The sequence below is a fragment of the Sphingomonas sp. 37zxx genome, from assembly GCF_000786205.1.
Lineage (GTDB): Bacteria > Pseudomonadota > Alphaproteobacteria > Sphingomonadales > Sphingomonadaceae > Sphingomonas.
Genome location: NZ_JROH01000009.1, coordinates 114,153 through 171,642, shown reverse-complemented (window position 1 = coordinate 171,642; position 57,490 = coordinate 114,153). Strand labels below are relative to the sequence as shown.

50 protein-coding genes are annotated in these 57,490 nt (G+C 64.7%); 32 read left to right on the top strand and 18 right to left on the bottom strand.

Annotation, left to right across the window (positions count from 1 at the left end):
* Positions 1-46: 46 nt before the first annotated feature.
* The 3 genes from QU44_RS06255 to QU44_RS06245 form a co-directional block, all read right to left on the bottom strand.
* Positions 47-493, bottom strand: coding sequence for a hypothetical protein (locus QU44_RS06255; protein WP_033920934.1), 447 nt, complete (start codon positions 491-493; stop codon positions 47-49).
* A gap of 383 nt (positions 494-876) precedes the next feature.
* Positions 877-1,653: a class II aldolase/adducin family protein gene (locus QU44_RS06250; RefSeq protein ID WP_033920933.1), complete on the bottom strand. Its 777-nt coding sequence runs from the start codon at positions 1,651-1,653 to the stop codon at positions 877-879.
* 47 nt (positions 1,654-1,700) lie between these two features.
* Positions 1,701-3,104, bottom strand: coding sequence for a helix-turn-helix domain-containing protein (locus QU44_RS06245; RefSeq protein WP_033920999.1), 1,404 nt, complete (start codon positions 3,102-3,104; stop codon positions 1,701-1,703).
* Between the two features lie 142 nt (positions 3,105-3,246).
* Here QU44_RS06245 and QU44_RS06240 point away from each other — a divergent pair, with 142 nt between their 5' ends.
* The 12 genes from QU44_RS06240 to QU44_RS06190 all read left to right on the top strand — a co-directional run bounded on the left by QU44_RS06240 (position 3,247) and on the right by QU44_RS06190 (position 18,299).
* On the top strand, positions 3,247-4,773 hold the full coding sequence (locus tag QU44_RS06240; protein WP_033920931.1) for an acyl-CoA carboxylase subunit beta: 1,527 nt from the start codon (positions 3,247-3,249) through the stop codon (positions 4,771-4,773).
* On the top strand, positions 4,770-5,240 hold the full coding sequence (locus tag QU44_RS06235) for a hypothetical protein (protein ID WP_156140980.1): 471 nt from the start codon (positions 4,770-4,772) through the stop codon (positions 5,238-5,240). The genes QU44_RS06240 and QU44_RS06235 overlap by 4 nt, the downstream gene beginning before the upstream one ends.
* Entirely contained in the window at positions 5,237-5,650 is a 414-nt protein-coding gene (gene mce / locus QU44_RS06230) for a methylmalonyl-CoA epimerase (protein ID WP_033920927.1), read from the top strand. The genes QU44_RS06235 and mce overlap by 4 nt, the downstream gene beginning before the upstream one ends.
* Positions 5,651-5,860: 210 nt before the next feature.
* Positions 5,861-6,646 carry an enoyl-CoA hydratase-related protein gene (locus QU44_RS06225; RefSeq protein ID WP_033920925.1) on the top strand — a complete coding sequence of 262 codons (786 nt, stop codon included), beginning with the start codon at positions 5,861-5,863 and terminating at the stop codon, positions 6,644-6,646.
* 116 nt (positions 6,647-6,762) lie between these two features.
* Positions 6,763-8,901 carry a methylmalonyl-CoA mutase gene (scpA, locus tag QU44_RS06220; RefSeq protein WP_033920924.1) on the top strand — a complete coding sequence of 713 codons (2,139 nt, stop codon included), beginning with the start codon at positions 6,763-6,765 and terminating at the stop codon, positions 8,899-8,901.
* Positions 8,898-9,149, top strand: coding sequence for a hypothetical protein (locus tag QU44_RS18165; RefSeq protein ID WP_156140978.1), 252 nt, complete (start codon positions 8,898-8,900; stop codon positions 9,147-9,149). The genes scpA and QU44_RS18165 overlap by 4 nt, the downstream gene beginning before the upstream one ends.
* Before the next feature lie 8 nt (positions 9,150-9,157).
* Positions 9,158-10,144, top strand: a complete 987-nt coding sequence (gene bioB / locus QU44_RS06215; RefSeq protein WP_033920922.1) for a biotin synthase BioB — start codon at positions 9,158-9,160, stop codon at positions 10,142-10,144.
* The gene (locus tag QU44_RS06210) at positions 10,144-10,377 is read left to right on the top strand and encodes a DUF4160 domain-containing protein (protein WP_033920921.1); all 234 of its coding nucleotides are present in this window, start codon (positions 10,144-10,146) and stop codon (positions 10,375-10,377) included. Before bioB ends, QU44_RS06210 begins: the two co-directional genes overlap by 1 nt.
* Positions 10,361-10,621 (top strand): DUF2442 domain-containing protein, encoded by a 261-nt coding sequence (locus QU44_RS06205; protein WP_033920920.1) that lies wholly within the window; start codon positions 10,361-10,363, stop codon positions 10,619-10,621. Before QU44_RS06210 ends, QU44_RS06205 begins: the two co-directional genes overlap by 17 nt.
* A gap of 357 nt (positions 10,622-10,978) precedes the next feature.
* A complete protein-coding gene (locus QU44_RS06200; protein ID WP_033920997.1) occupies positions 10,979-13,087 on the top strand; it encodes an acetyl-CoA carboxylase biotin carboxylase subunit in 2,109 nt (702 codons plus the stop codon).
* Between the two features lie 67 nt (positions 13,088-13,154).
* Positions 13,155-14,924: a M14 family metallopeptidase gene (locus tag QU44_RS06195; RefSeq protein ID WP_033920918.1), complete on the top strand. Its 1,770-nt coding sequence runs from the start codon at positions 13,155-13,157 to the stop codon at positions 14,922-14,924.
* 72 nt (positions 14,925-14,996) lie between these two features.
* Positions 14,997-18,299: a PAS-domain containing protein gene (locus tag QU44_RS06190; RefSeq protein WP_033920996.1), complete on the top strand. Its 3,303-nt coding sequence runs from the start codon at positions 14,997-14,999 to the stop codon at positions 18,297-18,299.
* A 228-nt stretch (positions 18,300-18,527) separates the two neighbouring features.
* Here QU44_RS06190 and QU44_RS06185 read toward each other — a convergent pair whose 3' ends face one another.
* Together QU44_RS06185 and acs are read right to left on the bottom strand one after the other, a co-directional pair.
* Positions 18,528-19,151: a response regulator gene (locus QU44_RS06185; protein ID WP_033920917.1), complete on the bottom strand. Its 624-nt coding sequence runs from the start codon at positions 19,149-19,151 to the stop codon at positions 18,528-18,530.
* On the bottom strand, positions 19,148-21,091 hold the full coding sequence (gene acs, locus QU44_RS06180; RefSeq protein ID WP_033920916.1) for an acetate--CoA ligase: 1,944 nt from the start codon (positions 21,089-21,091) through the stop codon (positions 19,148-19,150). The genes QU44_RS06185 and acs overlap by 4 nt, the downstream gene beginning before the upstream one ends.
* A 199-nt stretch (positions 21,092-21,290) precedes the next feature.
* Between acs and QU44_RS06175 the strand changes: the two genes are divergently transcribed.
* The 3 genes from QU44_RS06175 to QU44_RS06165 all read left to right on the top strand — a co-directional run bounded on the left by QU44_RS06175 (position 21,291) and on the right by QU44_RS06165 (position 25,932).
* Positions 21,291-22,688, top strand: a complete 1,398-nt coding sequence (locus QU44_RS06175) for a DcaP family trimeric outer membrane transporter (RefSeq protein WP_033920915.1) — start codon at positions 21,291-21,293, stop codon at positions 22,686-22,688.
* Between the two features lie 21 nt (positions 22,689-22,709).
* Entirely contained in the window at positions 22,710-24,380 is a 1,671-nt protein-coding gene (locus QU44_RS06170) for an MFS transporter (RefSeq protein ID WP_033920913.1), read from the top strand.
* A 106-nt stretch (positions 24,381-24,486) separates the two neighbouring features.
* The gene (locus tag QU44_RS06165; protein ID WP_033920912.1) at positions 24,487-25,932 is read left to right on the top strand and encodes an ATP-binding protein; all 1,446 of its coding nucleotides are present in this window, start codon (positions 24,487-24,489) and stop codon (positions 25,930-25,932) included.
* 9 nt (positions 25,933-25,941) lie between these two features.
* On the opposite strand, the gene QU44_RS06160 is transcribed toward QU44_RS06165, so the two are convergent.
* Both QU44_RS06160 and QU44_RS06155 read right to left on the bottom strand, forming a co-directional pair.
* Positions 25,942-26,751: an oxygenase MpaB family protein gene (locus QU44_RS06160; RefSeq protein WP_033920911.1), complete on the bottom strand. Its 810-nt coding sequence runs from the start codon at positions 26,749-26,751 to the stop codon at positions 25,942-25,944.
* Between the two features lie 124 nt (positions 26,752-26,875).
* Positions 26,876-27,742: a LysR family transcriptional regulator gene (locus QU44_RS06155; protein WP_033920910.1), complete on the bottom strand. Its 867-nt coding sequence runs from the start codon at positions 27,740-27,742 to the stop codon at positions 26,876-26,878.
* A gap of 126 nt (positions 27,743-27,868) precedes the next feature.
* Between QU44_RS06155 and QU44_RS06150 the strand changes: the two genes are divergently transcribed.
* Positions 27,869-28,978 (top strand): acyl-CoA dehydrogenase family protein, encoded by a 1,110-nt coding sequence (locus tag QU44_RS06150; RefSeq protein ID WP_052134386.1) that lies wholly within the window; start codon positions 27,869-27,871, stop codon positions 28,976-28,978.
* On the top strand, positions 28,975-30,576 hold the full coding sequence (locus QU44_RS06145) for a carboxyl transferase domain-containing protein (protein WP_033920907.1): 1,602 nt from the start codon (positions 28,975-28,977) through the stop codon (positions 30,574-30,576). Before QU44_RS06150 ends, QU44_RS06145 begins: the two co-directional genes overlap by 4 nt.
* A 17-nt stretch (positions 30,577-30,593) precedes the next feature.
* Here the strand turns inward: QU44_RS06145 and QU44_RS17710 are convergent, their stop codons facing one another.
* Entirely contained in the window at positions 30,594-31,025 is a 432-nt protein-coding gene (locus QU44_RS17710; RefSeq protein WP_231621638.1) for an endonuclease domain-containing protein, read from the bottom strand.
* 69 nt (positions 31,026-31,094) lie between these two features.
* On the opposite strand from QU44_RS17710, the gene QU44_RS06135 reads away from it, so the two are divergent.
* Genes QU44_RS06135 through QU44_RS06125 form a run of 3 tightly spaced genes read left to right on the top strand, consistent with a single transcriptional unit; the run spans position 31,095 to position 34,233 of the window.
* Positions 31,095-32,945, top strand: a complete 1,851-nt coding sequence (locus QU44_RS06135; protein ID WP_033920904.1) for an acetyl/propionyl/methylcrotonyl-CoA carboxylase subunit alpha — start codon at positions 31,095-31,097, stop codon at positions 32,943-32,945.
* Positions 32,945-33,397, top strand: coding sequence for a MaoC family dehydratase (locus QU44_RS06130; RefSeq protein WP_033920902.1), 453 nt, complete (start codon positions 32,945-32,947; stop codon positions 33,395-33,397). The genes QU44_RS06135 and QU44_RS06130 overlap by 1 nt, the downstream gene beginning before the upstream one ends.
* Positions 33,394-34,233, top strand: a complete 840-nt coding sequence (locus QU44_RS06125) for an HpcH/HpaI aldolase/citrate lyase family protein (RefSeq protein WP_033920900.1) — start codon at positions 33,394-33,396, stop codon at positions 34,231-34,233. The genes QU44_RS06130 and QU44_RS06125 overlap by 4 nt, the downstream gene beginning before the upstream one ends.
* A 91-nt stretch (positions 34,234-34,324) precedes the next feature.
* On the opposite strand, the gene QU44_RS06120 is transcribed toward QU44_RS06125, so the two are convergent.
* Positions 34,325-35,803 (bottom strand): alkaline phosphatase, encoded by a 1,479-nt coding sequence (locus QU44_RS06120; protein WP_052134377.1) that lies wholly within the window; start codon positions 35,801-35,803, stop codon positions 34,325-34,327.
* A gap of 326 nt (positions 35,804-36,129) precedes the next feature.
* Between QU44_RS06120 and QU44_RS06115 the strand changes: the two genes are divergently transcribed.
* The 10 genes from QU44_RS06115 to QU44_RS06075 all read left to right on the top strand — a co-directional run bounded on the left by QU44_RS06115 (position 36,130) and on the right by QU44_RS06075 (position 46,542).
* Entirely contained in the window at positions 36,130-38,427 is a 2,298-nt protein-coding gene (locus QU44_RS06115) for a TonB-dependent receptor family protein (RefSeq protein WP_033920899.1), read from the top strand.
* A gap of 304 nt (positions 38,428-38,731) precedes the next feature.
* A complete protein-coding gene (locus QU44_RS06110) occupies positions 38,732-40,129 on the top strand; it encodes a trypsin-like peptidase domain-containing protein (protein ID WP_052134376.1) in 1,398 nt (465 codons plus the stop codon).
* Between the two features lie 374 nt (positions 40,130-40,503).
* Complete coding sequence (locus QU44_RS18160; protein WP_156140974.1) at positions 40,504-40,782, top strand: hypothetical protein; 279 nt, start codon at positions 40,504-40,506, stop codon at positions 40,780-40,782.
* Between the two features lie 129 nt (positions 40,783-40,911).
* Positions 40,912-41,262, top strand: a complete 351-nt coding sequence (locus tag QU44_RS06105; RefSeq protein WP_033920897.1) for an ArsC family reductase — start codon at positions 40,912-40,914, stop codon at positions 41,260-41,262.
* Positions 41,263-41,342: 80 nt separating this feature from the next.
* Positions 41,343-42,203 carry a 3-methyl-2-oxobutanoate hydroxymethyltransferase gene (gene panB, locus QU44_RS06100; RefSeq protein ID WP_033920895.1) on the top strand — a complete coding sequence of 287 codons (861 nt, stop codon included), beginning with the start codon at positions 41,343-41,345 and terminating at the stop codon, positions 42,201-42,203.
* A gap of 75 nt (positions 42,204-42,278) precedes the next feature.
* The gene (locus QU44_RS06095) at positions 42,279-42,983 is read left to right on the top strand and encodes a tetratricopeptide repeat protein (RefSeq protein WP_033920990.1); all 705 of its coding nucleotides are present in this window, start codon (positions 42,279-42,281) and stop codon (positions 42,981-42,983) included.
* On the top strand, positions 42,980-44,302 hold the full coding sequence (locus tag QU44_RS06090) for an outer membrane protein assembly factor BamB family protein (RefSeq protein ID WP_033920893.1): 1,323 nt from the start codon (positions 42,980-42,982) through the stop codon (positions 44,300-44,302). The genes QU44_RS06095 and QU44_RS06090 overlap by 4 nt, the downstream gene beginning before the upstream one ends.
* 172 nt (positions 44,303-44,474) lie before the next feature.
* The gene (der, locus tag QU44_RS06085) at positions 44,475-45,842 is read left to right on the top strand and encodes a ribosome biogenesis GTPase Der (RefSeq protein WP_033920892.1); all 1,368 of its coding nucleotides are present in this window, start codon (positions 44,475-44,477) and stop codon (positions 45,840-45,842) included.
* Positions 45,842-46,048, top strand: coding sequence for a sulfurtransferase TusA family protein (locus QU44_RS06080; protein WP_033920891.1), 207 nt, complete (start codon positions 45,842-45,844; stop codon positions 46,046-46,048). Before der ends, QU44_RS06080 begins: the two co-directional genes overlap by 1 nt.
* A 74-nt stretch (positions 46,049-46,122) precedes the next feature.
* On the top strand, positions 46,123-46,542 hold the full coding sequence (locus QU44_RS06075) for an Hpt domain-containing protein (protein WP_033920890.1): 420 nt from the start codon (positions 46,123-46,125) through the stop codon (positions 46,540-46,542).
* Between the two features lie 52 nt (positions 46,543-46,594).
* Here the strand turns inward: QU44_RS06075 and bfr are convergent, their stop codons facing one another.
* The 8 genes from bfr to aroQ form a co-directional block, all read right to left on the bottom strand.
* Entirely contained in the window at positions 46,595-47,089 is a 495-nt protein-coding gene (bfr, locus tag QU44_RS06070; protein WP_033920889.1) for a bacterioferritin, read from the bottom strand.
* Positions 47,090-47,192: 103 nt separating this feature from the next.
* Complete coding sequence (locus QU44_RS06065; protein WP_033920888.1) at positions 47,193-47,363, bottom strand: (2Fe-2S)-binding protein; 171 nt, start codon at positions 47,361-47,363, stop codon at positions 47,193-47,195.
* Between the two features lie 56 nt (positions 47,364-47,419).
* Positions 47,420-48,673 (bottom strand): DUF418 domain-containing protein, encoded by a 1,254-nt coding sequence (locus QU44_RS06060; protein ID WP_231621637.1) that lies wholly within the window; start codon positions 48,671-48,673, stop codon positions 47,420-47,422.
* Complete coding sequence (gene purL, locus QU44_RS06055) at positions 48,670-50,886, bottom strand: phosphoribosylformylglycinamidine synthase subunit PurL (RefSeq protein WP_033920887.1); 2,217 nt, start codon at positions 50,884-50,886, stop codon at positions 48,670-48,672. The genes QU44_RS06060 and purL overlap by 4 nt, the downstream gene beginning before the upstream one ends.
* Before the next feature lie 9 nt (positions 50,887-50,895).
* The gene (locus QU44_RS06050) at positions 50,896-51,909 is read right to left on the bottom strand and encodes an alpha/beta fold hydrolase (protein WP_052134384.1); all 1,014 of its coding nucleotides are present in this window, start codon (positions 51,907-51,909) and stop codon (positions 50,896-50,898) included.
* Positions 51,909-53,264 carry an acetyl-CoA carboxylase biotin carboxylase subunit gene (gene accC / locus QU44_RS06045; RefSeq protein WP_033920886.1) on the bottom strand — a complete coding sequence of 452 codons (1,356 nt, stop codon included), beginning with the start codon at positions 53,262-53,264 and terminating at the stop codon, positions 51,909-51,911. Before accC ends, QU44_RS06050 begins: the two co-directional genes overlap by 1 nt.
* Positions 53,264-53,752, bottom strand: a complete 489-nt coding sequence (gene accB, locus QU44_RS06040) for an acetyl-CoA carboxylase biotin carboxyl carrier protein (RefSeq protein ID WP_197054259.1) — start codon at positions 53,750-53,752, stop codon at positions 53,264-53,266. The genes accC and accB overlap by 1 nt, the downstream gene beginning before the upstream one ends.
* A gap of 31 nt (positions 53,753-53,783) precedes the next feature.
* Positions 53,784-54,221 (bottom strand): type II 3-dehydroquinate dehydratase, encoded by a 438-nt coding sequence (gene aroQ / locus QU44_RS06035; protein WP_131600185.1) that lies wholly within the window; start codon positions 54,219-54,221, stop codon positions 53,784-53,786.
* Positions 54,222-54,404: 183 nt separating this feature from the next.
* On the opposite strand from aroQ, the gene thiS reads away from it, so the two are divergent.
* Both thiS and QU44_RS06025 read left to right on the top strand, forming a co-directional pair.
* Positions 54,405-55,409 carry a sulfur carrier protein ThiS gene (gene thiS, locus QU44_RS06030; protein ID WP_081987883.1) on the top strand — a complete coding sequence of 335 codons (1,005 nt, stop codon included), beginning with the start codon at positions 54,405-54,407 and terminating at the stop codon, positions 55,407-55,409.
* 91 nt (positions 55,410-55,500) lie between these two features.
* Positions 55,501-55,671 carry a CsbD family protein gene (locus tag QU44_RS06025; protein ID WP_033920885.1) on the top strand — a complete coding sequence of 57 codons (171 nt, stop codon included), beginning with the start codon at positions 55,501-55,503 and terminating at the stop codon, positions 55,669-55,671.
* Positions 55,672-55,745: 74 nt separating this feature from the next.
* On the opposite strand, the gene QU44_RS06020 is transcribed toward QU44_RS06025, so the two are convergent.
* Positions 55,746-57,395, bottom strand: coding sequence for a thiamine pyrophosphate-binding protein (locus QU44_RS06020; protein ID WP_033920884.1), 1,650 nt, complete (start codon positions 57,393-57,395; stop codon positions 55,746-55,748).
* Positions 57,396-57,490 lie beyond the last annotated feature (95 nt).

Below are 57,490 nucleotides of genomic sequence, written 5' to 3'. Positions count from 1 at the left end.
GCCTGCCGGCGCCCGAAACTCTTCAGGATAGGCGAATGGCGGCTTCTCATCCGCCCGATCCCAAGCTGCCCTCCCTCACATACTGACATAAACCGACCGCATGATATTGGAAGAAATCTTCCGGGAGCGAGCCGTTGGTGGTCATTTCGTAGCTGGAGATCAGAATGCCGGTTCCTTCACCGTTCCTTGAACCATGACTTTTCATCTCGATGGCTCGGCGCCCACTCGCCATGCGGACGACCCAAGCCGGGTCTTCTGCTGGGTCCTCATCCTTGACAGAGCCGTTCACCAAAGCCTGCCGCTCGGCTTCAAACTCGGGGAAATCACTCGAGACGATCCGGACAAACGTTTGCTCGCCAGCACGCTCGAATTGCAGTTGGACAAAGCCGGTCTTCTCGATGTTTGGAGCGACAGGCTTCATCAGTTGGCAATCCATCTGCCAAGCCGCAGTAGGCGTTGAAGCAGCGGCAAGCAGAAGCAGAATGGCACTCATGCCTTATTGCTCGTCAGCATCAGTGAGACCTCAATCAGCAGCAATAGGGCGTCGCATGCTACACATGCGTTCGGCTTCCGCAAAGGAGTGACCTGCCGCGGTTTTGCGAATGCTTCAATGGCCGAAACGGGGTCGGCTTCTGCGTGTCGGGTTTCAGGAAGCCAACCTTGAATAGCCGCCATCTACCCAGCAGGGGCGTGTCGGCTTCCAGAAACATCGGTCATTCGTCATGCCGTTTAGGAGCCACGACTAGGTCTGAAAGCAAGCCAGCCGGCTATTCTGATAGCACCGAAAAAGACACCAAGCCTAGCGTGCGACGAAAATCTGCCAATGATCTGGATACCCATTGCTTTCATGCTGGGTGCACCAGCCTTCCCCGTCGTCTATTCGCGCCAGCTTTTGTCCTGACGATCGACCAGCCGCACCATCGCGGCGAAATCCGCCGCGCCTGCGCCGCCGGGGGGCTGGACCTTGAACAGATCGCGCTGGTGGATCGCGACGACTTCGGGTGAGACTTCGAGCGGGGTGCCCATGCCGGCGGTGGCGATCTGAATCTCGCAGGCGCGTTGCAGCGACCAATGTTTGATAAAGGCTTCGGGCAGCGTCCGGCCCATCACCAATATGCCGTGATTCTTGAGGAACATCACCCGCTTGTCGCCCAGATTGGCGACCAGGCGTTCGCCTTCTTCACTGCGGACGGTGACGCCTTCGAAATCATGGTACGCAATCTGGCCTGCAAAACTGCAGGCGTAGAAATTGACCGGACGCAGCCCGCCTTCAACCGAACTCACCGCCATGCCTGCAGTGGTATGTGTATGCATGATGCAATGCGCGTCGGGCAGGTTGCGGTGGAATACCGCATGTTGGGTGAAGCCCGCGAGGTTGACGGGGTAGGGCGATCCGTCGAGCTTGTTGCCGTCGAGGTCGATCTTGACCAGGTTCGACGCCTTTACCTCGCTGAAATGCAGCCCGAACGGGTTGATCAGGAACGCGCCCTCTTCGCCGGGCACTTTCAGCGTGATGTGGTTGTAGATCATCTCGGACCAGCCGAGCATGTCGAACACGCGATAGCAGGCGGCCAGTTGCTGGCGCGCCTCCCATTCGGGCTCGCTCATCTTGGCTGCGTGAGTCGTCGGCGTGTGTATCGCGGCGGTCGCCATGCCATCCTCCGGCTGTTCGTTTCGAGCTATGAGTATGCCAGAGACGGTCAGCGAAAGCGATAGGGGACGACCTGCCGGACATTGGGGTCGATCTCGATGATCGAGGCTGCCGGGGGGAAGGCGCGCTGGTCGCAGGCGATGCGGGGGCAGATGCGGCACGAACTGCCGATCGGCGTGGCGGGTCCGTCGGCGCGCAATTCGTCGGCATAGACGAATTCGGCGGCGTGCTGCGCCTCGCATCCCAAGGTCACCGCATAGCGACGCGGGGTGCGGGTAAAGCTGCCCGATGCCTTCACCAGCCCCTTGGCCATCGTGACATAGCGGACGCCATCGGGGGTTTCGGCGAGCTGGACGAGGATGCGATCGGGGATCGCCACCGCTTCGTGGACCAGCCAAAGCGGGCAGGCACCGCCATATTGCGCGAATTGCAGCGGGGTGGCCGAATGGCGCTTGGTGATGTTTCCGGCCATGTCGACGCGGCAGAAAAACACCGGAATGCCCGCCGCGCCGGGGCGCTGGAGCGTCGAGAGGCGGTGGCAGGCCTGTTCGAAGCTGACGCCGAAGCGCTGGCGCAGACCGTCGACATCGTGGCGAAGCTCGCGCGCGGCATCGCGATAGGCGGTGTAGGGCATCAGCAGCGCGCCCGCCGCATAATTGGCCAGCCCCACCGACAGCAAGGCGCTGGCGGCGTCGACCAGCCCCGATCGCGCGACAGTGACGTCGATTTCGTTGGCGAACTCGAGCCGGACGAGCTGGTGCGCGAGCTGGAAATGGGTGCTTTCGGGGGGCAGGTTGCGGTCGATCCGCAGCGTGCGGCGGACGGGGTCGAAGGCGCGTAGTGGCGCGGCATGCTCGCCGGTGCCGGGTTCGATCGTTACCCGGTGGCGTAATTGCAGCCGGTCGATCATCGCGCGGACGGGGTCGGCCCCCTTGGGCAGTCCGGCGGCGAGCGCTTCGGCGGCGCGGTCGACCGGATCGATATAGTTGTTGGCGTGGTGAAACCAGTCGCGGACCTCTTCCCAGGGCTGACGGCCGGTGGCTTCGCCGCCGCTGTCAAAGCGATCGTCGAGCGCGCGCACCTGTTGCTGCACCCGAACATAGGCGTCGTGCAGCGCGACGAGCCGGCGGGCGAGTTGCGGCTGCTGGCGAAGTGCGCGGTGGACGGCGGCCTCTTCGATCGGGGCCCCCGAAACGCTGGGGTCGCGCGCCGCGGCGATGGCGGCGGTGAGCAGGCCGGCGTCCTCACCGACTTCGGCCCAGTCATTGGGGAAAGCGCGCCCCAGTGCCGCGAGCGTCAATTCGGTGAGCGGGCGATCGCCATTCTCTATCTGCGAGAGGTAGCTGGTCGAGATGCCAAGGCGCGCGGCGGTTTCGGCCTGCGACAGCGCGAGGCGTTGGCGAAGCGTTCGGACGTTCGATCCGGCGAAGAGGCGGCGGCGGGGGGCGGTCACTGGCTTCCTGCTGCGCGGGACGTGTGGTTCATGCGGCGATTGATAGTTTGCAAAGTGTTTCGCCGCAACTTCGCAACATCGCATTTGCCTTTCGCGCGGCGGGCTGAGAAGGGAATGGCCAGCGCAACGGAGGATCGCCTGCATGTCGTCGACGATGCTCGAATTGGAAAAGCGGCGCGAAGCCGCGCGGGCAGGCGGCGGTCAAAAGCGGATCGACGCGCAGCACGCCAAGGGCAAGTTGACCGCGCGTGAGCGGCTCGACGTCCTGCTCGATCACGGATCGTTCGAAGAACTCGACATGTATGTCGAGCACAACTGCGTCGATTTCGGGATGGAGGACCAGATCATCCCGGGGGACGGCGTCGTCACCGGATCGGGCACGATCAATGGCCGACTGGTGTTCGTGTTCAGCCAGGACTTCACCGTATTCGGCGGATCACTGTCCGAGCGACACGCGCAGAAAATCTGCAAGATCATGGATATGGCGCTGAAAGTCGGCGCGCCGGTGATAGGGCTGAACGACTCGGGCGGCGCGCGCATCCAGGAGGGTGTCGCATCACTCGGCGGCTATGCCGAAGTCTTCCAGCGCAATGTATTGGCTTCGGGCGTTGTCCCGCAGATCAGCCTCATTATGGGGCCGTGTGCAGGCGGCGCGGTTTATTCTCCAGCTATGACGGACTTCATCTTCATGGTGAAAGATTCGTCGTATATGTTCGTCACCGGCCCAGATGTAGTGAAGACCGTTACAAACGAGATCGTCACGCAGGAGGAACTGGGTGGAGCGGTGACGCATACCACGAAGTCGGGGGTCGCAGATGTGGCTTTTGACAACGATATCGAAGCGCTGCTCGCAGCCCGTGACTTCGTGGATTTCCTTCCCGCCTCGAACCGGGCCGCTTTGCCCGAGCGCTCGAGCGACGACCCGTGGGACCGGATCGAGCACAGCCTCGACACGCTGATACCGCCCAGCGCCAACATGCCCTATGACATGCACGAGTTGATCGCCAAGACGGTCGACGAGGGCGATTTCTTCGAATTGCAGCCCGCCCATGCAGGCAACATCCTGATCGGCTTTGGCCGGATCGAGGGGCGCACGGTGGGGATCGTCGCCAACCAGCCGAAGGTGCTGGCGGGTTGCCTCGACATTAATTCATCGAAGAAGGCGGCGCGATTCGTGCGCTTCTGCGATGCGTTCGACATTCCGATCGTGACCTTTGTCGACGTGCCCGGCTTCCTGCCCGGCGTGGGGCAGGAGCATTCGGGGATCATCAAGCACGGCGCGAAATTGCTGTTCGCCTATGCCGAGGCGACGGTGCCCAAGATCACGGTGATTACGCGCAAGGCCTATGGCGGCGCCTATGACGTGATGGCGTCGAAGCATCTGCGCGGCGATTTGAATTATGCCTGGCCCACCGCCGAGATCGCGGTGATGGGGGCCAAGGGCGCGGTCGAGATCATCTTTCGGGGTAGGACGCCCGAGGAAATCGCGGAGCGGACCGCCGAATATGAAGCGCGCTTCGCCAATCCGTTCGTAGCGGCGAGCAAGGGCTTTATCGACGAAGTGATCCAGCCGCATTCTACGCGGCGGCGGGTGGCGCTGGGCTTACGCAAGCTGCGCGGCAAGAGCCTGGAGAACCCGTGGAAGAAACATGACAATATTCCGTTGTGAATAAAATCGCGCCTCCCGCTTCTGGCGAAAACATTTCTGAAGAGTTGCGGACCCTTCGTATTGAATTGGCCAAGTCAGACTTCGCCTTGCTGGCCGAACTTCTTACTTCGCTTATAAAGTGGACGCTTACCACAATGCTGGTGCTCAATGCAGGCGGGCTTGCCGCTTTGGCAGGATCGGAAGCGCTACGTCATTTGATTGTGAAAGCTCCCGCATGGTCATTTGTTGCAGGCGCTGTTTTTGCCATGTTGGGCGCTCTGGCCCTCATAGTTGGCTTAACCAGAAGTGGCCAATCAGCTCTTGAAAAGTTGTGGGAAGGCGATTTCGTGGAAAAGAGTTACACTGAATATATGAATGGAGACGCGACGACTATAGCGACGATCATAGGCGCATCGTTGTTCGGTTTGTCACTGGTTGCCTTCATTATTGGCTGCTGGTTGGTCGGAATTGCGGGACCTAAGGTGTGATCATGGGTCGCCTCAACCATGTCGGCGTCGCGACCCCCTCGATCGCCGACAGCATCGTCTTCTACCGCGACACGATGGGTGCCACCGCGATCGGCGAGCCGTTCGATCTGCCCGCGCAAGGGGTGAAGGTGTGCTTTGTCGATACGCCCAATACCCAGATCGAATTGATCGAGCCGCTGGGCGAAGGCTCGCCGATCCACGGGTTTCTCGCGAAGAACCCGGCGGGCGGGCAGCATCATTTGTGCTATGAGGTCGAGGATATTCTGGTGGCGAAGGCATGGTTCGAGGGGCGCGGGGTGCGGGTGCTCGGCGAGCCGAGGATCGGCGCGCATGGGACATTGATCCTGTTCCTGCATCCGAAGGGTACCGGCGGCGTGCTGACCGAATTGATGGAAGCGCCGACGCACTAAACCTTCTCCCGCTGGCGGGAGAAGGATACCGAAGCTTGCCAGCTTGCTGGCTAGCGCAGGTTGGATGAGGGTGGTGCGGCGCGGCGCGCCGCGCAGTCGCAAGTGCGACTGCCCCACCCTCACCCAGCTCCGACTAGGGCCGCATGAAGAATGCGACCCAAGTCTTCGCAACCCTCTCCCGCCAGCGGGAGAGGGAAGAAGGGATCGAGCTTGCCCCATTACGAACACATCCTCACCGAGCGGCGCGGCGACGTGCTGGTCGTCACGCTCAACCGCCCCGATCGGCTGAACGCAGCCCCGCCCGCGATGTTCGACGAACTTCGCGCCGCGCTGGGCGATTTGGGCGGCGCGCGTGCGGTGTTGATCGCCGGGGCGGGGCGGGGCTTTTGTTCGGGGGCCGATGTCGGCGGCGGGGCGCTGGGCGCGGCAGATCCCGGCGCGGCGACCTTCGAAGCACTGACCGAGCATTGTAATCCCGCGCTGCTGGCGATCGCCGCGCTCGATGTGCCGGTCGTCAGCGCGGTGCGCGGGCCGGCGGCGGGGATGGGGTGCAGCCTGGCGCTGGCCACCGATATTTGCGTCGCCAGCGACACCGCTTATTTCCTTCAGGCGTTCGTCAATATCGGGCTGGTGCCCGATGGCGGCGCGTCGTGGATGCTGCCGCGGCTGATCGGGCGCGCGCGTGCGACCGAGATGATGCTGTTGGGCGAGCGGGTGCCGGCGGCCAAGGCGCTCGAATGGGGAATGATCCACCGCGTCGTTGCCGACGACGCGCTCGATGCCGAGGCGTTTGCGCTCGCCGAGCGGCTGGCGGCGGGGCCGACGCGCGCGTTGGGGTTGATGCGGCGCGGGATGCAGGCGGCGCTCGAGAACGATTATGCCGGCGCGATGCTCCGCGAGGCCGAGAACCAGCGCGCGGCGCGCGGGACGCAGGATGCGGTCGAAGGGGGGATGGCGTTTTTGCAGAAGCGAAAGGCGGCGTTTAAAGGCAGTTGATCCCCCTCCCGCTTGGCGAGGGGGTTAGGGGAGGGCTTGTCCCACCCCTCGCGCTTTCCGCCTTAGACAGGCCCTCCCCCGACCCCTCCCGCAAGCGGGAGGGGGGAGATTGTAGAATGACCGGCAAACCGACCCTCACCGACTGGCAGACCCTCGCCGCCAAGGAAACCAAGGACCGCGACCTTCGCTGGCACACGCCCGAAGGTATCGCGGTCAAGCCCTTGTACACGCAGGAGGACGTCGCCGATCTCGACCCCGGCCTGCCGGGTTTCGCGCCATTCACGCGCGGCGTGCGCGCGTCGATGTATGCCGGGCGGCCCTGGACGGTGCGGCAATATGCGGGTTTTTCCACCGCCGAGGAATCGAACGCCTTTTACCGCCGCAACCTTGCCGCCGGGCAAAAGGGGCTGAGCGTCGCGTTCGATCTTGCCACCCATCGCGGCTATGACAGCGATCACCCGCGCGTGACCGGCGATGTCGGCAAGGCGGGTGTCGCGATCGACAGCGTCGAGGATATGAAGATCCTGTTCGACGGCATCCCGCTCGACAAGATGTCGGTCAGCATGACGATGAACGGCGCGGTGATCCCGATCCTGGCGTTCTTCATCGTCGCGGGCGAGGAACAGGGGGTGTCGCGCGAACAGCTCGACGGGACGATCCAGAACGACATCCTCAAGGAGTTCATGGTCCGCAACACCTATATCTACCCGCCTGAGCCCAGCATGCGGATCATCGCCGACATCATCGGCTATACCTCGGCGCACATGCCGAAGTTCAACAGCATCAGCATCTCGGGCTATCACATGCAGGAGGCGGGGGCGACGCAGGTGCAGGAGCTTGCCTTCACCATCGCCGACGGCCGCGAATATGCCCGCGCGGCGATGGCGGCGGGGCTCGACATCGACAAGTTCGCCGGGCGGCTGAGCTTCTTTTTCGCGATCGGCATGAACTTCTTCATGGAAGTCGCGAAATTGCGCGCCGCGCGGCTGCTGTGGCACCGGGTGATGACAGAGCTGGGTGCCAAGGACGAGCGATCGAAGATGCTGCGCACGCATTGCCAGACGTCGGGCGTGTCGTTGCAGGAGCAGGACCCGTATAACAACGTGATCCGCACCACGGTCGAGGCGATGGCGGCGGCGTTCGGCGGCACGCAGAGCCTGCACACCAACGCGCTTGACGAGGCGATCGCGCTGCCCACCGACTTTTCGGCACGGATCGCGCGCAACACCCAGATCGTGCTGCAGGAAGAGACGGGCATCACCAAGGTGGTCGATCCGCTGGGCGGCAGCTATTATGTCGAGGCGTTGACGCAGGAAATTGCCGATCGCGCCTGGGAAATCGTCGAGCGGGTCGAGCGCGAGGGCGGGATGGCCAAGGCGGTCGATGCCGGTTGGCCCAAGGCGATGATCGAGGAAGCCAGCGCGGCGCGGCAGGCGCGCGTCGATCGCGGCGAGGACGTGATCGTCGGGGTGAACAAATACCGGCTGAAGGACGAAGACCCGGTCGAAATCCTCGACATCGACAATCATGCGGTGCGCGCCGGGCAAGTCGCGCGGATCGAGCGGATCAAGGCAACGCGCAACGAAGCGGCGTGCCGCGCGGCATTGGATGCGCTGCGTGACGGCGCGCGCAGCGACGCCAATTTGCTCGCGCTGGCGGTCGACGCTGCCCGCGCTCGCGCGACGTTGGGCGAGATCAGCCAGGCGCTGGAGGATGTGTTCGGCCGCTATGGCACCACGCCGACGCCGGTGAGCGGTATCTATGGCGGGGCCTATGGCGACGATGTGCGCTGGTCGCGGCTGACCGACGGCGTCGCCGCCACCGAGCGGCGGCTGGGGCGTCGCCCGCGCATGCTGGTCGCCAAGATGGGGCAGGACGGGCATGATCGCGGGGCGAATCTGGTGTCGAGCATGTTCGGCGATCTGGGGTTCGAGATCGTCCCCGGTGCGCTGTTCCAAACGCCCGAGGAAGTCGCCAAGCTGGCGATCGAGCAGTCGGTCGATGTGGTCGGCGCATCGAGCCTGGCGGCCGGGCACAAGACTTTGGTGCCCGAATTGATCGGCCATCTGCGCGATGCGGGGCATGGCGACATCAAGGTGATCGCAGGCGGGGTGATTCCGGCGCAGGATTATGATTTCCTGCGCCAGGCCGGAGTGCAGGCGATCTTTGGCCCCGGCACCAATTTGATCGAGGCGGCAGGCGAAGTGCTGCGGCTGCTGGGGCATAACATGGCCCCTGCGGAGGATGCGGCTTGAGCGAGGAGCGGCCCGAAATTAGCGGCTACGCTTTTGCCGGGTGTGCAGTGTACGGAATACTGGGCACGCTTTGGTGCTTAGGGAATGTGTTTGTTCGCTGGATGGGGCCGTGCCCGGCCTTTTCCAGCAAAACCGACTGCTACTGGAGCGAAGCCCATAAGCTATGGTTGTTTCCGGCGTCGCAGATCGCTTTTGTGGTGATTGGTTATCTGTTGTTTAAATTGGCTCAAAGGCGGGCGAAGAAATGAGTGATGTAATGCGCAACGACTGGACCCGCGAAGAGATCGCCGCGCTGTTCGACCTGCCGTTTCTCGATCTGGTGTATGACGCCGCATCGGTCCACCGCGCGCACCATCCGCGCAACCAGGTGCAACTCTCCACCTTGCTGTCGATCAAGACCGGCGGCTGTGTCGAGGATTGCGGCTATTGCAACCAGTCCGCGCACGCCGAAACCGGGCTGAAAGCGACCAAAATGATGGACGTCCGCGCCGTGCTACAGGCGGCGGCGCAGGCGAAGGACAATGGCTCTTCGCGCTTCTGCATGGGCGCGGCGTGGCGGAGCCCCAAGGACAAGGACATGCCCGCCATCGTCGAGATGGTGAAGGGCGTGCGCCAGATGGGCCTGGAAACCTGCATGACGCTGGGGATGCTCAGCGAAGGGCAGGCCGCACAGCTCGCCGATGCGGGGCTCGATTACTATAACCACAATATCGACACTTCGCCGGAGAATTACGCCAACGTCATCACGACGCGCAGTTTCGAGGACCGGATCGAGACGCTGGAAAATGTGCGCGGGGCAGGGATCAACGTCTGTTCGGGCGGGATCATCGGCATGGGCGAAAAGCGCGAGGACCGGGTCGGCTTCCTCCACGCGCTGGCGACGATGGAGCATCCCGAAAGCGTGCCGATCAACGCGCTGGTGCCGGTAAAGGGCACGGTGCTGGGCGACATGCTGGCCGATACCCCGCTGGCGAAGATCGACCAGATCGAATTTGTACGGACGGTCGCGGTGGCGCGCATCCTGATGCCGTTGTCGATGGTCCGCCTGAGCGCGGGCCGCGAGAGTATGAGCGACGAAACGCAGGCGCTGTGCTTCCTTGCCGGGGCCAATTCGATCTTCACCGGCGACAAGCTGCTGACCACGGGCAATGCGGGGGATGACAAGGACGCGGCGTTGTTCGCGCGGTTGGGGGTGATGCCGATGGCAGTTGAGGTGCGGGCGGAATTGGAAGCGGCGGAATAATGCCCACGGTGCTGCGGATCGGCGCCTTCCGCTTCTATTTCTATAGCCACGAACCCAACGAGCCGCCGCACGTCCATGTCGATCGGGGCGAAGCGACGATGAAGGTCTGGCTGGAAGGCGTAGCGGTGGCAAAGAGCCGTGGCTTTCGCGCACATGAGATCAATGGCATCGTGGCGATGGTCGAAGAGCATCGCACGACCCTGCTGGAGGCATGGCATGAATATTTCGGCTAGGCTCACTGACGAACGGGTGTTGGACGTGCGCTTCGGCGATGCGAGCCTGATCGTCGATTTGATGGACGGGCGTACGATCTCGGCACCGTTGGCATGGTATCCACGGTTGCTGCACGCAAGCCCGGACCAGCGCGCGCATTGGGAAAAGGCGGGTGCAGGCTATGGCATCCACTGGCCAGAGATTGACGAGGATCTCAGCACTGAAGGGCTGCTGCGGGGCGCACCTGCGTCGAGGGTCGGGTGAGGGTGGGGGCGAAGTTGATCGTCACTAGCGACACGCTACTGACCAGGGGCAGTGCCAAGGGCGATAGTAAAGGGGCGCTGTTTGTAACGCGAGGGGGCGTGCTGAGCACGACTGCACAGCCGATGTGGGTTGTTGCGGAATGAGAGGCCCCCCTTTGGTCATTTTCGTGCTTGCATCAATGATGTTGGTGGCCTGGGGAGTTGACGCCGTTTCCCCATTCGATTGCGCAGAGCCCGGCCTTTTCGGTCCGGCGTGTGTTCAGGCCAAACGATTGCGGTTGTTGCCTTATATCGCAGTGTTCGCGGCACTCTGGTGCATCGCTCTCTGCTTGCTCATTCGAAATCGGAAGAAGCGCTGATGTTCAAGAAAATCCTCGTCGCCAATCGTGGCGAAATCGCGTGCCGGGTTATGCGGACCGCCAAGAAGATGGGTATTGCTACGGTCGCGGTTTATTCGGACGCCGATGCGCGCGCGCCGCATGTGCTGATGGCCGATGAGAGCGTTCGGCTCGGGCCGGCACCGGCGGCGGAGTCCTATCTCAAGGCCGAGTTGATCCTGCTCGTCGCCAAGGATACCGGAGCGGACTGCATCCATCCCGGCTATGGCTTCCTGTCCGAGCGCGAGAGTTTCGCGCGGGCCTGTGCCGAGGCGGGGATTGCCTTTGTCGGTCCGCCGCCGACGGCAATTGCGGCGATGGGGGACAAGATCGAGTCCAAGAAGCTCGCCAAGGCCGCCGGCGTCAACGTCGTCCCCGGCTTCCTGGGCGAGATCGCCGATACCGACCATGCGGTGCGGATCGCGGGGGAGATCGGCTATCCGGTGATGATGAAGGCGAGCGCAGGCGGCGGCGGCAAGGGGATGCGGCTGGCCTATAGCGAGCAGGACGTCCGCGACGGATTCGAGGCGACCAAGCGCGAGGGGCTAGCCAGCTTCGGCGACGACCGCGTCTTCATCGAGAAGTTCATCGAAACCCCGCGCCACATCGAAATCCAGCTGATCGGTGATCAGCACGGCAACATCCTGTACCTGAACGAGCGCGAATGTTCGATCCAGCGCCGCCACCAGAAGGTGGTCGAGGAAGCGCCATCGCCCTTCGTCACGCCCGAGATGCGGCGGAAAATGGGCGAGCAGGCCGTCGCGCTGGCGCGCGCGGTGGGCTATTACAGCGCGGGCACGGTCGAACTGATCGTGTCGGGCGCGGACCCGACAGGCGACAGCTTCTACTTCCTTGAGATGAACACCCGGCTCCAGGTGGAGCATCCGGTGACCGAGGCGATTACCGGGCTGGACCTGGTCGAGCTGATGATCCGGGTGGCGGCGGGCGAGGCTTTGCCGCTGACGCAGGATGAAGTGCCGGTGCTCGGCTGGGCGATCGAGAACCGGGTCTATGCCGAGGATCCGTATCGCGGGTTCCTGCCGAGCACGGGCCGGCTGGTGCGGTATCGGGTTCCCACTCCCCTCCCGCGCGCGGGAAGGGCCGGGGGTGGGGCTATTTCGGTGATGGATTGGGATGCTGGAGCAGAAGGCCCACCCCTGACCCCTCCCGCGAGCGGGAGGGGGGAAGATGAACCCTATATCCGCGTCGATGATGGCGTTGCCGAGGGTGGCGAGGTCAGCATGTTCTATGACCCGATGATCGCCAAGCTGGTGACCTGGGCACCCACGCGCGACGGTGCGGCCGATCTGGCGGTGACGGCGCTCGATCAGTTCGAGCTGGAGGGCGTCGGCAACAACATCGATTTCCTGTCGGCGCTGATGCAGCATCCGCGCTTTCGCAGCGGCAATCTGACGACGGGCTTCATTGCCGAGGAATTCCCTGACGGTTTCACCGGAGCGGATACGTCGGAGGCGATGATCCGCAAGCTGGCGGCGGTGGCGGCGGTGCTCGACATGGAGACCGCGTGGCGCAACGCCAGCATCTCGGACAAGCTCGACGACCGGTTCATCCCGCGCGAGGATCGTGCGGTGCTGATCGGGGAGAAGCGATATGATGTGTCGATCGACGGCTATGATCGCGGGCTGCTGGTCAATCTCGATCCGCAGGAAAGCCCGCTCGACGTGGTGACCGGGTGGAAGCCCGGCCAGCGCAAGTTCGTCGCGACGATTGATGGCGAGCCGCTGAGCGTAGGGGTGAAGCGCACCCGCACCGGCTGGCGGCTGAACGCGCATGGTCGCAGCCATGTGGTGCGCACCCTGTCGGTGCGCGCGGCGGACCTGTCGACGCACATGATCGCGAAGGTGCCGCCAGACCTGTCGAAGTTCCTGCTGTGCCCGATGCCGGGCATGCTGAGCGCGCTGCACGTCGCCGAGGGCGATACGGTCGAGCCGGGGCAGCCGCTGGCGACGGTAGAGGCGATGAAGATGGAGAATATCCTTCGCGCCGAACGGCCGGGGGTGGTGGGCAAGATCCACTTCGCGCCGGGAGAGAGCATGGCGGTCGACGCGGCGATTCTGGACTTCGTTTAAGGGTCTGCCCCTGACGTGGAAGGGAGGGCGATTGCCGCTGGTGCCGGTGCGCGATAGGACCGGCACCATGATCCTTCGCGTCGCCACTTCGTTTGCGCTGCTCGCTGCCGCGCCCGTCCATGCCCAGACCCAGCCAGCGCCGCTGCCGCCGGTGCTGCCCTGGTCGGGGGCGAGCGAGGCGCTGGTCGCCAAGCCCGGCGCGCGCTGGATCACGCCGGTGGAAGCTGCGGGATTCGAGACGACGCCCGATTACGCCGCGACCCGCGCCTGGATCGAGCGGCTGGTCGCCGCGTCGCCGCTGCTGACGATCCACAGTTTCGGCACCACCCTCGAGGGGCGCGACCTTTATTATGTCCGCGCGAGCAAGGGGCCGGGCAAGCCGGTGGTGCTGGCGCAGGCGGGGATTCATGCCGGCGAAATCGACGGCAAGGACGCCGGCATGATGCTGCTGCGCGACATCGCCTTTGGCGGCAAGGATGCGCTGCTCGACCAGGTCGACCTCGTCTTCGTGCCGATCTTCAACGCCGATGGGCATGAGCGGTCATCGCCCTGGAGCCGCCCCAACCAGCGCGGCCCGCGCGACCAGGGCTGGCGCACCAACGCGCAGAATCTGAACCTCAACCGCGATTACCTCAAGGCCGACACGCCCGAGATGCGCGCGATGCTGGCGTTGATCCGGCGGATCGATCCCGCATTGTACCTGGACCTGCACGTCACCGACGGCACCGATTATCAATATGACATCACCTATGATTTCAACGGGTTGTACGGACGCTATGGCAACAGCGTCGCGATCGGGCGCTGGCTCGACGAGCGGTTGCGCCCGGCGTTCGATGCCGCGCTGACCGCCAACGGCCATGTGCCGGGCATGTATGTCGATGCGATCGACAATCGCGATCCGGCCAAGGGGATCGCGCATAACCCCGATGCCGCGCGCTATTCGACCGGCTGGGGCGACCTTGCCCGCGTGCCGACGGTGCTGCTCGAAACGCATTCGCTCAAGCCCTATCGCCAGCGGGTGCTGGGCACATATGTGTTCATCGAAACCGCGCTGCGCACCGTGGCGCGCGAGCGGAGTGCGCTGCAAACCGCCATCGCCGCCGACCGCGCCGCGCGCCCGGCCGAAACGGTGCTGGCGTGGAAGGAAGCCCCTGAACCAATCTTCACGATGACATTCAAGGGCATGGCGCACGACAGCTATCGCTCGCCCGCATCGGGGCGCGACGAGCTTCGCTGGTTGGGGCGGCCGGTTACGGTGAAGATGCCGGTGTTCGGACAGGTGCCTGCTATTGCCAATCGCCTGCCCAAAGCATGGTGGGTGCCCGCCAGCGCGCCGCAGGTGATCGAGCGGCTGCGGGTGCAGGGGATTGCGTTCGAAACGATCGAGGCCCCACGCGCGGTGGCGCTCGACATGGTCAGGCTGCAAGAGCCGAAACTGGGTTCGGCAAGCGAAGGGCATGTGCCGCTGAAGGCCGGCTATGCGCATGAAATGCGGACCGAGACGATGCCGGCGGGATCGGTGCGGGTGCCATCGGACCAGCCGCTGGGCCTGTTGGCGGCGGCGATGCTCGAGGCTGAGAGCCCCGATTCGTTGCTGGCATGGAATTACTTTCCGGCGATCCTGATGCGTACCGAATATATCGAAGGCTATGCGATCGCGCCGATGGCCGATGCCATGCTGGCACGCGATCCGGCGCTGAAGCGCGCGTTCGAGGCGAAGCTGGCGGCTGATCCCAAATTTGCAGGCGATGCAGATGCCAGGCTGGCGTGGTTTTATGCGCGAACGCCTTATTATGATGCGCGCTATCTGCTGTATCCGGTCGGGCGTGAATGGTGATCGCCGGTCGCGCCGCACTGCGCGCCTGCGCGGGAATGACGGGATAGCCGCTATGCGCCGGTGGCGACCGTCTTGAACCCGCTTGTCCTCACCCTTGTCGTTGCCGGCTTTGCCGCGTTGTTGTTCGCGGTGGCAGCGTGGGTCGAGCGACGCCGCGCTGCGCTGGCGCAGCATCGGTTCCGGCATGTCGCCTATGCGCTGTCGCTGGCGGTCTATTGCACCAGTTGGACCTTTTTCGGCGCGGTGGGGAGCGCGGCCGCCGATGGCTGGTCGTACCTGCCGATCTATCTGGGGCCGATGCTGGTGTTCGCGTTCGCGCCGCGATTCCTGCGGCGGTTGGTCGCAGCGGTGCAGGCCGAGGGCGCGACGACGATTTCGGACTTTATCGGATCGCGTTTCGGCAAGAGCCGCGGCGTGGCGGCATTGGTCACGATCACCGCCGCCTTGGGCGTGATGCCCTATATCGCGCTGCAACTGCGATCGGTCGGGGTGGCATTTTCCGCATTGGGGGGCGGATCGGTCGCGGTGGCGATGGGGGGCACCGCCATCGTCCTGGCGATGTTCGCGATGCTGTTTGGCACCAGGCGCTATGAGGCATCGGGGCGCAACGAAGGCGTGGTGTTTGCCACCGCGTTTGAATCGCTGGTCAAGCTGGCGGCGCTGGCGGCAGTCGCGGGGGTAGCGGTGGCGCTGCTGCTGGCTGCCCCGCGCTATGTGGTGGCCGAGGGCGCGGCGGCGATCGTTCGCAACTTTCGCCCGCAAGGGATCGGTGTCGAGGTCGCGGTGATCACCTTGCTGTCGATGACTGCGATCCTGTGCCTGCCGCGCCAATTTTATATGAGCGTGATCGAAGCGCATTCGCCAGCCGACATCGTTCGCGCGCGCTGGCCATTTGTCGCCTATCTCGCGGCGATGACGGTGATGGTGTTGCCGATCACCTGGGCGGGGCTGGCGCTGTTGCCGGCGGGCGCATCGCCCGACCTGTTCGTGCTGCAATTGCCGCTGGCGATCGATTCGCAGGCGCTGGCGCTGGTGGCGTTCCTGGGCGGCTTTTCGGCGGCGACGGCGATGGTGGTCGTCGAGACGATCGCGCTGTCGACGATGGTGTCGAACGATCTGATCGCGCCGATCCTGCTGCGATCGCCGCGATTGTCGGGTGAGGCCAATCTGGGGCGGCTGTTGCTGAACGTTCGGCGGCTGTCGATCGTGCTGGTGATTGCCGCCGCCCTGCTGTGGGCGCGTTCGATTTCGGGGGAGCAGCGGCTGGCGGTGATCGGCCATATCGCCTTTGCCGCGACGGCGCAGATCGCGCCGCTGTTGTTGCTGGCGGTCGACGGGCGGATGCGTGATGCGCTGGCGGCCAAGGTGGGGCTGACCGCCGGGCTGGTTTTGTGGCTGTGGACGCTGGCGCTGCCGCCGGTGCTGCCGAGCGAATGGCTGACCGCGCTGTCGGCGACTATCTTCGACCCGCGCCACCTGTTGGGGATCGGCAATGCCGGGCCGCTGGTGCATGGTGTGGCGTGGAGCTTGGGAGCGAACCTGTTGCTGCTGGCGCTGGTGGCGGCGCGCAAGGCCCCGGCTCCCCCGCGCCTGTTCGCGCGCGGGCGGGTGGGGCAGGTCGAGGATATGGCGGCGCTGTCGGCGTTCGTCGCGCGCTTTGTCGGCGAAGGGCGCGCCGCCGAAACGCTGGGGCCGCCGCAAGCGCGTCCGATCGCGCGCGAAGACGCCAGGCGTGCCGAGCGGCTGGTGGCGGGCGTGGTCGGAGCACCATCGGCACGGGCGCTGATGGCATCGGCGCTGGCGGGCGAGCGGCTGGGCTATGAAGACGTTGCGCGGATGCTCGATGAAAGCGGGCAGAGCCTGCAATTTTCCAAGGGGCTGTTGGCCGCCACGCTCGAGCATATCGACCCCGGCGTCAGCGTGGTCGATGGCGAACAGCGGCTGGTGGCGTGGAACAGCCGCTATCTCGACCTGTTCGGCTATCCTGAGGGGATGGTGCATGTCGGCGCGCCAGTTGCCGATCTGATCCGATGGAACGCGATTCGCGGCGATTGCGGTCCCGGCGAAGTCGATGCGCATGTCGAGCGGCGGCTGGGGCATCTGAAGCGCGGCGAAGTGCATAGTTTCGAGCGCATCCGCCCCGATGGCCGCGTGCTGAAGACCGTGGGCGGGCCGATGCCCGGCGGCGGCTATGTGATGTGCTTCACCGACACCACCACCGAAGCGCGCGCGCGCGCCGAGCTGGAGGCGCGGGTGACCGAACGCACGGCCGAGCTGACCCGGCTGAACGAACAACTGGCGCTGGCGACGCGCGACAAGACACGGTTTCTGGCGGCGGCGAGCCATGATCTGTTGCAGCCGCTGCACGCCGCCCGGCTGTTCAGCGCGGCGCTGGGGCGCGAGACCGGGGCGCATCGGCTGGTCGAGCGGGTGGACAAGTCGATTGCCGCCGCCGAGCAATTGCTGCGCGCGCTGCTCGATATTTCCAAGCTCGACGCCGGCGGGATCGAACCCGCGCCGCAAGCGATCGACGTTCGCCCGCTGCTGCACGATGTGGTCGAGGGGTTTCGTCCGCTCGCCGCCGAAAAGGGGCTACGGATCCGGCTGGGGGCGGGGGCTGGCGTGGTCGATGCCGATCCGGTGCTGCTGCGGTCGATCCTGCAGAATTTCGTGTCGAATGCCATCCGTTACACCGATAGCGGCGGCGTGCTGGTCGGCGCGCGGCGGCGTGGGGGCGGAATCGCGATCGAGGTGATCGACACCGGCCACGGCATTCCCGACGACAAGCGCGCGGCGATCTTTCGCGAGTTCGAGCGGCTGGGCACCGGCGGCGAGGGCGGGATCGGCCTGGGCCTGGCGATCGTCGAGCGCACCGCGCGGCTGATCGGGGCCGAGGTGACGTTGCGCTCACAAGTCGGAAGGGGAAGCGCGTTCGGCATCGTGTTGCCGGTGTCGCGGGCACAGCCGGCGGAGACGAAGCCGCGCTTGCCAGCCACGATCGGCGAGCGGCGATATTCGATCCTGGTGGTCGACGACGATCCCGACATTGTCGACGCGATGCGCGCTTTGCTCGAAGCCGATGGCCACCGCGTAACCAGCGCGTGCGATGCGGCGAGTGCTGTGGCGGCACTTGGCGATGCGACATTGGTGCTGGTCGATTTCCATCTGGGCGACGGACCCGACGGGCTGGCGACGATCGCGTCGCTTCGGCGCGCGCGGGCGGGGCTGCGTGCGGCGCTGGTGACTGCCGATGCGTCGCCGGTCACCTTGGCCAAGGCGCATGTCGCGGGGGTGGCGGTGCTGGCGAAGCCGCTGGCGGCGGCGACGCTGTCGGGGTGGATCGCGGAGGGCGAAGGGGCGTGGGCGGCGGAGTGACGGGGGTAGTCCGCGCTGCGTGGCGATTTCGCCACTTCGCTCGAAACGAACGGGGGGTGCGCTCTAGTGGATTGATTTTGACATTCGCATCCCGCCTGCGGCACGCTCTCGCTGCGAATGTCAAAATCATAAAATCCACTAGAATCACATAATTGCTAGTGGTCCTGGAGATTCTGACATTTGCTCCTGACTGAGCCGAAGGGGGTAGCAAATGTCAGAATCGGACCACTAGTGCGTAATCCCCAGACCCAGCGCGCGCGCTGCGAGTACCGCCTGGGTTCGGTTCTGGACGTCGAGTTTGCGGAGCACTGCGGTCATGTGCGCCTTCACCGTCGCCTCGCTGATCGACAGGTCATAGGCGATCTGTTTGTTCAGCCGGCCGTGGAGGACACCCAGCAGCACCTTTAGCTGCATCGGGGTAAGCCCCGCGACCTTTTCGGCGACCGCGTCGATTTCAGGATCGGCGGGGCCGGCAATCGCCTTGCCCGCCAGCGCGTCGGCGATCGCGGTTTCGATTTCCTCGAGCGGGCGGTCCTTGCCGATGAAGCCGACCGCGCCGAAGCGGCAGGCCTCGTGCGCGACCGCCAGGCCATCGGCGCTCGATACCACCAGGATCGGCACACCGGGACGTTCGGCGTGGAGCAGTGCGACGCCCGAAAACCCTTCGGCGCCCGGCATCTTCAGGTCAAGCAGCACCAAGGCAAGATCCTCGGCACGCGCCGCGAGTTCGGCGGCGCGCGCGACGGTGCCCGCCTCGACGATCTTTGCCGCCGGGGCCACCCGCTCGATTGCCAGGGTGAGCGCCTGGCGAAACAGCGGATGGTCGTCGGCGACGAGGATGGTTTGGGTCATGCAGGCAGCAGTGGGCGATTCTCGATCAGATTGTCCACCACCGCCGGATCGGCGAGGGTCGAAGTATCGCCCAGCGAGCCGATGTCGCCCTCGGCAATTTTGCGCAAAATGCGGCGCATGATCTTGCCCGAGCGGGTCTTGGGCAGGCCCGGCGCGAACTGGATCACGTCGGGCGTGGCGATCGGGCCGATCTCACGGCGCACCCACAGCGACAATTCCTTGCGCAGTTCCTCGCTGTCGGCAACGTTGGCGTTGAGCGTGACATAGGCATAGATGCCCTGACCCTTCACCGGATGCGGCATGCCGACAACCGCCGCCTCGGCGACGTGAGCATGCGCGACTAGTGCGCTTTCGACTTCGGCAGTGCCCATGCGATGGCCACTGACGTTGATGACGTCGTCGATCCGCCCAGTGATCCAGTAATCGCCATCGGCATCGCGCCGCGCGCCGTCGCCGGTGAAATATTTGCCGGGGAAAGTGGTAAAATAGGTCTGGAAAAACCGATCGTGATCGCCCCAGACGGTGCGCATCTGCCCCGGCCAGCTATCGGTGATCACCAGGCACCCCTCAGTCGCGCCGTCGAGCACCTGTCCCTCGGTATCGACCAGTTGCGGCTGGACGCCGAACATCGGCTTGGTAGCTGAACCAGGTTTCAGATCGGTCGCGCCTGGCAGCGGCGAGATCATCGCGCCGCCGGTTTCGGTCTGCCACCAAGTATCGACGATCGGGCAGCGGCTGTCGCCGACGACACGGTAATACCATTCCCAGGCTTCGGGATTGATCGGCTCGCCGACGCTGCCAAGGAGGCGAAGCGACGAACGATCGGTGCGCGTGACATAATCGTCGCCCTCGCGCATCAGCGCGCGAAGCGCGGTGGGGGCGGCGTAGAAGATGTTGACGCCGAATTTGTCGACGACCTGCCAGAAGCGGCTGGGATCGGGCCAGTTGGGCACCCCTTCGAACATCACCGTCGTCGCGCCATTGGCGAGCGGGCCATAGACAACATAGGTGTGGCCGGTGACCCAGCCGATGTCGGCGGCGCACCAGAACACGTCGCCGGGGCGATAATCAAAGATATATTCATGCGTCATCGACGCCCACACCAGATAGCCGCCGGTGGTGTGCAGCACCCCCTTTGGCTGGCCGGTCGATCCGCTGGTATAGAGGATGAACAGCGGGTCCTCGGCACCCATCGCTTCAGGTGCGCAATCGGGCGAGGCGGCGTCGAGCGCCTCGTGGTACCAGACGTCGCGGCCTTCCTGCATCACCACCGCGCCGCCGGTGCGGCGGACGACGACGACCTTTTGCACCGATGGGCAGCGCTTGAGCGCTTCGTCGAGATTGGCCTTGAGCGGTACGGTCTTGCCGCTGCGAAGCCCTTCATCAGCGGTGATGACCAGCGTGCTGTCGCAATCGCGGATTCGGCCCGCAAGCGCGTCGGATGAAAAGCCGCCAAAGACGATCGAATGGATCGCGCCGATCCGCGTGCAGGCGAGCATCGCCATCGCCGCTTCGGGGATCATCGGCATGTACAGCGTCACGCGGTCGCCGCGCCCGACGCCATTGTCTTTCAGGATGTTGGCGAAGCGGCAAACTTCGGCGTGCAGCTCGCGATAGGTGATGCGGCGGGCGTCGCCGGGGCTGTCGGGCTCCCACAGGATCGCCACGGTATCGCCGCGTTCGGCGAGATGGCGATCGAGGCAGTTGGCCGACACGTTCAGCTTTCCGTCGGCGAACCATTGGATGCCGAAATCGGCCTCGTCGAACGAGGTTTCCTTGACGCGGGTGAAAGGTTTGATCCAGTCGATCCGCTTCGCCTCGTCGCGCCAGAAGCCGTTGGGATCAGCGATCGAGCGGGCATGCGCGGCGGTGTAGCCGGCTGCGTCGATCTTCGCGGTTTCCGCCCAGGTGGCGGGAACGCGGTGGATGGCCTGACTCATCTAAGGCTCCTCTCTGATTGTTTCGCTAACCATTACCCGGTTCGCATCGCCGGCGCATCCCAGACCTAGGTCGCAGACGCGCACCGTCTATGGGCATCGACGAACGTCTAACTATCGCCATGCCCGTGGGCGGTCGATCCTGAAGCCGCTGTCAGAGTGCGTGCCATGAGCGCGCACCGGCAGCCTTGGGAGAGTATGGATGCGACACCATCAAGGCCTGTTGCTGGCAAGCGTCGCGATCGCATCGATCGTGGCCGGGCGTGCCGAAGCGCAGACCGGGCGCGAGGTGCAGTTGGAAGCGCGGCTGAACCAGTTGGAGGAGGCGGTGGCGACGCTGCGCGGTGAGCTTCGCGCTGCCCGCGCCGCGCCGCCCGCTAGCGTTTCCCCGGTTGCGGTGGCGGGCCGGCCGCTCGCGCCGACGGCATATCCGGCGGTATCGTCGCAGGGTCAAAGCCACGCCGCAGCCGCATCGCCGCCCGATGGATTTCGGGTGGGCAATACGACGGTGAAGCTGAACGGCTTTGTCCGGCTGAACACCATCGCCAGCCGCTACAGCGCGGGCGAGGTCGCAGTCGGCGGGCTGGGCAAGGAATTCTATCTGCCGCAGCAAATCCCGGTCGGCGGCAATTTTTCGAGCGAAGACCTGTTATTGTCCGCCCGCCAATCGCGGATCGCGCTGAGTTCATCGACCCCGGCGGGCGGCGGCGAGATCAAGACGCTGATCGAATTCGATTTCGCGCTGGCGACCGCGCCGGTGGGAGCGCAGCGCGCGACCAACCCCTATGTGCCGACGTTCCGCCGCGGCTTCATCGAATATGGTAACCTGCTGGTCGGGCAGGAATGGTCGACCTTCCAGAATGTCGGCGTGCTGCCCGAAAGCACCGATTTCGTCGGGCCGCTCGAGGGGACGGTGTTCAACCGGCAGGCGCTGATCCGCTACACCGTGCCGCTGTCGAAGACCGCAAACCTGCAATTGGCGATCGAGAATCCGCAGAGCGAGACCGCGCTGCCGGGCAATGCCGCACTGGTCGATACCGACGATGATCGCGCGCCCGATCTGGTCGCGCGGCTGAACCTGAAGCCTCGCTTTGGCGATTTCGCGATTGCCGCGATCGCGCGCGAATTGCGTGTCGATGCGCTTGGCGTGGGCGACAGCGCGTTCGGCTGGGGCGTGTCGGGATCGGGCAAGGTGCCGATCGGGGCCAATGGCAGCGATCTGCGCTTCATGGCGACTTATGGCCAGGGCATCGGGCGGTATCTGGGCCTGGGGTATGTTCCCGACGCGCTCTATGCCGGGCCGGGCGGGCAATTGCTGGTGATCGACAATTTCGCGGGCTTTGCGGCGGTGAAGCTGGGGTGGACGCCGACGCTGCGATCGACCTTCACCGGCAGCTATCAATCGGCGCAATATCCCGAGGGGCTGATCGTCACCGGCCTGGCCAATGCCAAGGCCTATGGCGGCGCGGCGAACCTGTTCTGGACGCCGACCAAGGGTTTCGACGTCGGCATCGAATATCGCCACGGTGTCCGCGAATTGCTGAACGGCGATACCGGCGCGCTCGATCGTATCGAGTTCGCGATCAAATACGGCTTCTAATTCATCACAGGGAGAGGGTGCATGGCGACGACATATGATGAGGTGCCACCGGGCAAGATGTCGGTGAAGCAGAACGAGAAACTGGTGATCGCGGCGTCATCGCTGGGCACCGTGTTCGAATGGTATGACTTCTACCTCTATGGCCTGCTCGCGGCCTATATCACCGCGCAATTCTTTTCGGGCGTGAACGAGACGACGGGCTTTATCCTGGCGCTGGCTGCGTTTGCTGCTGGCTTTGCGGTGCGACCGTTCGGCGCGCTGGTGTTCGGGCGGATCGGCGATCTGGTCGGGCGCAAGAATACCTTCCTGGTGACGATGGGGCTGATGGGCCTTGCCACCTTCTCGGTCGGTCTGCTGCCAAGCTATGCATCGATCGGCGTTGCCGCGCCGATCATTCTGGTGGCGCTGCGACTGATCCAGGGCCTCGCGCTGGGCGGCGAATATGGCGGTGCGGCGACATATGTTGCCGAGCATGCCCCGCCGGGCAAGCGCGGGCTGTTCACCAGTTGGATTCAGACGACGGCGACGATGGGGCTGTTCGCGGCGCTGCTGGTCGTCATCGGGCTGCGGACCGCGATGGGCGAGGAAGCCTTTGCTTCATGGGGCTGGCGCGTGCCGTTCCTGATTTCGATCCTGTTACTGGGCGTATCGCTGTGGATCCGCTTGCAGCTTGCCGAAAGCCCGGTCTTTCAGAAGATGAAGGACGAGGGCGCAACGTCGAAGGCACCGCTGACCGAAGCATTCGGGACGTGGAGCAACGGTAAATGGGTGCTGATCGCGCTGTTCGGTGCGGTCGCGGGGCAGGGTGTGGTCTGGTACACCGGCCAATTCTATGCGCTGTTCTTCCTCGAACGCACGATGAAGGTGGATGGCGCGAGCGCGAATATCATGATCGCGATTGCGCTGGCATTGGCGACGCCGTTCTTCGTGTTCTTTGGCTGGCTGTCGGACAAGATCGGTCGCAAGCCGATCATCCTGAGCGGCTGCGCGCTGGCGGCGATCACCTATTTCCCGCTGTTCGGCGCGCTGACCGACGCTGCCAATCCCGCACTGGCGCGTGCCACCGCCGCCGCACCGATCACCGTGCTGGCGCATGAAGGCGAATGCTCGTTCCAGTTCGATCCGGTCGGCAGGAACAAGTTCGACAGCACGAGCTGCGACATTGCCAAGGCGTATCTGGCCAAGAACGGCCTGGACTATAACAATGTCGAGGCACCGGCGGGCACTGTGGCACAGGTTCGCATCGGTGATGCGGTCTTTGCCTCGCCCAATCCGGCGATGGTGAGCGGCCCCGAGCGGTCAGCGGCGATCACTGCGTTTCAAAATGAAGTAAAGGCGGGGCTGGCGACCGTCGGCTATCCTGCCAAGGCCGATCCAGCACAGATCGACCGGGTGACGGTGATTGCGATCCTGTTCGCGCTCGTCTTCCTGGTGACGATGGTTTACGGCCCGATCGCTGCGCTGCTCGTCGAATTATTCCCGACGCGGATCCGTTACACGTCGATGTCGCTGCCCTATCATATCGGCAATGGCTGGTTCGGCGGGTTTCTGCCGACGGTGGCCTTTGCGATGGTCGCGGCGACGGGGGATATCACTTATGGCCTGTGGTATCCGATCGTGGTGGCGTCGCTGACGGTGGTGGTCGGGCTGATCTGGCTGCCCGAGACGTTCAAGCGCAGCCTGAACGACTGATCCGGTTGCTCCCCTCCCGATCGGGGAGGGGAGCGCCGATTTCGATTCACAGCTTTCTGTCGGTTATCGCTTGCCTGTCGTCCCCCCCATCGGCCACACGCACGCCATGGCGATATCGGTGGACATGGGGGTCGACGATGCGGGACGTCCCGCGTCGATCGACCTGGAAGAATTATTGGCGACCCGCCTGCTGGTGCAGGGCAATTCCGGGTCGGGCAAATCGCATCTGTTGCGCCGGCTGCTTGAACGCAGCGCCCCGCATGTCCAGCAGGTCATCATTGATCCCGAGGGCGATTTCGTCACCTTGTCCGAACGCTATGGCCATGTCGTGGTCGAGGCGGGGGAATATTCGGCGGCTGAAATCCTGCGCTTTGCCGGGCGCTGCCGCGAGCATCGCGCGTCGGTGGTGCTGAGCCTAGAGGGGCTGGAGGCCGAGGGGCAGATGCGGACGGCTGCGGCGTTTCTGGGCGGGCTGTTCGATGCGCCGCGTGAACATTGGTATCCGGCCCTGGTGGTGGTCGACGAGGCGCAGGTGTTCGCGCCGGCAGGTGGCGGCGAGGTAGCCGAAGAGGTGCGGCGTGCATCGCTGGGGGCGATGACCAACCTGATGTGTCGCGGGCGCAAGCGCGGACTGGCCGGAATCATCGCGACGCAGCGGCTGGCCAAGCTTGCCAAGAACGTCGCCGCCGAAGCGTCGAACTTCCTGATGGGGCGGACGTTCCTAGACATCGACATGCTGCGCGCTGCCGATTTGCTGGGGATGGAGCGCAAACAGGCCGATGCGATCCGCGATCTGGCGCGCGGCAGCTTCCTGGCGCTGGGGCCGGCGATCTCGCGGCGGCCGGTGTCGATCCGTATCGGTTCGGTCGAAACCGGCGCGCGCGCGGTCGCACCCAAGCTGACGCCGTTGCCAACACCATCGGCGGACATGAAGCAGACGTTGCTTGAAGAACCCGAGCAGGCGAGCCTGTTCCTGGTGTCGCCACCGCCGCCGCCGCCCGCGCCCGCCGAAAGCGTGCTCGAAACGCTGGCCAAGGTCGATCTGCCGCCGCCGGTCGAGGATGATTCGCCCCCCGTCGATGTCGCGGCGGTGGTTGCCGATGTGCTGCGCGCGATCGTGGCCGAACCTGACGCCGCCGCGCGATCGGCAACGATGTTGTTCCAGGATTTCCAGGTGCGCTGCCGGATGCAGGGGGTACATCGCTCGCCGCTCGACGCATCGGCCTTTGCCCGCCGGGTCGCGGCGGCGCGCGCGGGGGTGTATGATTGCGAGGGCGAGGAATGGGCACCCGCGATCCGCGCCGCGCGTGACCTGCCCGACGATATGCTGGGACCGTATCTGGCGATCGCCCGCGCGGCTCGCGATGGCGCGCCGTGCCCGAGCGACGAGGAACTGGCGCGGGTATATGGCACCACCTCGCTTGGGCGCGCGCGGCGGGTGATCGGCTATATCGAGGAGCGGCAGATATTGGTCACGCGGGTGGATCTGTCAGGCAAGCGTTCGATGACGATCCCGGCGCTGGGGTGGACGACGCTGCCAGCGGCGGCCTGATCGCGCGGCTCAGGCAGTAGCGAAGGCCCAGCGCAGCGCCCTGGCGACGCCGGTGGTCGTGCCCGACACCAGCGGCCGGCGCATTCGCGAGGTCGGCAGGCCGTGCATCGCCGCCGCCCAGGGGGGCAGCAGATCGACCGCCGCCTGAAGCAGCATCGCTTGCACCGGCGCTGCCACCGCCGAACGCGCGGGCTGTGACAGGATCAGGCGAGACACTTCGCGGGTGCGCGAATCGACCCGCAGTTCACCGCGATAGGCCAGCAACAGCGAATCGGCGGCGGCGCGGGTTTCGGGCACCGGGTCCGCCCCCAGCGCGCGCGCAATCTGTGCGAACTGCGCGAAATAGCGGTCCTGTTCGGGGCTGGTGAGCGGCTTTGATCCGAACTTCTGCCACGCATCGAGAAAGCCGATCGCTTCGGCGACATGCACCCATGCCAGCAAATGCGGATCGCCGGCGCGATAGGGGGTGCCATCGGCAAGCGTGCCGCCGACATGATCGTGAATCCGGCGCACCCGCGCCATCGCCGCTTCGGCGTCGACCCGGTCGCCATAGGTGGTCACCGCGATGAAGCGCGCGGTGCGGCGCAGGCGGCCCAGCATGTCCTCGCGGAAATTCGAATGGTCCCACACCCCGGCAAGCGCGGCGGGGTGAAGCATCTGGAGCAGCAACGCCGCAACGCCGCCGACCATCATGCTGGTGACATCGCCATGCACCCGCCAGATCGGCGTGCCCGGATCGAACAAGGCATTGTCCGATCGCATCACCGGGCGCTCGCCCTTTGCCTGATCGTTGAACACCGCGCGCACCTGACCGATCATCTGCCGCCGCAACAATGCGGCAGGGCCGGAGCGAATATCGGCTAAACGGGGCGGGGTTGGCGCTGGCATCATCCCAAATATGGGGCGGCGACCGCCGCCGTGCAGGGGCAGGCGGGGGAAATCGTCAGGCGACCGCTGTTCGCAGCGCGGCGATCAGCGCGGGTGGGGTCGTCGCCAAAGCCTCTGCATTCGCGCCATAGATCAGCCCGATCGAACGGCGCAGGTTGAACCCGGCCAGGCGCGGGCGAACGACGCCGGGCGAATCATACCCCAGCGGCATCATCGTCAGTCCAAGCCCGGCGGCGATCATCGCCAGCACCCGCTCATCATTGGTCGACCGATAGGCGAAATGCGGGCGCACCCCGCGTTCGGTGAAATGCCGGCTGGTTTCGGACAGCGCCTCGCAATGGCGGCGGACGATCATCACCTCGGCGGCAAGCGCCTCGGCCTCGATCACTGCTTCACCGGCCAGCCGGTGATTGGCGGGCAGGGCGAGCGCATAGCCTTCGTCGAACAGCGTCTCTTCTAGGAAGCGGTCGCCGCCGCGCGCCACCAGCGTCAGCGCGCAATCGACGCGGCCACGCGCGACATGGCCGACCAGTTCGCGCTCGCTGCCGTCGACCAGTTCGATCCGCGCCTCGGGATCGAGCGCGCGCATCTGGCTGACGGCCCGCGCGATGAAGGCGGCGGGGATGCTGTGCAGGATGCCGATCCGCAATTCGGGGTGATTCGTCGCGGCGGTTGCGGCTTGCAGCGCCAGGTTGAACTCGCTTTCGATCCGGCGGGCATGGTCGAGGAAGCGCGTGCCCGCGCCGGTGAGTTCTACCCGCTGGCTCGACCGCAGGAATAAGGGGGTGCCAAGAAAGCGTTCGAGCTTGGCGATGCCCGCCGACAGCGTCGGCTGCGACACATGGCAATTGGCGGCGGCGCGCGAGAAATTGCCATGATCGACCACGGCGAGGAAATAGCGAAGCTGATAGCGGTCAATCATAGACCGCATCTATGCTATGGGGTGTGAAGCTTCAATTTCTGTCGCAGTTCGAAATCGGCTACAAGGCAAAGAAAATAGGAGAGCCCTGTGACCAGTTTCGATTTCGCGCTTGGCGAAAATGCCGACATGATTCGCGAAAGCACGCAGCGTTTCGCCACCGACCGGATCATGCCGATCGCGGCGCGCATCGACGCCGATGACTGGTTCCCGCGTGAGCTGTGGCCCGAAATGGGTGCGCTGGGGCTGCACGGGATTACCGTTGCCGAGGCGGATGGCGGGCTGGGCCTTGGCTATCTCGAACATGTCATCGCGTGCGAGGAAGTCAGCCGTGCATCGGCTTCGGTGGGCCTTAGCTATGGCGCGCATTCGAACCTGTGCATCAATCAGATCGCCCGTTGGGGCAATGCCGAGCAGAAGGCGAAATACCTGCCCAAGCTGATTTCGGGCGAGCATGTCGGGTCGCTGGCGATGTCCGAGGCGGGAGCCGGATCGGACGTGGTGTCGATGAAGCTGAAGGCTGAGCGCGTTGCGGGCGGCTATGTGCTCAACGGCACGAAATTCTGGATCACCAACGCGCCCTATGCCGACACGCTGGTGGTCTATGCCAAGACGGGTGAGGGATCGCGCGGGATCACCACCTTCCTGATCGAAAAGGACATGGCGGGCTTCGCGATCGGGCAGAAGATCGACAAGATGGGGATGCGCGGCAGCCCAACCGCTGAATTGGTCTTCACCGATTGCATGGTGCCCGAGGCGCAGGTGATGGGGCCGGAAAATGGCGGCGTCGGGGTGCTGATGTCGGGGCTGGATTATGAACGCGCGGTGCTGGCGGGTATCCAGTTGGGGATCATGCAGGCGTGTCTCGACGTGGTGCTGCCCTATGTTCGCGAGCGGCGGCAGTTCGGCGCGGCGATCGGGTCGTTCCAATTGGTGCAGGCCAAGATCGCCGACATGTATGTCGCACTCAATTCGGCGCGCGCTTATGTCTATGCGGTCGCCAAGTCGTGCGATGCGGGGCGGACGACGCGCTTCGATGCGGCAGGCGCGATCCTGCTGGCGAGCGAGAATGCGTTTCGGGTTGCGGGCGAGGCGGTGCAGGCGCTGGGCGGGGCCGGCTATACCAAGGATTGGCCGGTCGAGCGGTTTCTGCGCGATGCCAAGTTGCTCGATATTGGGGCGGGGACAAATGAGATTCGGCGGATGCTGATCGGCCGTGAGCTGATCGGAGCGGCATGAGCGCGCCGGTTCTTATCTCGGCGATCGCCACCGATACGCCCGAATTCGCCGCCCGCGCCGCGCATAATCGCGCGCTTGCCGATGAGCTTCGCGCCCGCGTAGCCGAGGCGGCAAGGGGCGGGCCGGAACGCGCGCGTGACAAGCATGTCGCGCGCGGCAAGCTGCTGCCGCGCGATCGGGTCGAGCATCTGCTCGACGCGGGCAGCCCGTTCCTTGAGATCGGGCAGTTGGCGGCGAACGGGCTGTATGGCGATGAGGTGCCCGGCGCAGGCGTGATTGCGGGTATCGGCCGGGTATCGGGGCGGCAGGCGATGATCGTCTGCAACGACGCCACGGTGAAGGGCGGCACCTACTTCCCGATGACGGTGAAGAAGCATCTGCGCGCGCAGGAAATTGCCGAGGCGAACCGGCTGCCGTGCATCTACCTTGTCGATTCGGGCGGCGCGAACCTGCCCAACCAGGCCGAGGTGTTTCCCGACCGCGACCATTTCGGGCGTATCTTCTTCAACCAGGCGAATATGAGCGCGGCGGGGATCGCGCAGGTCGCGTGCGTGATGGGAAGCTGCACCGCGGGCGGGGCCTATGTGCCCGCCATGTCCGACGAAAGCGTGATCGTGCGCGGGCAGGGGACGATCTTCCTTGCCGGGCCACCACTGGTGCAGGCAGCGACCGGCGAAGTCATCAGCGCTGAGGATCTGGGCGGCGGCGATCTGCACGGGCGGCGATCGGGCGTGGTCGATCATGTCGCCGAGGATGACGCCCATGCGCTGACGATCGTGCGCGACATCGTATCGACGCTCGCACCCGATGCGGTGCCCGACGTGAATGTGCGCGCGCCGGTGCCGCCGAAATACGACCCCGCCGAGCTGTATGGCATCGTTCCCGACGATGTGCGCGCGCCCTATGACGTGCGCGAGGTGATCGCACGGCTGGTCGATGCGTCGGAATTTCACGAGTTCAAGGCGCTGTACGGCACCACCCTGGTGTGCGGTTTCGCCCATATCCACGGGATGCCGGTCGCGATCCTGGCGAATAACGGCGTGCTGTTCAGCGAAAGCGCGGTCAAGGGCGCGCACTTCATCGAATTGGCGTGCCAGCGGCGGGTGCCGTTGTTGTTCCTGCAGAACATTAGCGGCTTCATGGTCGGCGGCAAATATGAGGCCGAAGGGATCGCCAAGCACGGGGCCAAGCTGGTGACCGCGGTGGCGACCGCCAGCGTGCCCAAGGTAACGGTGCTGATCGGCGGCAGTTTCGGGGCCGGCAATTACGGCATGTGCGGCCGTGCCTATAGCCCGCGCTTCCTGTTTTCCTGGCCCAACAGCCGGATCAGCGTGATGGGCGGCGAGCAGGCGGCAAGCGTGCTGGCGACGGTCCACCGCGACGCCGCTACCTGGTCCGACGTAGAAGCCGAAGCCTTCAAGGCCCCGGTGCGCGCGACCTATGAGGCCGAGGGCAGTCCGTATTACGCCACCTCGCGATTGTGGGATGATGGGATCATTGATCCGGCGCAGACCCGCGATGTGCTGGGGCTGGCATTTGCGGCGTGTCTGAACGCACCGGTGCCGCAGCGTGCGAGCTTTGGGGTGTTCCGGATGTGATGGGGCGGGGCGAAACCTTAATCCTCCCCGAGCTTTGCTCGGGGAGGGGGACCATGCGAAGCATGGTGGAGGGGCAGCCGCGCAAGCGCCGCCGCAACGACGCCGCGCACCACTGCCTCCATATCCCCCAGCGCCGCAGCTGCAGGGATGCGCAAGACCGCGATACCAGCCTTCGCACACCACCGATCACGCGCGGTATCTCGCATTGGCTGATCGCCGCGCGAATGCACTTCGCCATCGACCTCGATCGCCAGCCGAGCGTCACCGCAGTAAAAGTCGAGGACATAGCTGCCACAGGGATGCTGGCGGCGAAACTTCAGCCCCGCCGGGCGGGTGCGAAGAACGTTCCACAGCAGCACTTCGGGCAGCGTCATGGCGCGGCGCAAGCGGCGGGCACGGTCGACGCCGCCCGTGGCAGCTTTAGGCGCGATGTCTTTCAGCATCCCCATTTCCCCTCCACCATGCTGCGCATGGTCCCCCTCCCCGAGCAAAGCTCGGGGAGGATTTAGGTAGTCATCATGATCCAATCGCTGCTTATCGCCAATCGCGGTGAAATCGCCTGCCGCATCACCCGCACCGCACGGGCGATGGGGATCCGCACCGTTGCCGTCTATTCGGATGCCGATGCCGGGGCGTTGCATGTTCGTCTTGCCGATGAAGCGGTCCATGTCGGGCCTTCGCCGGCGCGTGAGAGTTATCTGGTGGGTGAAAATATCATCGCGGCCGCTCGCGCCACCGGGGCAGAGGCGATCCATCCAGGCTATGGTTTCCTGTCGGAAAACGCCGCGTTCGCACAAAGCGTGATGGATGCTGGCCTAGTGTGGGTCGGGCCGCGTCCGGCCTCGATCACCGCGATGGGGCTGAAGGATGCCGCCAAGCGGCTGATGCAGGATGCCGGGGTTCCCACGACGCCGGGCTATCTGGGCGAGGACCAGTCGCCGCAGCGCCTGGCGCGCGAGGCCGATGCGATCGGCTATCCGGTGCTGATCAAGGCGGTGGCGGGCGGCGGCGGCAAGGGGATGCGGCGGGTCGACGATCCCGCCGACTTTGCCGAAGCATTGGTCTCGTGCCGGCGCGAGGCGAGCGCAAGCTTCGGCAATGATCATGTGCTGCTCGAAAAATGGATCACCAATCCGCGCCATATCGAGGTGCAGGTGTTCGGCGACACCCACGGCAATGTCGTCCATCTGTTCGAGCGCGATTGCTCGCTGCAACGCCGCCACCAAAAGGTGATCGAGGAAGCGCCGGCGCCGGGGATGGACCCGGCCACCCGCGCCGCGATCTGCGATGCGGCGGTGCGCGCGGCGCGGGCGGTGGATTATGTCGGGGCGGGGACGATCGAGTTTATCGCCGATGGTTCGGGGCCGGTTTCGGCCGACCGCACCTGGTTCATGGAAATGAACACCCGGTTGCAGGTCGAACATCCGGTGACCGAGGCGATCACCGGGGTCGATCTGGTCGAATGGCAATTGCGCGTGGCATCGGGCGAGCCGCTGCCACTCACCCAGGATCAACTGACGATCACCGGCCATGCGATGGAGGTGCGGCTCTATGCCGAAGACCCGGCCAAGGGCTTCCTGCCCTCGATCGGGCGGCTGGATCGGTTCCGGCTGGGCGAGGGGTGCCGCGTCGATACCGGGGTGGAGGAAGGCGCGACGATCTCGCCCTTTTACGACCCGATGATCGCGAAGGTGATCACCCACGGGCCGACGCGGGAGGCGGCGCGGGCAGGGCTTTCGGCAGCGCTGGCGACGAGCGTGATTTCGCCGCTGCGGACCAATGCGGGGTTTCTGGTGAAGGCGCTCGACCATCCGGCGTTCGTTGCGGGCGAGGTCGATACCGGGCTGATCGCGCGCGAGGGCGAGGCGCTGATGCCGGCGGCGATGCCTTCTGACGCGGGGTTGGCGGCGGCTGCTGGCACGTTGGCGGCTGGGGATGCGCTTGGCGGGTTTCGGCTGAATGCCGCGCGGCAGGCGACAGGGCGGTTTTTGCTCGATGGGGTAGAGGTGGAAACAAGCCTTGAGGGCGCCCTTCGACAAGCTCAGTACGAACGGAGTGGGGGCGGCATTCTGATCTCCGAAGCCGGTCAGACCTGGCACCTCACCCCCTGGCGCATTGAAGGCAAGGGTGCCGCAGCCGCCGGCGATGGCTCGATCATTTCGCCGATGCCGGGGCGGATCATCGCGGTGGCGGTGGTGCAGGGCGAACAGGTTGCCAAGGGTCAGAAGCTGCTGACGCTCGAGGCGATGAAGATGGAGCATAGCCTGGTCGCACCCTATGACGGGGTGGTCGCCGCGTTGGATGCGGTCGAGGGCGGGCAGGTGAGCGAAGGCGCGGTGCTCGCGCGGATCGAAAAGGTGGAAGGCTGATGGCGGGGCGCTATTTCGATCAGTGGAGCGTCGGCGACCGGATCGTCCACGACATCCGCCGCACCGTAACCGAAACCGATAATCTGCTGTTCACGGTGATGACGCATAATCCGCAGCCCTTGCACCTGGATGCCGAGGCGGCGCGCGCGTCGGAGTTTGGCCAGATCCTGGTCAACGGCACTTTTACTTTTGCGCTGATGGTCGGGCTGTCGGTGGGCGATACGACGCTGGGGACGCTGGTGGCCAATCTTGGCTATGACAAGCTGGTGATGCCGTCGCCGGTGTTTCTGGGCGATACGCTGCGCGCCGAGACCGAGATCGTCGCGCTGAAGGACAGCCGATCGCGGCCCGAGGCGGGGATCGTGACGTTCGGCCACCGAATGCTCAACCAGCGCGATCAGGTGGTGTGCGAATGCCTGCGGACCGCGTTGCTGCTGCGGGCACCGGCATGAGGCTGCGTTCGCTGTTGTTCGTGCCCGGCGACCGGCCCGAACGCTTTGCCAAGGCCGCCGCGAGCGGGGCCGATGCGATCATCCTCGACCTGGAGGATTCGGTGACGCCGGCGCGCAAGGAGGACGCGCGTGGGGCGGTGGCTGACTGGCTGGAGGGTCAGCGGACGGTGCCTGCGATCGTGCGGATCAACCCGGTCGATGGTGGGCTGGCCGAGCGTGATCTGGCGGCGGTGATGGCGGCGCGGCCCGATGCGATCATGCTGCCAAAGGCCGAAGGAGCGGCGTCGGTCGAGGCGCTGGTGGCGATGATGGGGGCGGGCGCGGTGCCGGTGCTGCCGATCGCGACCGAGACGCCGCGCGCGATCTTTGCGCTGGGCGAATATGCCGCCGTCGCCGACCGGCTGCTCGGCCTGACCTGGGGAGCCGAGGATTTGCCCGCCGCGATCGGTGCGACCTCGTCGCGCGAAGCCGATGGCGGCTACACCGCGCCCTATGAAATGGTGCGATCACTCACGTTGTTCGGCGCGCATGCGGCGGGCGTGGCGGCGATCGAGACGGTGTTTCCCGCGATCGGCGATGGCGCGGCGCTCGCCGGCTATGTCGCGCGGGCGCGGCGCGATGGCTTTACCGGCATGATGGCGATCCATCCCGCGCAGGTGGCGGCGATCAACGAAGGGTTCACCCCCAGCGCCGATGAAGTGGCGCGCGCGCGGGCGATCGTGGCGGCGTTTGCCGATTCACCCGAGGCGGGAACGTTGCAGTTCGACGGGCGGATGATCGACCGCCCGCATCTGGTGCAGGCGCGCAAGCTGCTGGCGCGCGCTGGGGCGAGTTAGGGCGGGGTTTTTTGTCATTCCCGCGAAGGCGGGAATCCATAACCGATGCACTGGATTATGGATTCCCCCCTTCGCGGGAATGACGGGGTGATTACTTCTCGCCCGCCCCCATCGCGTCGGCGATCACATAGTAGATGCCGTGTTGCTCGATCGTTCCCTTGAACAGATGCGCCATCGGCCCGGTGGCGCGCACCGCGACATCCTCGCCGCCATGCGTTTCGCCGCCCAGCGGCACCAGCGCCTGTTGCTTGTAATCGAGCGCGGTGGTGTCGGTGCCAATCGGATCGGCGCGTTCGCCGGTTACCGCGCCGGGGCCGTTGGCATAGCCAAGCGTCGTATAGCCCTTGCCGTCGCGGGCGCGGAAGGGCTGGTGGTCGTCGCCCGCTGCCACGCCCAGGATCGGATTGTTGCGCGTCGGATACCCTGCGAAGGAAAAGGCGTGGCTGTGATCGGCGGTGGTGACGATCAGCGTGTCGGTGCCCTTGGTCGCTTCGAGCGCGGCGGCGACCGCCTGGTCGAGCGCAACCGCGTCCTCAAGCGCGCGGCGGGCGTTGCCGGCGTGGTGCGCGTGGTCGATCCGACCGGCTTCGACCAGCAGCACGAAGCCGCGTTGGTTGCGCGACAGCATTGCGATCGATGTCCGGGTCATGTCGGCTAGCGAGGGTTCGCCCGCCTTATCGCCCTTGCGATCGGCTTCATATTGCATGTGATCGGGCTGGAAGAGGCCGAGCACCTTATGGTCGCGCGCCGGGTTCAGCGCGGCGAAGCCGGCAGCGTCGGTGACGTAGCGTGCGCCGCGATTGTGCCGCTGCCATTCGGCGATCAGGTCACGTCCATCCTCGCGCAAGCCCTTCACCTCGGGATATTCGGGATCAGTGGCGGTGGCGGGCAGGAAATAGCGCCGTCCGCCGCCCAGCACGACGTCAAGCTTCGACCCCACCGAATCCTCGACCAGTTGCGAGGCGATGTCCTTGCAGCCCGCCGCCTTGGCCGCCGCCGGCACCGCAGCTTCCCAATCGCGCTGCGGGGTGTGGGCATAAGCGGCGGCGGGAGTCGCATGGGTGATCCGCGCGGTTGAGATCACGCCGGTCGCGCGGCCCTGTTGCTGCGCCAGCGCGAAGATCGAGGGGACGTCATGGCCGCGCGCGCTGGCGCAATCGTCGGTCAGCGCTTCGGGGCCGACGCCGATCGATCCGTTGCGTGTCTTTACCCCGGCCAGGATCGCGGTGGCGGTTGGGGCCGAATCGGCCACCTGCGCGTCGTGCGAATAGGTTTTTACCAGCGCGGCATGCGGCAGCGTATCCATCGCGGTGACGAAGGATTCACCGTCCTTGCCAGCAAGCTGCCCCTGGTGAATCCGCGCGGCGGTGAGCGTCGATACGCCCATCCCATCGCCGATAAAGACGATCACGTTGCGGGCCGGGCGGTCGATCGGCACCGATGCTTTGAGCCGCGCAAGCTCGGCCAGCCCCTGCTGGCGATAGGCTTCGGTATCCGCCTGCTGTGCGACGGCGGGCACGGCGGCGATGCAGGCGAGGGGAATGAGGCAGCGGCGCAGGGTGGGGGTCATTGGAGTCTCCTAGGCAGCCTCCTCTTTCAGATGCTGATGACAATTGCGATACAGCGCCGCGCGAAAAGTTCAGGCGTCCTCGGTGACTTTGACGCTATTTGGTCCCCAGGTTGCCAGCCGGCGGCCGGGGCGGCCGCATAGAAACCACGCGGAATGAACGCTGTCGGCGAATCGCAAGCACAGGCGGGCGTCTGGTTCTGGCAGCAAACCCGAACGACCGTGTCGTTAATACCACAGTCCAGCATTTGTAGAACCGGGACCAAAAGCCACTTGCCTATGCGAGTGACTTGCAATAGCGAGCGAGCTATTCTTAAGAAAGGTCCAGCATGATCCTTCCGTTTGTCCGCACTGCCCTGTTGCCCGGCTGCTCGGCGATTGCTTTGCTTGCATCGGCCGAACCTGCGAATGCGCAAGCCGTTAACACCGACCTTGCAACCGCCGCTGCCGCCGCAGCCGGCGCGACGCAGACTGCGACGGAAATCGTCGTGGTCGGCACACCCGAAGAATCGTACGCAATTGGCGGTTCCTTCGCCACCGTCACCAATGATGACCTGCGCCGCACCCGCGTGCTCAACGTCAATGACGCGCTGCGTCAGGTGGCAGGCGTGTTCGTGCGAGACGAGGAGGGTGCCGGGATGCGCCCCAATATCGGTATACGCGGATTGAACCCGATCCGCTCGACCAAGGTGTTGCTGCTCGAAGACGGCGTTCCGCTAGGCTATGCCCCCTATGGCGACAACGCCGCTTATTACCACCCGCCGATCCAGCGCTTCACCGCGGTCGAGGTGCTCAAGGGTGCCGGGCAGATCCGTTTCGGGCCGCAGACGATCGGCGGCGTGGTCAATTACATCACCCCCGAAGTGCCTGACGAGTTCATCGCCAATGGCACGATCGCAGGCGGCAATCGCGATATGCTGATGCTGGACGGGATGGTTGGCGGCAAGCTGCTGGGGGGCGGGGTGCTGATGCACGTCAACCACAACCAGACCGATGGCAACCGCGATAATCAGGCGCTGCGCTTCACCGACATCTTCATCAAGGGCGCGTGGGAGCTGGGGCCGGATCATGGCATCACCGTCAAGCTGTCGCGTTTCCGCGAAGACAGCCAGGTCGGATATTCGGGCCTTACCCGTGCCGAGTTCGCTGCGGCTCCGCGCAGCAACGTGTTCGTCAATGACGATTTCCAGACCGAGCGCCTGAATGCCACGCTCGCCCACCGCTGGGATCTGGGTGAGAATCTTCGCCTCATCACCACCGGCTATTACCATCACTTCACCCGTGACTGGTGGCGTCAATCGTCGAACAGTGGCCAGCGCCCGAACGACGCGAGCGATCCGACCTGCGGCGGGCTGGCCAATTTGCTGACGAGCTGCGGCAATGAAGGCCGGTTGCGCGATTACGACACCTATGGCGTCGAATCGCGCCTCACCGTCGATCACGCGCTGTTGGGCTTTGGCGGCGAGACCGAAATCGGCTTTCGCCACCACGAGGAGCGGCAGGCCCGGCGCCAGTGGAACGGCGATACGCCCGATGCCCGCCGCCCCGGAACTGGCGTGAATGCCGGGGTTCGCGAAAACAATCAGCGCGACACCAACGCTTTCTCGGCATTCATCCAGTCGCGGTTCGATTTCGGTGCGCTGTCGATCGCCCCCGGTGTGCGTGCGGAATTCATCGACATCACCCGCCGCAATCTGCCGATCGACGTTCTGGTGGGCGGTCGGCCCTTGGGCGCGGTGACGGCACCTACGAGCGGCAGTGAGAGTATCAACGAGGTCCTGCCCGGCATTGGCGCGACCTGGCAGGTCGCCGAAAACGTCACGCTGTATGGCGGGGTGCATCGCGGCTTTGCGCCGCCGCGCGTCGAAGACATCATCACCACCGCGGGCGGCTCGGTCGATCTCGATCCGGAGCTCAGCTGGAACTATGAAATCGGGGTTCGCGGCGAGTTCGTGCCCGGCATCAATGCCGATGCCACTTTCTTCGTCATGGATTTTGAAAACCAGATCGTTGCCCAATCGGTCGCAGGTGGAATCGGCACGCAGCTTACCTCGGCTGGCCGGACGCTGCATCGCGGCGGCGAATTCGCGCTGAACGCCTCCTCGCGCGATGCCGGGTGGACGCAAGGCGATACCGATGTGTTCGCACGGCTTGCCGTCACCTGGGTCGCCGATGCGATGTACAACAGCACCCGCATTGCCACCGCGCCCTGTTTCGACGGCGCGACCGCCGGCACGCTGGTGGCCACCGGCGCGGGCGCGGTGCCGTGCGGCGTCGCCCGCAATGTCGACGGCAACCGGCTGCCCTATTCGCCCGAATGGCTGGTATCGGGTGCCGTCGGGGTCGAGCACAAGGGGTTCACCGGACAGCTCGAATTGATCAGCCAGTCGTCGATCTTTGCCGACGACGTCAACCTCATCCCGGTCACGCCCGATGGCCAGCGCGGGCTGATCGAAGGCTGGACGCAGGTCAACGCGGCAGTGTCCTATGGCCCGCCCGGCGGCACGTGGGAGGTGTTCACCTCGGCACGCAACCTGTTCGACCGGCTCTATGTCGTCGACCGGGCGCGCGGGATATTGCCGGGCCAGCCGTTCACGATCCAAGCTGGCGTGACGCTGCGATACTGACGCTGCAAGAGTGGCGGGGGCCGTCGACCGTGGTCGATTGCCCCCCCGACCAGCATCACGGGAATGCGATCCGTTCAGGGTTGCTATGAGAGACAACTTGTCCGGCGCAACGGCATAGCGCGGAATGGACTGATAACTCAGCACCGGTTTGATAGCCTTTGCGGGCATGGTCCCGGCGGCGGCTTCGCGCCCCAATTCGTTACAGATGATCGCTTCGACTATTTGGGTTGAGCTGATATCGACCGGGTGCGGAGATGTTTTTGACGGTTTCAAAATCTCAGCTCGGCTGGGCTAAGGAATTTTAATGCGATATTTGTGGTTTGTTGCCGTGCTCTCCCTGATGGTGCCTTCGGCAGCGATGGCGGCATGTGCGCCACTACGGCTGCCTCCCGCGGGTTCCCTTCGGTCAGAAATCGTTACGGCCGTCCTGCCGGCGGTCGTTCAGGTGCAAGCACGATTTGGTCCTGACACCAACGAAAGCTTCGAAGAAGCACTCGGCGATGCGATGCGCCAGACACAGGCCAGCAATAGGCAATCCCTTGGCAGTGGATTTATCGTGTCGGGCGAAGGTCTGGTGGTTACCAACGAACACGTCGTGGCTCAGGCCACTCAGATAACGGTGCGCCTAGCTGACGGAAGCATTCGGGGCGCGACGCTGGTCGGCAGTGACGAGCGCACAGATATCGCGCTTTTGCGTATGGAGGCCTTGGCACGCTGCTATCCGGCGCTGACTTGGGGCGACAGCGAAAAGATCCGCGTTGGAGAGGACATAACGGCGGTCGGCTCGCCTTTCGGTCTTGGCGGTTCAGTTTCAGCCGGCATCATTTCCGGGCGTGGACGGACAATCGGTGCCGGACCTTATCACGACTTCCTCCAAATCGACGCGGCCATTAATCAAGGCAATAGCGGAGGGCCGTTGTTAGATATCGGCGGGCGAGTTGTCGGGATCAATACAGCGATTCTCGCGCCTGCTGGCGGGAATATTGGTATCGGTTTTGCCTTGCCGTCGGCCATGGCCCAGCGGGTGATCGCTGAACTTCAGACGCAGGGTAAGGTTAGCCGGACCAAGTTGGGGCTCAGCGTTGAAAACCTGACTGGGGATGTCGCCGAAGCGCTTGGGCTTTCCTCGGGCAATGGGGTGTTGGTAACTGGGGTGGAGCCGGGCAGCCCAGCAGAACGTGCAGGCATCCGTGTTTCAGATGTTGTGTTGTCTGTCGATGGCCGTGCCGTTAACGGTTTAGGAGCTCTGTCCGCCGAGATAGCAACGTTCGGGGCTAATCGCGGCGTCCCATTCGATTTGTGGCGCGATGGCAGGCCGCTGGCCCTTCAGTTGCTTCCTGTGTCGAAGCCTGACGCGACTGATCGCGCTAAGGAACTGGCTGGCAAAGCTGCTCCTGGGTCATTTCTTTCGATATCCGGACTTCAGCTTACCGGTACAACCAGAAGTATGAACGAAGTTGCGGGCCAGAGCGAGCTCGCTGGAGGTTTGATTGTTGTCACCGTCGCGCCGGGCAGCCCCGGCGAAGCAAGAGGTATGGCGGTCGGCGATATCATCGTCGCGGTGGGGGGGCAGGAGCTGGTGTCAACACAGCAGTTTTCCGAAGCGGTCAGCGCTGCATCGGAACGGGGTCGGCGTAACTTGCTGATCACAGTTCTTCATGGCCGAAACATCGTATGGATGGCTTTACCAATCGACCCATGACGACGCCCAATGGCAAATTGATGCCGTCGGGGGCGTCCACCCCATCACGGGCGCTGGCAACGGCGGGTGACAGGTCTGATGGAAAGCCGATGTCCGATATCGCGAGCAACCAGTCAGGGTATCCGCGCATATCCGCGCATAAATTGATCGGATGACCGCTTTAGGCGCGGTCAGCTTGGATTACGGATGACCGGGAATGGGTGGAAAAACGACATTCTCGGAACTAAGCTAATCAGATGCGAAGACTGCTAGCCTTTACAGCACTGGGATTAGTTACTGGTTGCGCGCAGAGTTGGCCAGAAGATGGAGTCGAGCAATCCAGAGACCTATTGGCGAGAGGCACCGCAGGTCTCCAATGTTGGGATTCAGCGTGGATGAAAGAGCGCGATAGACGCCACTCCGCTAGCTTGCGTCAAGATGATGCCTGTTTCTTCGCTAAAAAAGGCGTAAAGCTCTTCCAATCAAGTGATAAAGTATCAGCCATTGCGCGCTGTAAAGCAGCATCGACAACAGTTGAGGTTTCGGTCACCGTCTTTAGGTCGTCCGAGGCGTCGGATTACTGGGGCGGATATTTTTGTTCAATCGCACAAGGTGACGAATTGAATGGGATGCCGATCGGTTCTGCGACCGACCGCGAGACGGCTCTCTACTAAAGTCCGCTTCGGGGTCGGTAGCCGAATGGCAGGTTTTTGTTAACACTCCCAACAAGCAGTCATGCCCGTTTAGCACGCATATTTGCCATGCGCTTCCCTACGCCGCACAATAAAGCAGCAGGAATATCAATGACCGACGTCCAACTATACGGCATCCCCAATTGCGACACAGTGAAAAAAGCGCGGGTTTGGCTTGGCGAGCATGGCGTCGTGTACCAATTCCACGACTATAAGAAGCAGGGTGTCGATCCGGCGCGGTTGGTGCAGTGGTGTGGGCAGGTGGGCTGGGAGAAATTGGTCAATCGGGCGGGCACGACCTTTCGCAAGCTGCCCGATGCCGACAAGGTGATTGACGGCGAGGATTCGGCGATTGCGCTGATGGTGGCGAATCCTTCGCTCATCAAACGGCCGGTGGTCGAATATCCGGGCGGATTGCTGGTCGGCTTTTCCGCCGAAAGCTATGCCAGGGCGTTTTCCTGACCGGGCGGGCGATCGGCTGAATCGATGCCCGGCGCCGCCGCGCTTGGCGTTTGGTCGCCAAGGCTTTAGAGCGCGGGGCAATGTCGACTACCTTCACCCTAGATACCGGCACCAGCCGCGCCAACCCGACCCCCGCGCCGATGCGCCGGCTGACCGTGCCCGCCATCGCCGCGCGCAAAGGGGGCGAGCCGATCGTGATGCTGACCGCCTATACCGCGCGGATGGCGCAGTTGCTCGATCCGCATTGTGACGTGCTGCTGGTCGGCGACAGCCTGGGGCAAGTGATTTACGGCCTGCCATCGACGCTGTCGGTGACGCTGGACATGATGTGCGCGCATGGCGCGGCGGTGGTGCGTGGCAGCTATCATTCGGTCGTGGTGATCGACATGCCCTTTGGCAGCTATGAAGCCAGCCCAGAACAGGCCTTTGCCTCAGCGGCGCGGATCATGGCCGAGACGGGCGCAGCGGCGGTGAAGCTGGAAGGCGGCGCGGCGATGGCACCGACGATCGCGTTCCTGTCGCAGCGCGGTATCCCGGTGATGGCGCATATCGGGCTGACGCCACAGGCGGTGAACGTGCTGGGCGGCTATGGCGCGCGCGGACGTTCGGAGGCCGAGCAGCAAAAGATCGTCGGCGATGCGCGCGCGGTCGCCGATGCCGGTGCGTTCGCGCTGGTGGTCGAGGGCGTGGTCGAGCCGCTGGCGGTGACGATCACCGGCGCGGTTGCCTGCCCGGTGATCGGCATCGGCGCATCGGCCAAATGCGACGGCCAGGTGCTGGTGACCGAGGATATGCTGGGCATGTTCGAGCGCACGCCGCGCTTCGTGAAGAAGTTCGACGATATGGCTGGCCGCATTTCCGCCGTGGTTGCCGAATATGCTTCGGATGTGCGCGGACGTAGCTTTCCGGGGCCGGACCAGCTGTATCAACCCAAGCCCTGACCGATCCGATAAGCCATTTCGTTTCGCCCGTGCTGCGGCTAATGTCCGCCGCCGCAACACCCCATGGAGTTTCCCTTGGCGCTAACCCCCCAGAATAACGACGTGTTTGCTCGCGAAGTAGACGAGGAACTGCGCCGGGACGAGCTTCGCAGCTTTTGGCAGCGTTGGGGAATCGCGCTGGTCGCCGCGATCGTGCTGGCGCTGGCCGCGCTGGCGGGGTGGCTGTGGTGGCAGCAGGAGCAGGTGAACCGAGCGGGCACGCAAGGCGAGCAGTTTGCCAAGGCGCTCGACAGCCTGGGCGCGCAGAAGGTCGATGCGGCAAAGGCACCGCTGGCCGAACTGGCGGCGTCGGATGCGGCGGGCTATCGCGCGATGGCGCAGTTCACCCAGGCCGATATTCTGTTGCAGGCCGACGATCTGAAGGGCGCAGCGGCCAAGTTTGCCGCGGTCGCAGGCGATGCGTCGCTGCCCAAGCCGTATCGCGACCTGGCACTGGTGCGCCAGACCAGCGCCGAATATGATACGCTGAAGCCCGAAGCGGTGATCGACCGCCTGCGCGGGCTGGCGACGAAGGACAGCCCCTGGTTCGGCAGCGCCGGCGAGATGGTAGGCATCGCCTATATGCGACTCAATCGGAATGCGGAGGCGGGGAAGCTGTTCGGCGAAATCGCCCAGACCGAAACCGTACCCGAAACCATCCGTCAACGTGCGGTTCAGCTGGCCGGCGTACTCGGTGTCGACGCGGTCGATACCGATCAGGAACAGAAAGCGGCATCATGATGAATCGGGTGAAGTTTCCCATCGCGCTGCTCGCCATGACGGCGCTGAGCGCCTGCGGCATCTTCAAGGGTGGCGACAAAAAGACGCCGGTGCTGGGCAATCGCGTGCCTATTCTGGTGTCCGAAAGCGATACCGAGGTTGATCCAACGCTGGCGGGGCAGGAAATCCTGTTGCCACCGGCGGCGGTGAATGAAGGCTGGACCCAGCCCGGCGGCAATGCGGCGAAGTCGATGGGGCATCTGGCGCTGGCGGCGCAGCCGACCAAGGCATGGTCGGTGTCGATCCCCGGCGGCAATACCCGCGTGCGGCTGGCGGCGACTCCGGTGATTCAGGGCACGCGGCTATATGTGGCCGACGTCGATGGCGCGGTGCATGCCATCGACACCGCGACCGGTGCCACCATCTGGCGCGCCGAAACCGCGCAGGGAAGCAGCAATCAAAGCGCTCGCTTCGGCGGTGGTGTCAGTGTCGAGGGTGACCGGCTGTACGCCAGCAATGGCGTGGGCGACGTGGTTGCGCTGAATGTCGCCGATGGCAGCGAAATCTGGCGGGTGAAGCCCGGCGGGCCACTGCGCGGCGCACCATCGGTCGGCAATGACGCGCTGTATATCCTGACGCAGGACAATCAGTTGTTCGCGCTCAACGCCGCCGACGGCAAGACGATCTGGACTCAGTCGGGCTCGCTCGAAGCACAGGGCGTGTTCGGCGTGGCTGCGCCAGCGGTGGCGCAAGGGACGGTGGTCGAGGGATTTTCGTCGGGCGAACTCAACGCCTATCGCTATGAAAATGGCCGGTCGGTTTGGGCCGACAGCCTGTCGCGCACCAGCATCTCGACGTCGGTATCGAGCCTTGCCGACATCGACGCATTCCCGGTGATCGACAATGGACGGGTCTATGCGGTGGGGCAGGGCGGCCGGATGGTCGCACTCGAGATTCTGAGCGGCCAGCGGCTGTGGGAACAGAATATCGCGGGCATTTCGACGCCCTGGGTGGCGGGCGAGTGGATTTTCGTCGTGACCGACGATGCGCGGCTGATGTGCGTTTCGCGCGGGAATGGTCGCATTCGGTGGATTTCGCAGCTACCGCGCTGGCGCAACCAAAAGAAGAAGTCCGGCGCGATCCGCTGGGTCGGCCCGGTGCTGGCGGGTGATCGCCTGTTGGTGGCAAGCTCGCGAGGCGTGGTGGCTTCGGCATCGCCCGCCGACGGATCATTGACGACGATCGCCGAGGGCAAGACGTCGTTCTCGCTGCCGCCGGTAGTGGCGGGCAGCACGATGTACCTGCTCGACGATGGCGGTGAGTTGAGCGCGTATCGGTAAGCCGAGCGCTGTGCTAGGGCGGGGTTCAACACAGGTTTCACCCCGTTCGGGCTGAGCTGGTCGAAGCCCCCTTTGTCGATGCCGCTTGCACAGCGCGTGACGTATTGCGGGCCATGTTTCAACCAGCGCAGCCCTGGCGGCTGCAACCTGCTATTCGTTTCAAGGTACAGTCATGCCCCTGCCTACCGTCGCCATCATCGGCCGCCCCAATGTCGGCAAATCGACGCTGTTCAATCGCCTGGTCGGCAAGAAGCTGGCGCTGGTCGACGATCAGCCTGGCGTCACGCGCGATCGGCGCGAAGGCGACGCGCATCTGCTCGGCTGTGATTTCCGGATCATCGACACCGCCGGTTTCGAAGATGAGGATGCCGCCACCCTGCCGGGGCGGATGCGCGCGCAGACGCAGGCCGCGCTAGACGAGGCCGATGTGGCGCTGTTCCTGGTCGATGCGCGCGACGGGCTGACGCCGATCGACGAAGAGATTGCGCGCTGGCTGCGGGTCGCCGATTTGCCGGTGATTCTGGCGGCGAACAAGGCCGAGGGGCGACTGGCGCAAAGCAGCATCTATGAAGCGATGGCGCTGGGTTTCGACGATCCGATCGCGCTGTCGGCTGAACATGGCGAAGGCATTGCCGACCTGTTCGACGCGCTGCGCCCCTATATCGACCGCCCTGACGAGGTGATCGAGGAGGAAGACCCCGAAAACCCCGACGCCATCCTGAAGCTGGCGGTGGTGGGGCGGCCCAATGCCGGCAAATCGACGCTGATCAACCGGATATTGAACCAGGAACGGCTGATCACCGGGCCGGAGGCGGGCATCACCCGCGATTCGATCGCGATCGATTGGGTGTGGACCGATGCCGAGAACAAGGACCGCCGGGTCCGGCTGATCGACACCGCGGGGATGCGTAAGCGCGCCCGGGTGCAGGAAAAGCTGGAAAAGCTCTCGGTCGCCGATGCGCTGCGTGCGGTCGATTTCGCCGAGGTGGTGGTGCTGCTGCTCGACGCGACCAAAGGGCTGGAAGTGCAGGATCTGAAGATCGCCGACAAGGTGCTGCAGGAAGGCCGCGCGCTGGTGATCGCGTTGAACAAATGGGATGTCGCCGAAAACGCATCGAGCCTGTTCAACGGGGTGAAGGGCGCGCTCGACGAGGGGCTGGCGCAGGTGCGCGGCGTGCCGCTGCTGACCGTGTCGGGGGCGACCGGCAAGGGGCTGGACGTGCTGCTGCGCGTGGCGTTCGAAACGCGCGCGGCATGGAGCAAGCGGATTTCCACCGGATCGCTCAACCGCTGGTTTGAAAAGGCGATGGAGGCCAATCCGCCGCCCGCGCCCGGCGGCAAGCGGATCAAGCCGCGCTACATCACCCAGAACAAGACCCGCCCGCCCACGTTCGTGCTGTTCGGCACGCGCGTCGATCTGTTGCCCGAAAGCTATCGCCGCTATCTGATCAACAGCATGCGCAAGGAATTCGACATGGGCGCGGTGCCGGTGCGGCTGATGCTGCGCGCGTCGGCCAACCCGTTCGACCACGACAAATAATGTCGGAGCCGCTGTTGATCGACGCGCGGGGGCTGAAATGCCCGTGGCCGGCGATCCGGCTGGGGCGGGCGCTGCGGGCAGGGGCCTCGATCATCGAGATCATCGCCGATGATCCCGCCGCCGAGCGCGAACTGACGGCGTTGGCGGTGGCGCATGGGGCTGTATTCGCCCGTGTCGGTCTGGATCGGTTTCGGGTCGAAAGCTGAGCCGCGTTAATCCGGCATTTACCGTGATCGGTTAACACTACCAGCTCCGCGTCCGGCGGATCGGAGGCATTGCAATGAGCATTGGCGGCGATGATGGCTCGCTCGTGAACTGGGCAAGTTTTTCGCAGGTTCGCACCGAGCTGGGCGCGAATTTCGTTCGAATCCTGGGCTATTTTCGCGAGGACGGGGTAAAATCGCTCGAACGCATCGAAACCGCTATGCGTGGGGGCGTTGCAGCGGCGATGGTGATCCCCGCACACACGCTGAAGGGGGAAGCGGCGCAATTCGGGGCCGACCTGCTGGCCGAGCTTGCCGAATCGATCGAAATGATCGCGCGCGCTTGTGTGGAAACGCATGAATCGCCCGACGAGGCGCTGGCGCATGTGGTGCGATTGCGTCCGGTGTTCGACGCGACGCTGGCGTTGCTGGAGCGTGAGGCGAGCCCATTGGTGGCGCGCAAGCCGATGGGATTCGGACGCCGGGCCTCGATTTGAGGCGGCAAGGCCCGCCATCCGCGCAGGCTGCGCGAATGGCGGGGTTGGATGATCAGTCCTTCTTCTCGGCGTCGGCTTCCGACTGAGAATTGAGCTGGATGTAGTTCTGGATGCCCATGCGTTCGATCATGTCGAACTGCCGCTCCAGCGTGTCGAGATGATGCTCTTCGCTGTCGAGGATTCGGCGGAACAGGTCGCGGCTGACATAGTCGCGCACCTTTTCGCAATGTTCGATCGCATCGCGAAGCAGCGGAATCGCTACCTCTTCAAGCGCCAGATCGCCCTTGAGCACTTCTTCGACGGTTTCGCCGATGTGCAGGCGACCGAGCAGCTGGAAATTGGGCAGGCCGTCGAGGAACAGGATGCGCTCGGCGATCCAGTCGGCATGCTCCATCTCTTCGATCGATTCCTGCCGCTCGAACTTGGCGAGCTTGTGGACGCCCCAGTGATCGAGCAGGCGGTAGTGCAGCCAATATTGGTTGATCGCGGTCAGCTCGTTCTTGAGCGCCGTGTTCAGAAATTCGATGACTTGGGGGTCGCCCTTCATAGTCGCAGCCTTTTTTCAAAACAGGCCGTGACCATAGCGCAGCATGCGCCAAACGAACAGCGAAAAATCGGCGGTTTTCTGCGGGTTTCAGCCGGTGCGAACGCTACGCAGCAGCGCGTTCGGCATCGATAATGGCTCGCGCGAACGGCACGCATTGGCCGCATTTCGCCTGGCATCCCAGCGTCCGATAGGCCTGGCAGGCGCTCATTGCGCCCTGGCGTGCAGCTTCGCGCACGTCACGTTCCCGGATGGCATTGCAGACGCAGACGACCATGAGCACCCTCGCTTCGTTGCAAGCGTGATAGGGCTAATGCGAAACGGTCGCAAGCGTTATTGCGTCGCTGTCGCAACTTTTCGCAGCGGTTCGATTCGTCCTCGCGCAAGCGAACGCCAAAGCCATTCGAGCGGGCCTTGCCGGTATCGCGCCAGCCACGCCGGCGACCAGCTGAGCATAAGCGCCCACACCACCAGCATGATCGGCACCAGCGCGAGCCGGTCGAGCCGCCCGAATAGGCCAAGTCCGTGGCCATAAAAGATGGTCGTGCAGATCAGGCTGGTGGCGATGTAATTGCTGAACGCCATTTGCCCGACCGTGGCCAGACGGTCGGCGAATGGCTTGCCGGGCGGCAGCGCGAGCAGGATCAGTGCGACCCAGCCGAAGATCATGATCGGCCGAACGGGCACGGGCAACGTGATCACGCCCAGCACGATGGCGTACAGGTCGAAACCGCGCGCCGCGATGTAGAAGGCGAGCAGCAGATAGAGGGGCAGCGAAAGGCCAAAGCCCAGGATCGCCAGCTGCCGCAGCCGCCGGCGCTCCCAAATGCCGGTCAACAGTCCCGACCGAAGCGCCGCCATGCCGAACAGCATATAGGCCAGCGTCTCGAACCCGTTCTGCATCAGCGCGTTGAGCGGAGTGTCGCCATAGACCCGCCAGCGAAACGCCACGGCATCGGCATAGCTGCCGCGATAGGCGGCGAGTTGCGTAGCGATGCTCCCCGGATCGGGCCGGCCAAACGCGCGTTCGAGTTCGACCAGCGTGCGCGCCGCCGTGGCAGGATCGGGCTGCCCCGCCAGCGCGGCGGCGACCGTCACCGGCAGGCCGATCATCGTTATCGTCTGGAGCGCGATCAGGATGATGCCGACGACGATCAGCTTGTGCGTCTGCTGCCGGCGAAACGCATAGGCGATCATCCCCACCAGCGCATATTGCGTCAGGATGTCGCCCCACCAGATGAGGTACAGATGCGCCAACCCGAAGGCGAGCAACCAGCCCATCCGCGCGAAATGCACCTGCGCGGGGTTTCTGCCACTCGCCTGCGCGCGCTCGATCACCAGCAGCATCGACGCGCCGAACAGCACCGAGAACAGCCCGCGCATCTTGCCGTCGAACAGCACGAACTGCGTGAGATAGAGCAATGTCTCGAGCGCGCCCGCCGGGCCGGTTGCGGTCGGGTTCAGATAGGCGGCGGGGATTTGGGCGAACCCGACGATGTTCATCGTCAGGATGCCCAGTACCGCTACCCCGCGAACGATGTCCAGGCTGGAGAAGCGGGTGTCACTTCCCGAGCCCGGAGAGATCACGCCGCGACTTCGCCCTGCATCAGCTTGGGCAGGAAGCCCTCATGCGCCGCGCGCAGGTCGTCGAGCGAGACCGTCCAGTCGCCAGCGTCCATCTCGAACACGATCTTGTCGCGAATCGTGCGGCCAAGCCCGTCGACCGCGACGTCGGCACGGTGCGCGGATGCCATGAAATCGGCGAGGCAGGTGTCGCAGACCGTGACGACATAAACGCCCTGATCTTCGCCGAAGAAGCTCTCGGCCATGCCGAAGGGCTGCACCGAATCGATCAGCGCGCCGATGTTCGATGCCAGCGCCATTTCGGCGACCGCCACCGCAAGCCCGCCATCGGACACGTCATGGCATGCCCGGATCGCGCCGCAAGCGATCTGGCTGCGGATGAAATCGCCGGTGCGGCGCTCGGCCTTGAGGTCGACCTCGGGCGGCGGGCCTTCCTCGCGGCCATAGAGTTCACGCAGATACAGCGACTGGCCGAGATGACCGGCGCGCTCGCCGATCACGAGGATGACGTCGCCGAACCCCTTGAAACCGATCGTCACCGATTTCGACCAATCGGCCAGCAGCCCGACGCCGCCGATCGCGGGGGTGGGCAGGATCGCCGATCCGCCGCCGGTCGCCTTGCTTTCATTGTAGAGCGAGACGTTGCCGCTGACGATCGGGAAGTCGAGCGCGCGGCAGGCATCGGCCATGCCTTCGAGGCAACCGACGATCTGGCCCATGATCTCGGGCCGCTGGGGGTTGGCGAAATTGAGGCAATTGGTGATCGCGAGCGGGGTCGCGCCGACCGCGGTGAGGTTGCGCCAGGCTTCGGCCACCGCCTGCTTGCCGCCCTCGACCGGGTCGGCGAAGCAATAGCGCGGGGTGCAATCGGTGGTGATCGCCAGACCCTTTTGCGTGCCGTGGACTCGCACCACTGCGGCGTCGCCGCCGGGGCGCTGGACGGTGTCGGCACCGACCATGTGGTCATATTGTTCCCAGATCCAGCGGCGGCTGGCGATGTCGGGGGTGCCGATCAGCGCGAGCAGGTCGCGCGCGACATCGTCGCTTTCTGGAACGTCGGTGAGCGCATCGCGCGGCGGGGTGGGGACGTGCGGGCGATCATAGAGCGGGGCTTCGTCGGCAAGCGGGGCGAGGGGGATGTCGGCGACGGTTTCGCCCTTCCATTTCAGCACCATCCGCCCGGTATCAGTGACGTGGCCGATCACCGCGAAATCGAGCTCCCATTTGCGGAAGATCGCTTCGGCGAAATCCTCGCGACCGGGCTTGAGCACCATCAGCATGCGTTCCTGCGATTCGGACAGCATCATTTCATAAGGGGTCATGCCGGTTTCGCGCTGTGGCACATCGTCCATGATCAGTTCGATGCCGACGCCGCCCTTGCTCGCCATTTCGACCGAGGAGGAGGTGAGGCCAGCCGCGCCCATATCCTGAATCGCGACGATCGCGTCGGATGCCATGAGTTCGAGGCAGGCTTCGATCAGCAGCTTTTCGGTGAACGGGTCGCCCACCTGCACCGTCGGGCGCTTGGCGTCGGCGTCGTCGCCGAAATCGGCCGAGGCCATTGTCGCGCCGTGAATGCCGTCGCGCCCGGTTTTCGATCCGACATAGACGATCGAATTGCCGATCCCCGACGCCGCCGAATAGAAGATCTTGTCCTGATCGGCGATGCCGACGGTCATCGCGTTGACCAGGATATTGCCGTCATAGGCGGGGTGGAAGTTCACCTCGCCCCCAACCGTCGGCACGCCGACGCAATTGCCATAGCCGCCGATGCCGTGGACGACGCCCGAGATCAGGTGGCGCATCTTGGGGTGTTCGGGGCGGCCAAAGCGAAGCGCGTTCATATTGGCGATCGGCCGCGCGCCCATCGTGAACACGTCGCGCAGGATGCCGCCGACCCCGGTCGCCGCGCCCTGATAGGGTTCGATGTATGACGGGTGGTTGTGGCTCTCCATCTTGAAGATCGCCGCCTGATTGTCGCCGATGTCGATCACCCCGGCATTCTCGCCGGGGCCGCAGATGACCCAGGGTGCTTCGGTCGGGAGCTTCTTCAAGTGAATACGGCTCGATTTATAGCTGCAATGCTCGGACCACATGACCGAAAAGATGCCGAGTTCGGTCAGGTTGGGCTCACGCCCCATCGCGTGCAGAACGCGGTCATATTCTTCGGACGACAGGCCGTGTTCGGCGACGATTTCGGGCGTGATCTGGGTCATGCCTTGCCCTTAGCGATGGGCGGGGCGGCGGGCTAGAGCGCGAATGCTTTCCGGCACGGGGAGGGGTTCGTTCTTAAGTCCCGAAAGGAACCGATCCACTTCACGCGCCGTCGCATCCGGCGCTTCCTCCATCGGCAGATGGCCGATGCCGGGATAGGTCACCAGCTTCGCGCCGGGGATGTGGCTGGTGAGCCATTCGCCCGACGATGCCGGGATCATCCGGTCGTCGCTGCCCCATAGGATCAGCGTCGGCACCGTGATTCGGCCGAGCATTTCAGGCGTGGCAGGCGAACTGGGGGTGGCGAACCGGTCGATCGTGGCGAGGCGATTGCCGGGGTAGCGCAGCAGCTCCCAATACAGGTCGATCGCGGCGGCATCGACCTTGGCGGGGTCACCGTAAGCCGAGGGTAGCGCCTGTTCGATCCAGCTACGCGGCGTGACCATCGTCGCCAGGTCGCGCAGCACCGGCAGGCGGGCGATCCGCATCACCAGCGGCGGCTGGGCATATTGCGGATCGGGCTGGCCGGTTGAATCGACCAGCACCAGCGCCTTGACCCGTGCGGGATGCGCCAGCGCATAGGACCAGGCGACCCCGCCCCCCATCGAATTGCCGCCGATCGCGAACCGGTCGATCCCCAGCGCGCGCACCAGGCGATTAACGATTTCGACCTGGCGGGCGGTCGAATAGGTGCGCGTGGGGTCTTCGCCGGTCAGGCCGTGCCCCGGCAGGTCGAGCCGGACGATGCGATAGCGCCGATCCAATCGCTCGGCCCAGGGTTCCCAGGTATGCAGCGAGGCGTTTGATCCGTGGATCAGCACCAATGCCGGCGCATCGCGCGGGCCGGTGTCGCGGACATGGACGGTCAGGCCGTCGCCCAGATCGACGAAGCGCGACGCGGCACCGCCATATTTGGCGCGCATCGCCGCCGCGTCGGTATCGGGGGTGCGAAGCAGGAATAACGCGGCGGCGGCAATGGCGATCAGCGCCAGCAGCGCCGCGATCAGCCATTGCCACCATCGCATCAGGCGGCTTCCTCGCGCGCCAGCCATTCCTCGAGCCACTTGATCGTATAATCGCCCTGCTGAAAATCGGGTTCGTCCAGCAGTGCCTGATGCAGCGGGATCGTCGTCTTCACCCCGTCGATCACGAACTCTTCAAGCGCGCGGCGAAGCCGCATCAGGCAGCCTTCGCGGGTGCGACCGTACACGATCAGCTTGGCGATCATCGAATCATAATAGGGCGGGATGCGATAGCCGGCATACAGCCCGCTATCGACGCGGACATGCATGCCGCCGGGGGCGTGATAATAGGTCACCTTGCCCGGTGAAGGCGCGAAGGTGCGCGCATCCTCGGCATTGATCCGGCATTCGATCGCGTGGCCCTGGAACACCAGGTCTTCCTGGCGCACCGACAGCGGATGCCCCTCGGCGATGCGGATCTGTTCGCGTACCAGATCGACCCCGGTGATCATTTCGGTGATCGGATGTTCGACCTGGAGCCGTGTGTTCATCTCGATGAAGTAGAATTCACCGTTTTCCCACAGAAACTCGATCGTGCCGGCACCGCGATAGCCCATATCGGCCATCGCCTTGGCGCAGATCGCGCCCATGCGTTCGCGGTCTTCGGCACCGAGCGCGGGCGAGGGGGCTTCTTCGAGCACCTTTTGATGGCGGCGCTGAAGCGAGCAGTCGCGTTCGCCCAGATGGATCGCATTGCCGTTGCCGTCGCCGAACACCTGAAATTCGATGTGGCGCGGGTTGCCGAGATATTTTTCGATATAGACGGTGGCGTCGCCGAACGCGGCTTTTGCCTCGCTGCCCGCTTGAGCCATCAGCGTTTCGAGCTGGTCTTCGGATCCGCACACCTTCATGCCGCGCCCGCCGCCGCCCGATGCCGCCTTGATGATCACCGGATAGCCGACGCGCGCCGCGATTTCCTTTGCCTCGGCCAGATCGCTCACCGCGCCGTCCGAACCGGGCACCAAGGGCAGCCCGAGCGCGCCCGCGGTGCGCTTGGCCTCGACCTTGTCGCCCATTGTGCGGATGTGTTCGGGCTTGGGGCCGACGAACATCAGATTATGCAGCTCGACGATCTCGGCGAATTTGGCGTTTTCGCTCAAGAAACCATAGCCCGGATGAATCGCGTCGGCGCCTGAGATTTCAGCGGCCGAGATGATGTTCGGGATGTTCAGATAGCTTTCGCCGGCCGGCGGCGGTCCGATGCAGATCGCCTGATCGGCCAGCCGGACGTGCATCGCATCGGCATCGGCGGTCGAATGTACCGCGACGGTCTGGATGCCCATTTCATGGCAGGCGCGATGGATACGCAGCGCGATCTCGCCGCGATTGGCGATCAGCAGCTTCTTGATCTGCGCCATTATTCGACCACGACGAGCGGCTGGTCAAATTCCACCGGCTGGCCATTTTCAACCAGGATCGCGCCGACCGTGCCAGCCGAGGGGGCAAGGATCGGGTTCATGACCTTCATCGCCTCGACGATCAGCAGCGTGTCGCCCGCCTGCACCTTTTGGCCCGGCGAGACGAACCGCTTGCTGCCCGGCTCCGCCGACAGATAGACCGTGCCGACCATCGGCGAACGCACTGCATTGGCGGCTGGGTTGGGCGGGGGCGCAGCGACTTCGGTGGGTGCGGGGGCGGCGTGGGCCAGAGCGGGGGCGGCATGCGCCATCGGTGCGGCCTGCATCATCTGCGGTGCGATGACCACTTCGCGCGCGACCCGGACCCGGCGTTCGCCGTCCTCGACCTCGATCTCGGTCAGTTTGGTTTCATCGAGCACCGCGGCAAGCTGGCGCACGAGATCGACGTCAATTCGCATGTTGCCCGGTTCGTCGTGTTCGTTGCTCATTGCGACCTGTTTCTTTGCAAAGGGTTTGGCCTTAAGCTAGGCGGGCGGCGGCTTCAAGCGCGAGCAGATAGGACTGCGCGCCGAAGCCGCTGACGGTTCCGCGCGCGGCCATGGCGACATAGCTTTTGTGGCGAAATGCCTCACGCGCATGCGGATTCGACAGATGCACTTCGATCACCGGCGTGCGGATCGCGCGGATCGCATCGTATAGCGCGACCGATGTGTGGGTGAAGGCGGCGGCGTTCAACAGCACCGCGCGCGCACCCTCTGCCTGAGCTTCGTGCAGCCAGTCGATCAGATGGCCTTCATGATTCGACTGGCGCACTTCGACGTCGATGCCCAGCTCGCGCGCCCGATCCTCGAGCATCCCGGCAATGTCGTCGAGCGTATCGGCACCATAGATTTCGGGCTCGCGCGTCCCCAGCAGGTTCAGATTGGGGCCGTTGAGGACATAGATGGTTGCCGGGATCGCGGCTGGATTCGTTTCGGCCATCATGCCCCTCTTGGTTGCGGGCGCGGCGCGAGCGGACCATATGACCACCCACAAACCCCGTTCGCCCTGAGCTTGTCGAAGGGCCGTACTTCTTTCGCCGACGCAAGGAAAGAAGGGCGGGGCTTCGACAAGCGCAGCCCGAACGGGGGAAATTACGGCATGCACAGCGACGGTACCGTATCGATCATGGTCAATGGCGAGCATAAGCGCGTCCGCGCGGGCCTTAGCCTTGCCGGTCTCGCGAGCGATCTGGGGCTGGTACCGGAAAAGGTGGCGGTGGAGCGCAATCTGGAGGTTGTGCCGCGCTCGACGCTGGGCGACGTCATGGTCGAGGATGGCGACGAGCTGGAAATCGTCCATTTCGTCGGCGGCGGCGATCATGAAGTGACGGCGGACGTCGATAGCTGGACCGTGGCCGGGCGCACTTTCCGATCGCGGCTGATCGTCGGCACGGGAAAATACAAGGACTTCGCGCAGAATGCGGCTGCGGTCGAAGCGGCGGGGGCGGAGATCGTCACCGTCGCGGTTCGCCGGGTGAATGTCAGCGATCCCAAGGCGCCGATGCTGACCGACTTTATCGACCCCAAGCGCGTGACCTACCTGCCCAACACGGCGGGCTGTTTCACCGGCGACGAGGCAATCCGCACGTTGCGGCTGGCGCGCGAGGCGGGCGGCTGGGATCTGGTGAAGCTCGAAGTGCTGGGCGAGGCGCGCACGCTGTATCCCGACATGGTCGAAACGCTGCGCGCGACCGAGGTGCTGGCCAAGGAAGGCTTCCTACCGATGGTCTATTGCGTCGACGATCCGATCGCGGCGAAGCGGCTGGAGGATGCCGGTGCGGTCGCGATCATGCCGCTGGGCGCGCCGATCGGATCAGGGCTGGGTATCCAGAACCGGATCACGATCCGCCTGATCGTCGAGGGGGCCAAGGTGCCGGTGCTGGTCGATGCCGGAGTCGGCACCGCGTCCGATGCTGCCGTGGCGATGGAGCTTGGCTGCGACGGCGTGCTGATGAACACCGCGATTGCCGAGGCGAAAAACCCGGTGATGATGGCGGCGGCGATGAAGGCTGCGGTCGAATCGGGGCGGCTGGCCTATCGCGCGGGGCGGATGGGGCAGCGGCGCTATGCCGATCCCTCTAGCCCGTTGGCTGGGCTTATCTAATTCGGAACCAAGTCTACCCCAGGCCGTTCTCCCTGTAAGCGAAAGCAATGATGACCCGCATCATTGTCGCACATGATTGAGGAGAAGCCGCATGGGTGAATTCGTAGACAAGGTCAAAGGCAACGTAAACGAAGCCATTGGCGAGATGAAGCAGAGGTCCGACAATCCTGAGACGCGCGCCGAAGGCGAAGCGCAGGAAGCCAAGGGCAAGCTTCAACAGACTGCAGGCAAGGTCAAGGGCGCGCTCGGCGACGACATCTGACCTGTAGCGTTGCTTTGGGTAGCGCAAAGTGATTGGGCCGCTCCGGGAAACTGGGGCGGCCTTTTTCATGGGCGTCAGCGGGCGCGGATCGCGCTGATCGTCGTGCCGGGATTGATGACTTCGATGTCGGTGCGCAGGTGCAGCAGCCGCACGCCGCGCTGTTCCTGGGCGCGGGCAAGCGCAGGGGCGAAATCTTCGGTGCGCTCGACGGTTTCGGACCAGCAGCCATAGGCGCGCGCCAGAGCCGCGAAATCGGGGTTGGCAAGGCGCGTGGCGCTCACCCGGCCCGGAAATTCACGCTCCTGGTGCATGCGGATCGTACCATAGCCGCTATTGTCGATCACCAGCACCAGCATCTCGGCACCGTGCTGGACGGCGGTTGCCAGTTCCTGACCGTTCATCAGGAAATCGCCATCGCCCGCCAGTGCCACGACCATGCGGTCGGGTGCGCGCAGGGCCGCAGCGATCGCGGCGGGGACGCCATAGCCCATCGCGCCGGCGGTCGGCGCGAGTTGCGAGGGCTGAAGACCGTAATGCCAATAGCGGTGCCACCAGCCGGCGAAATTGCCGGCACCGTTGCAGATGATCGTATCCGCCGGCAGCGCCTCGCGCATCGCCGCGACGCACAGGCCAAGGTCTAGCGCCACGCCGTCGCGCGGCTTGGGCGTCGACCATTCGCGCCATTGGGCGTGCGCCTCGGCCCCGCTGGGATGCGGCGACGGCGGATAGTCGGCGCACGCCAGCGCGTTGGCGAATGAAAAGGTGTCCGAACAGACCGCCACGTCGGCGCGATAGACCCGGTTGAGTTCCGCCGGATCGGGGTGGACGTGGATCAGCTTCTGGCCCGGATGATCGGGGGTGATCAGCGTATAGCCGTCGGTCGTCGCCTCACCGAGCCGAGCCCCGAGGACCAGGACCACATCGGCGGCCTTGATCCGCTCGACCAGCTTGGGATTGGGGCCATAGCCCAGATTGCCCGCCCAAGCCTTCGACCAGTTCGGAATCGCATCCTGCCGGCGGAACGCGCCCGCGACCGGGATGCCCCAGTTGCGCGCGAAGCAATCGAATGCCCCGGTGGTCGCCCTGTCCCACCCCGCGCCGCCGACGATCGCCACGGGGCGCTCCGCCGCTCGCAGCAGCTTCAAGGCGGTATCAATGTCGTCGGGATTGGCGGCTTGCCAGACCCGTTCGATCCTGGGGCGATCGACTGCCTCGACCATATCGCACAGCATATCCTCGGGCAGCGCGATCACCACCGGGCCGGGGCGGCCGCTGATCGCGGTATTCCAGGCGCGCGCGACATATTCGGGGATTCGCGCCGCATCCTCGATCCGAGTCGCCCATTTCGCGAGCGGCGCGAACATCGCGGGAAAATCGACTTCCTGAAAACCCTCGCGGTCGCGCATGCCGCGATCGACGTCGCCGATGAACAACAGCATCGGCTGCGAATCCTGCATCGCGACATGAACGCCGATGCTGGCATTGGTCGCGCCGGGGCCACGGGTGACGAAGCACACCCCCGGCCGCTGCGTCATCGCCCCGTCGGCGCAGGCCATGAACGCAGCGCCGCCCTCTTGCCGGCAAGTCACGACCTCGATCGCGGGAACGTCGACCAATGCGTCGAGCACCGCCAGGAAGCTTTCGCCGGGCACCTGGAACAGCCGGTCGCATCCCTGCGCCACCAGATTATCGACAAGGATACGCCCGCCGCTACGCTTGGTCATGGTCAATCTCCTGCGCCGTCCTACCCGCATGCGGACGCGCAAGTCGAGCGTGGTTGCTTGACCCCCGGACCCCGGAATCGCTAGTGCCGATGGCA

Coding starts and splice junctions, on each gene's coding strand:
- QU44_RS06090 (WP_033920893.1), top strand. CDS start 42,980: ATGATGAATCGGGTGAAGTTTCCCATCGCGCTGCTCGCCATGACGGCG.
- scpA (WP_033920924.1), top strand. CDS start 6,763: ATGACCGGCAAACCGACCCTCACCGACTGGCAGACCCTCGCCGCCAAG.
- QU44_RS06125 (WP_033920900.1), top strand. CDS start 33,394: ATGAGGCTGCGTTCGCTGTTGTTCGTGCCCGGCGACCGGCCCGAACGC.
- bfr (WP_033920889.1), bottom strand. CDS start 47,089: ATGAAGGGCGACCCCCAAGTCATCGAATTTCTGAACACGGCGCTCAAG.
- der (WP_033920892.1), top strand. CDS start 44,475: ATGCCCCTGCCTACCGTCGCCATCATCGGCCGCCCCAATGTCGGCAAA.
- QU44_RS06210 (WP_033920921.1), top strand. CDS start 10,144: ATGCCCACGGTGCTGCGGATCGGCGCCTTCCGCTTCTATTTCTATAGC.
- accB (WP_197054259.1), bottom strand. CDS start 53,752: ATGAGCAACGAACACGACGAACCGGGCAACATGCGAATTGACGTCGAT.
- QU44_RS06240 (WP_033920931.1), top strand. CDS start 3,247: ATGTCGTCGACGATGCTCGAATTGGAAAAGCGGCGCGAAGCCGCGCGG.
- QU44_RS18160 (WP_156140974.1), top strand. CDS start 40,504: ATGAAAGAGCGCGATAGACGCCACTCCGCTAGCTTGCGTCAAGATGAT.
- QU44_RS06170 (WP_033920913.1), top strand. CDS start 22,710: ATGGCGACGACATATGATGAGGTGCCACCGGGCAAGATGTCGGTGAAG.
- QU44_RS06080 (WP_033920891.1), top strand. CDS start 45,842: ATGTCGGAGCCGCTGTTGATCGACGCGCGGGGGCTGAAATGCCCGTGG.
- QU44_RS06255 (WP_033920934.1), bottom strand. CDS start 493: ATGAGTGCCATTCTGCTTCTGCTTGCCGCTGCTTCAACGCCTACTGCG.
- QU44_RS06130 (WP_033920902.1), top strand. CDS start 32,945: ATGGCGGGGCGCTATTTCGATCAGTGGAGCGTCGGCGACCGGATCGTC.
- QU44_RS06020 (WP_033920884.1), bottom strand. CDS start 57,395: ATGACCAAGCGTAGCGGCGGGCGTATCCTTGTCGATAATCTGGTGGCG.
- QU44_RS06075 (WP_033920890.1), top strand. CDS start 46,123: ATGAGCATTGGCGGCGATGATGGCTCGCTCGTGAACTGGGCAAGTTTT.
- bioB (WP_033920922.1), top strand. CDS start 9,158: ATGCGCAACGACTGGACCCGCGAAGAGATCGCCGCGCTGTTCGACCTG.
- QU44_RS06160 (WP_033920911.1), bottom strand. CDS start 26,751: ATGATCGGTCAGGTGCGCGCGGTGTTCAACGATCAGGCAAAGGGCGAG.
- thiS (WP_081987883.1), top strand. CDS start 54,405: ATGCACAGCGACGGTACCGTATCGATCATGGTCAATGGCGAGCATAAG.
- QU44_RS06155 (WP_033920910.1), bottom strand. CDS start 27,742: ATGATTGACCGCTATCAGCTTCGCTATTTCCTCGCCGTGGTCGATCAT.
- QU44_RS06185 (WP_033920917.1), bottom strand. CDS start 19,151: ATGACCCAAACCATCCTCGTCGCCGACGACCATCCGCTGTTTCGCCAG.
- QU44_RS06025 (WP_033920885.1), top strand. CDS start 55,501: ATGGGTGAATTCGTAGACAAGGTCAAAGGCAACGTAAACGAAGCCATT.
- QU44_RS06115 (WP_033920899.1), top strand. CDS start 36,130: ATGATCCTTCCGTTTGTCCGCACTGCCCTGTTGCCCGGCTGCTCGGCG.
- QU44_RS06250 (WP_033920933.1), bottom strand. CDS start 1,653: ATGGCGACCGCCGCGATACACACGCCGACGACTCACGCAGCCAAGATG.
- QU44_RS06195 (WP_033920918.1), top strand. CDS start 13,155: ATGATCCTTCGCGTCGCCACTTCGTTTGCGCTGCTCGCTGCCGCGCCC.
- QU44_RS17710 (WP_231621638.1), bottom strand. CDS start 31,025: ATGGGGATGCTGAAAGACATCGCGCCTAAAGCTGCCACGGGCGGCGTC.
- QU44_RS06065 (WP_033920888.1), bottom strand. CDS start 47,363: ATGGTCGTCTGCGTCTGCAATGCCATCCGGGAACGTGACGTGCGCGAA.
- QU44_RS06135 (WP_033920904.1), top strand. CDS start 31,095: ATGATCCAATCGCTGCTTATCGCCAATCGCGGTGAAATCGCCTGCCGC.
- panB (WP_033920895.1), top strand. CDS start 41,343: ATGTCGACTACCTTCACCCTAGATACCGGCACCAGCCGCGCCAACCCG.
- purL (WP_033920887.1), bottom strand. CDS start 50,886: ATGACCCAGATCACGCCCGAAATCGTCGCCGAACACGGCCTGTCGTCC.
- QU44_RS06145 (WP_033920907.1), top strand. CDS start 28,975: ATGAGCGCGCCGGTTCTTATCTCGGCGATCGCCACCGATACGCCCGAA.
- accC (WP_033920886.1), bottom strand. CDS start 53,264: ATGGCGCAGATCAAGAAGCTGCTGATCGCCAATCGCGGCGAGATCGCG.
- QU44_RS06110 (WP_052134376.1), top strand. CDS start 38,732: ATGCGATATTTGTGGTTTGTTGCCGTGCTCTCCCTGATGGTGCCTTCG.
- QU44_RS06200 (WP_033920997.1), top strand. CDS start 10,979: ATGTTCAAGAAAATCCTCGTCGCCAATCGTGGCGAAATCGCGTGCCGG.
- QU44_RS06050 (WP_052134384.1), bottom strand. CDS start 51,909: ATGCGATGGTGGCAATGGCTGATCGCGGCGCTGCTGGCGCTGATCGCC.
- QU44_RS06175 (WP_033920915.1), top strand. CDS start 21,291: ATGCGACACCATCAAGGCCTGTTGCTGGCAAGCGTCGCGATCGCATCG.
- QU44_RS06205 (WP_033920920.1), top strand. CDS start 10,361: ATGAATATTTCGGCTAGGCTCACTGACGAACGGGTGTTGGACGTGCGC.
- QU44_RS06120 (WP_052134377.1), bottom strand. CDS start 35,803: ATGACCCCCACCCTGCGCCGCTGCCTCATTCCCCTCGCCTGCATCGCC.
- QU44_RS06105 (WP_033920897.1), top strand. CDS start 40,912: ATGACCGACGTCCAACTATACGGCATCCCCAATTGCGACACAGTGAAA.
- acs (WP_033920916.1), bottom strand. CDS start 21,091: ATGAGTCAGGCCATCCACCGCGTTCCCGCCACCTGGGCGGAAACCGCG.
- QU44_RS06165 (WP_033920912.1), top strand. CDS start 24,487: ATGGCGATATCGGTGGACATGGGGGTCGACGATGCGGGACGTCCCGCG.
- QU44_RS06150 (WP_052134386.1), top strand. CDS start 27,869: ATGATTCGCGAAAGCACGCAGCGTTTCGCCACCGACCGGATCATGCCG.